43 protein-coding genes are annotated in these 56,979 nt (G+C 57.3%); 21 read left to right on the plus strand and 22 right to left on the minus strand.

Going from position 1 to position 56,979, the window contains the following annotated elements; genetic code table 11:
• The first annotated feature begins 200 nt into the window (after positions 1–200).
• From WCO56_04970 to WCO56_04980, 3 genes are all read left to right on the plus strand, one after another.
• Entirely contained in the window at positions 201–551 is a 351-nt protein-coding gene (locus WCO56_04970) for an HPF/RaiA family ribosome-associated protein (GenBank protein ID MEI7728897.1), read from the plus strand.
• Between the two features lie 172 nt (positions 552–723).
• A complete protein-coding gene (locus tag WCO56_04975) occupies positions 724–975 on the plus strand; it encodes a hypothetical protein (GenBank protein ID MEI7728898.1) in 252 nt (83 codons plus the stop codon).
• Between the two features lie 36 nt (positions 976–1,011).
• On the plus strand, positions 1,012–1,707 hold the full coding sequence (locus tag WCO56_04980; GenBank protein ID MEI7728899.1) for an exopolysaccharide biosynthesis protein: 696 nt from the start codon (positions 1,012–1,014) through the stop codon (positions 1,705–1,707).
• 260 nt (positions 1,708–1,967) lie between these two features.
• On the opposite strand, the gene WCO56_04985 is transcribed toward WCO56_04980, so the two are convergent.
• Positions 1,968–4,178: a hypothetical protein gene (locus WCO56_04985; GenBank protein ID MEI7728900.1), complete on the minus strand. Its 2,211-nt coding sequence runs from the start codon at positions 4,176–4,178 to the stop codon at positions 1,968–1,970.
• Between the two features lie 66 nt (positions 4,179–4,244).
• Positions 4,245–5,186: a hypothetical protein gene (locus WCO56_04990; protein MEI7728901.1), complete on the minus strand. Its 942-nt coding sequence runs from the start codon at positions 5,184–5,186 to the stop codon at positions 4,245–4,247.
• A 353-nt stretch (positions 5,187–5,539) separates the two neighbouring features.
• On the opposite strand from WCO56_04990, the gene WCO56_04995 reads away from it, so the two are divergent.
• Positions 5,540–7,387 carry a Calx-beta domain-containing protein gene (locus WCO56_04995; protein ID MEI7728902.1) on the plus strand — a complete coding sequence of 616 codons (1,848 nt, stop codon included), beginning with the start codon at positions 5,540–5,542 and terminating at the stop codon, positions 7,385–7,387.
• A 102-nt stretch (positions 7,388–7,489) separates the two neighbouring features.
• Here WCO56_04995 and WCO56_05000 read toward each other — a convergent pair whose 3' ends face one another.
• Positions 7,490–7,825, minus strand: coding sequence for a DUF6788 family protein (locus WCO56_05000; protein ID MEI7728903.1), 336 nt, complete (start codon positions 7,823–7,825; stop codon positions 7,490–7,492).
• A gap of 53 nt (positions 7,826–7,878) precedes the next feature.
• Here WCO56_05000 and WCO56_05005 point away from each other — a divergent pair, with 53 nt between their 5' ends.
• The 7 genes from WCO56_05005 to WCO56_05035 all read left to right on the plus strand — a co-directional run bounded on the left by WCO56_05005 (position 7,879) and on the right by WCO56_05035 (position 21,296).
• Positions 7,879–9,333: an IS4 family transposase gene (locus WCO56_05005; protein MEI7728904.1), complete on the plus strand. Its 1,455-nt coding sequence runs from the start codon at positions 7,879–7,881 to the stop codon at positions 9,331–9,333.
• A gap of 305 nt (positions 9,334–9,638) precedes the next feature.
• On the plus strand, positions 9,639–11,930 hold the full coding sequence (locus tag WCO56_05010; GenBank protein ID MEI7728905.1) for a hypothetical protein: 2,292 nt from the start codon (positions 9,639–9,641) through the stop codon (positions 11,928–11,930).
• A 576-nt stretch (positions 11,931–12,506) separates the two neighbouring features.
• A complete protein-coding gene (locus WCO56_05015) occupies positions 12,507–14,543 on the plus strand; it encodes a hypothetical protein (GenBank protein MEI7728906.1) in 2,037 nt (678 codons plus the stop codon).
• Between the two features lie 39 nt (positions 14,544–14,582).
• Complete coding sequence (locus tag WCO56_05020) at positions 14,583–15,887, plus strand: hypothetical protein (GenBank protein ID MEI7728907.1); 1,305 nt, start codon at positions 14,583–14,585, stop codon at positions 15,885–15,887.
• 648 nt (positions 15,888–16,535) lie between these two features.
• Positions 16,536–18,224: a hypothetical protein gene (locus tag WCO56_05025; GenBank protein MEI7728908.1), complete on the plus strand. Its 1,689-nt coding sequence runs from the start codon at positions 16,536–16,538 to the stop codon at positions 18,222–18,224.
• Between the two features lie 90 nt (positions 18,225–18,314).
• Positions 18,315–19,367, plus strand: a complete 1,053-nt coding sequence (locus WCO56_05030; GenBank protein MEI7728909.1) for a C-terminal binding protein — start codon at positions 18,315–18,317, stop codon at positions 19,365–19,367.
• 285 nt (positions 19,368–19,652) lie between these two features.
• Positions 19,653–21,296: a hypothetical protein gene (locus tag WCO56_05035; GenBank protein MEI7728910.1), complete on the plus strand. Its 1,644-nt coding sequence runs from the start codon at positions 19,653–19,655 to the stop codon at positions 21,294–21,296.
• A gap of 520 nt (positions 21,297–21,816) precedes the next feature.
• Here the strand turns inward: WCO56_05035 and WCO56_05040 are convergent.
• The 11 genes from WCO56_05040 to WCO56_05090 form a co-directional block, all read right to left on the minus strand.
• Entirely contained in the window at positions 21,817–22,899 is a 1,083-nt protein-coding gene (locus tag WCO56_05040) for a hypothetical protein (GenBank protein MEI7728911.1), read from the minus strand.
• Positions 22,900–23,357: 458 nt separating this feature from the next.
• Positions 23,358–24,911, minus strand: coding sequence for a tannase/feruloyl esterase family alpha/beta hydrolase (locus WCO56_05045; GenBank protein MEI7728912.1), 1,554 nt, complete (start codon positions 24,909–24,911; stop codon positions 23,358–23,360).
• Positions 24,912–25,083: 172 nt separating this feature from the next.
• Positions 25,084–25,350 carry a hypothetical protein gene (locus tag WCO56_05050; protein ID MEI7728913.1) on the minus strand — a complete coding sequence of 89 codons (267 nt, stop codon included), beginning with the start codon at positions 25,348–25,350 and terminating at the stop codon, positions 25,084–25,086.
• Positions 25,351–25,431: 81 nt separating this feature from the next.
• Positions 25,432–27,060 carry a glycoside hydrolase gene (locus WCO56_05055; GenBank protein MEI7728914.1) on the minus strand — a complete coding sequence of 543 codons (1,629 nt, stop codon included), beginning with the start codon at positions 27,058–27,060 and terminating at the stop codon, positions 25,432–25,434.
• Positions 27,061–27,406: 346 nt separating this feature from the next.
• Entirely contained in the window at positions 27,407–28,783 is a 1,377-nt protein-coding gene (locus WCO56_05060) for a glycoside hydrolase family 71/99-like protein (GenBank protein MEI7728915.1), read from the minus strand.
• Positions 28,784–28,883: 100 nt separating this feature from the next.
• Positions 28,884–30,383, minus strand: a complete 1,500-nt coding sequence (locus tag WCO56_05065) for a DUF1961 family protein (protein MEI7728916.1) — start codon at positions 30,381–30,383, stop codon at positions 28,884–28,886.
• A gap of 4 nt (positions 30,384–30,387) precedes the next feature.
• Entirely contained in the window at positions 30,388–32,409 is a 2,022-nt protein-coding gene (locus tag WCO56_05070) for a heparinase II/III family protein (GenBank protein ID MEI7728917.1), read from the minus strand.
• A 4-nt stretch (positions 32,410–32,413) separates the two neighbouring features.
• Positions 32,414–33,232 carry a heparin lyase I family protein gene (locus WCO56_05075; protein MEI7728918.1) on the minus strand — a complete coding sequence of 273 codons (819 nt, stop codon included), beginning with the start codon at positions 33,230–33,232 and terminating at the stop codon, positions 32,414–32,416.
• 73 nt (positions 33,233–33,305) lie between these two features.
• Positions 33,306–33,821 carry a discoidin domain-containing protein gene (locus WCO56_05080; GenBank protein MEI7728919.1) on the minus strand — a complete coding sequence of 172 codons (516 nt, stop codon included), beginning with the start codon at positions 33,819–33,821 and terminating at the stop codon, positions 33,306–33,308.
• A 107-nt stretch (positions 33,822–33,928) separates the two neighbouring features.
• Positions 33,929–35,284, minus strand: a complete 1,356-nt coding sequence (locus WCO56_05085; protein MEI7728920.1) for an FAD-dependent oxidoreductase — start codon at positions 35,282–35,284, stop codon at positions 33,929–33,931.
• Positions 35,285–35,344: 60 nt separating this feature from the next.
• Entirely contained in the window at positions 35,345–36,220 is an 876-nt protein-coding gene (locus WCO56_05090) for a DUF1080 domain-containing protein (protein MEI7728921.1), read from the minus strand.
• A gap of 319 nt (positions 36,221–36,539) precedes the next feature.
• On the opposite strand from WCO56_05090, the gene WCO56_05095 reads away from it, so the two are divergent.
• Entirely contained in the window at positions 36,540–36,827 is a 288-nt protein-coding gene (locus tag WCO56_05095; protein ID MEI7728922.1) for a hypothetical protein, read from the plus strand.
• Positions 36,828–37,131: 304 nt separating this feature from the next.
• Here WCO56_05095 and WCO56_05100 read toward each other — a convergent pair whose 3' ends face one another.
• Positions 37,132–37,428, minus strand: coding sequence for a hypothetical protein (locus WCO56_05100; protein MEI7728923.1), 297 nt, complete (start codon positions 37,426–37,428; stop codon positions 37,132–37,134).
• 324 nt (positions 37,429–37,752) lie between these two features.
• Between WCO56_05100 and WCO56_05105 the strand changes: the two genes are divergently transcribed.
• Both WCO56_05105 and WCO56_05110 read left to right on the plus strand, forming a co-directional pair.
• The gene (locus WCO56_05105; protein MEI7728924.1) at positions 37,753–38,511 is read left to right on the plus strand and encodes a PRC-barrel domain-containing protein; all 759 of its coding nucleotides are present in this window, start codon (positions 37,753–37,755) and stop codon (positions 38,509–38,511) included.
• A 120-nt stretch (positions 38,512–38,631) separates the two neighbouring features.
• Positions 38,632–39,219: a chemotaxis protein CheB gene (locus WCO56_05110; protein MEI7728925.1), complete on the plus strand. Its 588-nt coding sequence runs from the start codon at positions 38,632–38,634 to the stop codon at positions 39,217–39,219.
• Between the two features lie 210 nt (positions 39,220–39,429).
• On the opposite strand, the gene WCO56_05115 is transcribed toward WCO56_05110, so the two are convergent.
• The 5 genes from WCO56_05115 to WCO56_05135 all read right to left on the minus strand — a co-directional run bounded on the left by WCO56_05115 (position 39,430) and on the right by WCO56_05135 (position 43,838).
• On the minus strand, positions 39,430–40,500 hold the full coding sequence (locus WCO56_05115) for a mannonate dehydratase (protein ID MEI7728926.1): 1,071 nt from the start codon (positions 40,498–40,500) through the stop codon (positions 39,430–39,432).
• A gap of 19 nt (positions 40,501–40,519) precedes the next feature.
• A complete protein-coding gene (locus WCO56_05120; GenBank protein ID MEI7728927.1) occupies positions 40,520–41,332 on the minus strand; it encodes a glucose 1-dehydrogenase in 813 nt (270 codons plus the stop codon).
• A 296-nt stretch (positions 41,333–41,628) separates the two neighbouring features.
• Positions 41,629–41,979, minus strand: a complete 351-nt coding sequence (locus tag WCO56_05125; GenBank protein ID MEI7728928.1) for a hypothetical protein — start codon at positions 41,977–41,979, stop codon at positions 41,629–41,631.
• A gap of 7 nt (positions 41,980–41,986) precedes the next feature.
• A complete protein-coding gene (locus WCO56_05130) occupies positions 41,987–42,202 on the minus strand; it encodes a hypothetical protein (protein ID MEI7728929.1) in 216 nt (71 codons plus the stop codon).
• Positions 42,203–42,467: 265 nt separating this feature from the next.
• On the minus strand, positions 42,468–43,838 hold the full coding sequence (locus WCO56_05135) for a helix-turn-helix domain-containing protein (protein MEI7728930.1): 1,371 nt from the start codon (positions 43,836–43,838) through the stop codon (positions 42,468–42,470).
• A gap of 591 nt (positions 43,839–44,429) precedes the next feature.
• Here WCO56_05135 and WCO56_05140 point away from each other — a divergent pair.
• Entirely contained in the window at positions 44,430–47,378 is a 2,949-nt protein-coding gene (locus WCO56_05140) for a carboxypeptidase regulatory-like domain-containing protein (GenBank protein MEI7728931.1), read from the plus strand.
• Between the two features lie 207 nt (positions 47,379–47,585).
• Here the strand turns inward: WCO56_05140 and WCO56_05145 are convergent, their stop codons facing one another.
• Positions 47,586–50,645: a VIT domain-containing protein gene (locus WCO56_05145; protein MEI7728932.1), complete on the minus strand. Its 3,060-nt coding sequence runs from the start codon at positions 50,643–50,645 to the stop codon at positions 47,586–47,588.
• 97 nt (positions 50,646–50,742) lie between these two features.
• Between WCO56_05145 and WCO56_05150 the strand changes: the two genes are divergently transcribed.
• Positions 50,743–51,666 carry a cation diffusion facilitator family transporter gene (locus WCO56_05150; GenBank protein ID MEI7728933.1) on the plus strand — a complete coding sequence of 308 codons (924 nt, stop codon included), beginning with the start codon at positions 50,743–50,745 and terminating at the stop codon, positions 51,664–51,666.
• Between the two features lie 565 nt (positions 51,667–52,231).
• Here the strand turns inward: WCO56_05150 and WCO56_05155 are convergent.
• Positions 52,232–53,566, minus strand: coding sequence for a hypothetical protein (locus WCO56_05155; protein MEI7728934.1), 1,335 nt, complete (start codon positions 53,564–53,566; stop codon positions 52,232–52,234).
• A 288-nt stretch (positions 53,567–53,854) separates the two neighbouring features.
• Between WCO56_05155 and WCO56_05160 the strand changes: the two genes are divergently transcribed.
• The 5 genes from WCO56_05160 to WCO56_05180 all read left to right on the plus strand — a co-directional run bounded on the left by WCO56_05160 (position 53,855) and on the right by WCO56_05180 (position 56,930).
• A complete protein-coding gene (locus tag WCO56_05160; protein MEI7728935.1) occupies positions 53,855–54,112 on the plus strand; it encodes a type II toxin-antitoxin system ParD family antitoxin in 258 nt (85 codons plus the stop codon).
• On the plus strand, positions 54,109–54,525 hold the full coding sequence (locus WCO56_05165; protein ID MEI7728936.1) for a putative toxin-antitoxin system toxin component, PIN family: 417 nt from the start codon (positions 54,109–54,111) through the stop codon (positions 54,523–54,525). The genes WCO56_05160 and WCO56_05165 overlap by 4 nt, the downstream gene beginning before the upstream one ends.
• Positions 54,526–54,549: 24 nt before the next feature.
• Positions 54,550–55,002, plus strand: coding sequence for a D-aminoacyl-tRNA deacylase (gene dtd / locus WCO56_05170; GenBank protein MEI7728937.1), 453 nt, complete (start codon positions 54,550–54,552; stop codon positions 55,000–55,002).
• A 117-nt stretch (positions 55,003–55,119) separates the two neighbouring features.
• Complete coding sequence (gene queA, locus WCO56_05175) at positions 55,120–56,193, plus strand: tRNA preQ1(34) S-adenosylmethionine ribosyltransferase-isomerase QueA (protein ID MEI7728938.1); 1,074 nt, start codon at positions 55,120–55,122, stop codon at positions 56,191–56,193.
• Positions 56,190–56,930, plus strand: coding sequence for a dihydrofolate reductase family protein (locus WCO56_05180; protein MEI7728939.1), 741 nt, complete (start codon positions 56,190–56,192; stop codon positions 56,928–56,930). The genes queA and WCO56_05180 overlap by 4 nt, the downstream gene beginning before the upstream one ends.
• Positions 56,931–56,979 lie beyond the last annotated feature (49 nt).

Genomic DNA, 56,979 nt, shown 5'->3' on the forward strand with positions numbered 1-56,979 from the left:
GACTGAGGAAACATGGACCGCAAGGTTGCGTGCGCCTCAGTCCTACTCGACCGCGTGAGCAACTGAATTGCGGCCACCGCCCGCAGGTAGGTAACGGCCGCAGTTGCTGCTCGCACTTCAATAATGGTGACCGACTGGCACGGACGCTGGCTCGGATTCCGGAAAAACAAAAAACCTTAACCAAATAAAGAAATTCGATTATGCAAAAAATAGAAAACATGAAACTGCAAGTGCAAGCTCGCGGAATGCGTAACAATGGCGGTCTGGACTTGCTCATTGAGCAAAGCTTGAACGCGCTCCATCGGTTGATTCCCATCTCCACGGCGCGCGTGGTATTGGAACAACAGCGCGACACCTCGCCGGGTTATCGTGTCTTCGCGCACCTCGCCGTGCCGGGGCCCGACGTCCATGCGGTGGCCAGTGACCATACGCTGCTGGCAGCGTGGCGCAAGCTGGCCGAAAACCTCACTCACCAGTTCCAACTGCGAACGGCCCGGCAACAACTCCGGCTAAAAGATCGGGGGCTCTGTCGTAAGAAGGCCGGCCAATAATTCCAATGAGCTTTCAAGCTGAGGCTAAGGCGCACAGGATTTTGGGCGGCTGGCGAGACGCGAGCGAGGCGCATACCCGCAGCGGTCTGTAACGAGCGAGCAACGAAGCCAGCAGCTCAAAAGACCAGCGAATTAGTCTCATCTTGATAGCGATTTGGAATAAGATCAATACATGAAAACGAAATTCATCCTGAAATCGCTGGCGGATTTGCCGGCGAACACCCTGGCGCTGGCCGCGTCTGTCCCGCTGCGGGCCATCGAACTGACGAAACAAGTCTTGACCCCGCCCGTGCGGGCCACGCGCCGGCAAATTCGCGCGGCACGCCAGCGCTCCGTCAAATTCATCAAGGACTTATCCGCCCGGGCCAACGCCCCGTTGAAACTAACCCAGAGTCGCATGGCGGGTGGTCGCATGGTGGATTGAATGATTGAATCTGGCAATCCTGACGGCCTCAAAATCATGCCACTCATCCACCCTGAACCGTTACCGACGCCCGTCATCCCGGCGTTGCTAGCGCCCCTGCCGGCGGCGCTTACGGTGCCGTCCCGTTTTTCCCAGGATCTCCGGGATTTGGCGCAGCGCTTCGCCGACCGACCGGTGCGACTCTCCGAAATCCTCTCAGCCACGCAAGACCGGGGCTTCAACCTTTTGCTGCTGCTCATTGGGTTGCCGTTTCTTACGCCCATCCCGCTGCCGGGTCTTTCGACACCGTTCGGTTTAATGGTTTTGGCCATTGGCGCACGGCTGGCCTTGGGGCAACAGCCTTGGTTGCCGGAAAAACTCTTGCAGCGGGAATTGCCTGCCCGGTTTATCGCGCGGCTGCTGGCGACGGCCAGTCGGGTGGTGCGTTGGCTGGAATTCCTGCTCCGCCCGCGTTTGGATTTTTTGCATGGGCAGTGGATCTACCGGCGCATCGCCGGCACCCTTATCATGCTGTCGGGGTTATTCTTGCTGTTACCCCTTCCGATTCCACTGACCAACAGTTTCCCCGCGCTTACGGTGGTTCTGCTGGCCGCCGGGGCGATGGAGCGGGATGGGTTGTTCTTTTTGGCCGGCTGCGCCATGTTCACCGCGACCCTCGCCTATTTCGGGCTGCTCGCCTTTGGCGGTGTGCATCTCCTCGACAATCTATGGCGGACGATTTTCGGATTATGAAATCAAAACTCCCCGATTCTTCTCGCTCCGCGCCAGAAGCACAACCGTGATGGTGTCGATCCACTCGACGGGCAGGGCTGCATCAAGCTCGGTTTGGTTCAAGCTGGAAGCGGCTGTTCAGGTGTTCCCATGGCAGCGGGATTACTCGAAATAAAGTGAAGCGATTAAGCCGATTCCCTCAGCCGGATGATGAAAATCCTCTCCCCGAGGGAGAGGAAAGAGGTGAGGGGGTACGGAACCACAGGCCCTCTCACCGCGTATTATTCGTAACGCACCAACGCGCTTGATGCAGCCCTGCTCACCGGGCCGGCCAGCAGAGCCACGAGCGCATAGCACCCGGCTGCGGCCAGCGCGACGGCCAGGGTGCTGACGAATGCGGCCAGTAGGACGGCCGCGCCACCGCCAACGACGGCACCGAGGCCGTCAACGGCATAGAGCGCCGCGCGATCCTGCCCGTCCGCGCCGCCCGCCTGTTGCAGGAGCGCCGGAAAGCACGGCCCGACCACTAACCCCAGCGGTAGGACCAGCAGCGCGACCCACAAGTGCGCCAGCGCCGGGGGCGTCGCGATGGCTAGGGGTGCCGTCGGGCCCACGAGCCCCAACCCTAGTAGCGCGACCACCGCGCACAGCGCAGCTCCCCGCAGAACCGCGCCCGAACTCCACGGCAGCCGCAGGGCGAGCAACGCGCCGAGCGCCGACGCGGCGAGCAACCCACCCACGGTCCACGCGACCGCGAGCGGCGGGAATCCGAGCAGGAACTGCGCGTCGGCGAGCAGGGCTGCCTGGGCCAGCATCAGCCCGGCGCCAAGCAACATGGCCAGCAGCAGGCTGCGGCGCGCCAGCGGCTGGCTTCGGCGGTGTGGCCGGACGAACAGGCGCCAGATCGCCAGCAACGCGCCCAGCGCCAGCACGGCGTAGAGGGCAACCAAAATCGGATGGGGCTCGTAGAAAAACGGCCGTGCGTCCGTCGGCACGCCGAAAGCCCCCGGCCGCGGCTCCGCCGTCCGCAGCCGGGCGCCCACCGCCGCGGCGCTGGCGGCGAGGGCGGCGCGCTCGCCGGCTGTGAACGGGACGGCGCGCGCGAGCAGAAGCTGGGAGAACGGATTGCGCTCCTGATCCGGCAGCGCCAGGACCACCAGGTGCTCCGCCACGGATGCCGCGGCCACGCCGCGGGCCACCAACGCCGAGGTCAGCGTGGCGATCGTGCGATCGGCGATCTCCGGCGTGTTCTGCACCACCGCCAGCGTGCCGCCCGGAGACAGATGTTCGAAGTAGCCCAGCACCGCCTCGCGCGTCATCACCCAGTTCTGGACGCCCGCGAGCGAGTGCAGGACCGCCGGGTCGGTCTGCATCAGCGACAATTGCACCAGATCCCATTGCGCGGTGCTGGCGCGCAGGAAGCGGCGGGCCTCGTCGGCGTGCACGCGCACCTCCGGACGGTCGTAAACCCGGCCGCAGAACGCGCCCAGTTCGCGCACAAACGAAAGCATCGCGGCGTTGACCTCCACCGCGTCAATCTCGGACGCGCCCCCTTGCAGCGCCATCGCCACATCGTAGCCGCCGCCCGCGCCCAGCACCAGCACCCGCGCCCGATGCAGCGCCCCAAACGGCAGGCGCTTCAGGCGCGCCAGTGTGTTGGCCTCCGCATCAGGGAACTCCGGTGCGCGCCCATCCCAGCGCACGACGCGCGCCACGTACATGCGATCGGTGTAGAGGTAGCGCACCCACCGCTCGTCAGTCTGCACGAGGTCCGTGCGCGCGTAGCTATCCGTGCGCGTGCGCACCACCTGGCCGTGCCGCGCGAGGGTCTGCTCGACCAGGTGCGAGCGAGCGCCGGGCGTGGCCAGCGGGTCTAGGCACAGGAGCCCCCCTGGCGTAGCGAGCTGCGCGGGCAGCAGAACCACCAGCGGCGCGAGCAGCCAGAGCGGCCGGCGGTTCCGCGCCGCTGGCAGGAGCGCCAGCGCCGCCGGCACGAGCAACGCCAGCGCCAGGAATGCCGCAGCGACATCTCCAAACGTCGTGAGTAGCCATGGCCCGAGGAAAGCCCCGCTGGCCCCGCCAAGCGCCTCCAACGCGAACACCGTCGAGGGTGCCGGCGACAGGCGATAGGCCCCGGCGGCGAAGGCCCCGGCGAGGAAGAACGGCCCGGCGAACGCACCAGCCAGAAAGAGGAACGGCGCGTTCACGGCGCAGACCATGGCGACCACGCCCGAGAATGCGCCCAGCGCCGTGAGCCAGAGCAACAGTTGCCCGGACACCGGCCGCACCGCCGCCCACCGATGCAGGAAGGCGGCCCCCAGCCCCAACACCGCCAGACAGCCCGCGAGCAGCAGCGCGGTCAGGTGGGTGAAGAAGAACGCCGAGGTGATCCGCGTGAGCACCACCTCGAAGGCCAGCAAGGAGGCCGCGCTGCACAGCACGGCCAAGCCAAGGGCACGCTGAGTCACTGGTGGCACTTCTGGGAATTTCATGGAGTGCGGACCGTCCAAATTAAAAGTTAGCCCCATTTGTTTTTGGTGTGATCGATGCAGTCGCTTTCATAAAGCCCCCATCTTGGGTGGCGCCTCTGGCGCTCGCGGCCACTGCTCCGGGCCGGGCGCCCAATGGCCAGGACCAAGGAAGTCGCCCATGAGGTCGCCTAGACTTAAGTCAAACACCCGCCAGCAAGCCTCTTCACCCGCATCGCTAAAATGCGCAACGTTGACGAACACAGCCATTTGCATTTCTGAAGGATGGAGATCCTCCTGAATCTTGCGCAGCAACACTTGGGCCAGGTGGTAGCTTAATTCCTGGGCTTTGGGCTCGTCGTAAGTCGTCCCTGACCAGAATTGCTGGATGTTTTTTTCGTTCCAGCAAGCCCGGTGGCGGTCGAGCAACTCGGCGTTGAGTTTGAAGGGGCGGTTCTCCATCGCCATGGCCAGCGCCTCATTGAGCCAGACCGGCAAACAGAGGTGAGATACCATCGAGTGGGCCAATTCATGGCGTAGGATCGCCTGATACGGTGTCCGGGGCCTTTCGACAAAGGCCAGGTGGTCATAACCGCCGCTGGCGATGAAAATCCCGCCCGAGAGGGCATGCTCCCCGTCTTTGTAAAAGTGGCTGATGTACTGGTAATAGTCCTGCTCGCCGGCAAACATGAAGATCACGCACTTGCCGTAGCCCCAACTCTTTGCAATGCCTTTGAGGCGATTCAGGATGTCTTTCCGGGCCGACTCGCAGAAGTGGCACATCGCTTCAACTTTTTCCTCCGACTCCGGACTCAGTAAAATGGAATTGTCAGTTTGGTGCAAATAGAACTCGCCTTTGGCTTTTTCAACCACCAACTCCACCCAATGCAGCGCCGCTTCCGTGAACCACTCATCCCATTCCTCCCGTGGAAACCGGCTCTCGACCTGTTCGGCAATCGCTTTCCAATCTGGATGACAGAACCCATCCGTCTCTGGGAAAAGCCGGGCAATGCTGTCGAGAAACTCGCTCACCTGATAGGAATTTGCTTTATGGCACCCTGGATGCATACGCTTGTCGCGTTGCGATAAGAGAGCATTACTTCTGGCTCGCCATCATATATTATGCAGCGTGTGCGCATGAGTGGGAGTTTTACGCCAATGTAGATACGGGGCAAGCGTGAATTTTGAGCGGGGAGAAAGGCAACTGGTGGGTGCCGAGGGGACAGATGGGACGCATGTGGAAAAGAGGAAGATTCGCGCGGGTTCGCGTGAGCAGCGGGCAGTTGTTATAGTCTGAACGGCCCCTTTTCCCTTTCGTTTTTTCAAGCGAAAAATTCCGTTGTCTCAATCTTGACTGAAACATCTTAGTGAAGTATACTCCTACGATGAGCACTGAACAAAGGCGTGGCTTAGGCGGTTGCATCGCGTCTGGTAAGGAAAAGGTATTTTCGCGTGTCAACGTCCATACAATGGTGTTTCCAATGAACCGTGAGAACCGATTAAGGCCGGTTTTCTGGATGGTATTAGTGCTCTTGAGCTCTCTTGGTCAGGGCAAGGCCGCTACCGCAAGTTGGGTTAAACCATCGCATCACTATCTGGCCTATGGCACTAATACTACCATCAAACTTGTGGCTTGGGTGGGAGCAACATATGGAGCAACGGTCACGGATGTTTCCTTTTACAAGGCATCCCAATTATTAGGCAGTGGACGTCCAATCACACAGGATGATCCAGAATCCATTTTTATCTATAACTATGCGACCACGAATTTATCGAATATGTACATTTATTCGGTGAGCAACCTGCCGCTCGGGCGGGTAAATTTTACTTGCCAAGTAACCGATTCTTATGGAGCACAAGTGATGAGTCCTAACCGCACTATTGACATCACCAGCAACGCACCACCTTACGTCGTAAGCGCCTTTGGGGTGGTCACCCGCGCTTCCGAAGACGGTGATTCCGGGATGGTGATTTTATGGCGGGACCGGGTGACGGACGAACCCCTGGTGGTTTATCCATATCAATGGATCGGTGGAAACGCTGCAGTCAGTGGTGTGAATTTTGTCCCGTTACCGGAAAGCGTGATTATTCCAGCCGGGAGTGATCGAGTCCAAATGCCAATTATTCCATTGGATGACAATGCCTGGGAGCCGATAAAATATGTAGCAGTCAATATCGCTATCCCCTCCAATTGCCCTGGTGTTTCCGCCTGTTATGGAGTGGATAGCCAATCCTCTTCGAGCATTCGTATTTACAATAATGATCCCACCGTGCCACCGCAAAGCACGGTGGATTTACCCACAAACAATGCCTGGTTTAATACCAACCAGATAATCGCAATCAGAGGGCGTGCATGGGATGAGGATGATCGGGTTAGCGCTTATCGGCTCATGGTCAATGGCACCCTGGGCTCAACCATCAACAATACGAACCTGCTTGTCAGCACGGCGAACAACATCGTGACCAATGAATTTCAGATTACGTGGAGCAACGCTGTTTCGGGCCAATACATGATCCAAGTGCGGGTGGAGGACACGCGTTCTGGTTATGGTACGTCTGCACCCGTATATGTGAACATCGGCTCTTATACCAATCCGCCAGCCATCCAAAATACCAATTTACCGCTGGTGTGCATTCGTGCGGTGGATGCGTTTGCGTGCAAAGGAACCAATCGCGCCATTGTCACCTGCGGTTTTGTGGGAACCAACTGGCAATATTATATCGTAAATGGTACGAATACCGCGGCGTTCATGATCAGTCGGTCAGAAGGCGATTTGGCGGCTGAGCTACCTGTGGTTCTCAATATCAGCGGCACCGCCAGTAATGGCGTGGATTATGAGTGGTTAACAAATCAGATCGTTATTCCGGCGGAACAAAATTCCGTGAGAATAACTGTCCGGCCGATGAACGACGGGGTAAGCGCGCCTACGGAAACGGTGATCCTCCAACTGCAAACCAATTCCAGTACCTCATATCGTTTAGGCAATCCAAGTCTGGCAGTGGCAACTATTGCCGATAATGACCAAATTTGCCGATCAAGCCGTTTGCCCGAAGGTTATTTTAACCTCCAACTGTCCCAAACCAATTTTACCGATGTCCGGATTGAGGCCAGCGATGACCTGATTAAGTGGACCATTCTCGGTACCAACGGTCCAGATGTTGGAGTGCATCACGTGGATATCGACACACTTAAAAAAGCACGACGGTTTTACCGGGTCATCCGGATAAATTAATTGTAAAATACCTCCTATATGTTCCATGGCTTGATGAAATTTTTGGGTACCACTCTGGGAATGAATGCACTGACAGGAAAAGGGGTCAGACCCGAATGGCGCTTAGATAAGGCCTAAAACTTTCTTGCTTAGGCGTTTACGGCGAGGCGGGTTGGGGATGGTTTGGAACAGCACCTGGCGTGACACGCGTTGCATCTCCTTGAGGATTGCTTGGACCTCCCGCCAGTTGGCGATAGCGGTTTGCAGCCAGGCGTATTGGGCTTGCGACAAGGCCACACTCACCGTCTTGGCCCGCACCTTGCGGGTCCATTGGTAATGCGGGCCGCCCGCGCCCGGCCCCCGGTCCTGCGCGTAGCCTTCACTGATCCATCCCACGTCGCCCAACCGCGTCCGCAACCGGGCATACTTCCGTTCCAGGTCCGCCACTGTTTGTTTCATGCCAATAAGTCTAGCAGGCCTGTCAATAAGGCGGTATATATACCGCTTTATTTATGACGACGCCTTTTTTTCCGCAGTTCCGCCCGCGCCTGGCCGCCTGCCGCCGCCAGGCCGTCCAAACCGTCCGCCGCGCCTCCCTGCCCGAATTGGAGCGCTATCTGGCCGATATCCTGCCCGCCCATCTCCTGTCCCAGCAGGACGAGGGGGACCACAGCCGCGCGCGCGTGTTCACCCTGGCCCTCACCCTGCAATGTTTTCTCTGCCAGGTGCTTAAGCCTAAGACGCCCTGCCGCGAGATCGTGCGTTTGGTGCAGGCACTCTTCCGCCTGCTGGGCCGCGGTCCCGTGGACGATAGTACCAGCGCCTATTGCCAGGCCCGCCGCCGCCTGCCCCGCGAGACGTTGGAACGCTGCCTAGCGGCCAGCGCCCAAACCGCCGATCGCCGGGTGGGCAAGGGCGGGGAACTGCAGGGCCGCCCGGTCAAGGTGGTGGATGGCTCCTCCACCCAACTGGCGGACACGCCGGCCAACCAGAAGGCGTATCCCCAACCCCGCACCCAGAAATCCGGCTGCGGTTTTCCCGTGCTCAAGTTCCTGGTCCTCTATTCGCTGGCCAGCGGGGCGGTGCTGGCGGTGGTCCTGGCCAGCCTGTACAATCATGATTTGCGCCTGCTGCGCCAGTTGTACGACGAGCTGCGCGCGGGGGACATCCTGTTGGGCGACCGGGCGTATGGGGATTACATCACGCTGGCGTCACTGCCGGAGCGCGGCGTGGACGTCGTGGCCCGCATCCACCAGGGCCGGAAGGTGGATTTTCGCAAAGCCCGGCGGCTGGGTAAAAACGACGGGCTCTTTACCTGGCGCAAAGGCCTTCAGCAGTCCAATATTTTGGACGCCAAGCAGTGGCAGGACTTGCCGGCGCAAATCACGGTGCGGGTGATTCGCTTCACGGCCACGATCCGGGGCCGGCGTTGTCGGCGGATTACCTTGGTGACGACCCTGTTGGACCCCGTGCGTTATTCCGCCGCAGCGTTGATCGCCCTGTATGCCCGGCGCTGGCGGCTGGAATTATGCCTGCGCGACCTGAAGACCACCATGGGGATGGAACAGTTGCGCTGCCAGACGCCAGCCATGGTGGAAAAAGAACTATTGGCCTATCTGCTCGCGTACAATTTGGTGCGTTGCCTCATGGCCGAAGCGGTGGCCGCGCATCAGGGGGAGTTGGAGCGGGTGAGCTTCAAAGGCACTGTGGATGCCCTGCGCCGTTACGGTGCCGCGATGGCCCAGGCACGCTCCCAAAAGATGCGGGCCGCACTCTGGGCGGATTTACTCCTCAATTTGGTGCGCGACCAGTTGCCGGATCGGCCACACCGCCAAGAGCCGCGCGCCGTCAAACGGCGCCCCAAACCCTATCCCTTATTAACCCGCCCACGCCATCAATACAAAGAAGGGTTGCACCGCAACCGCTACTGGAAAAACAAACCCCGTAATTTCAAGCGCCTAAACTAAGCGCCATTCGGGTCAGACCCGTTTTCTGCGCCAAGTGAAACACGGAGCGTGCCGGAAAGTAAACTCTCAACAATAATAACCGGTCTTGACTGCCCCATCCGCCGGATTAATGTGCTTGGATATGAGCGCGATTCAAAAAGCAATGTTCTCTAACCGCATCGCGGCAAGTCCAGCGATAGAAGGTCTGCATGGCTCAAACAAGCAAATCTATCAGCGATCAGTGATACAACGGGGCGGGGCGGGACTGAGTGGACTGGGCAGAATTTGGTGAGGTAGATATTTTTGATTTGGAGAAGCTCTTACGCATGTCAATTTTCAAACGATCCATCGGCGTCGTTTCACTTCTAATCGCGGCGCATCTATTTGCAACGCTTGGTTTCGCGGAGCCTGCCGGCCTGGTGATCGCCGCAGGCGCTGACTGGAAGGCGCTTCCCGACGCCGATCTCGCTGTGAAAGAGGGGACCGCGCTGGATTTTTCGGCATGGCTTGACCACGCTCCGGCGGGAAGCCGCGGGCGGATCATCGCGCGGCCCGATGGGACGCTGGCTTTTGCCAGCCAGCCGGATCGCCCGGTGCGCTTCTTCGGCGTCTCGGGCTTCCCCACCAAGGACCCGGAGGAAATCGAAGCCCTGGCCGACACGATCGCGCGGCAGGGTTATAACCTGGTACGCCTGCATTTCCTGGATCAGTTCGCGGCGGACCAGAAGGCGTATTGGGGGAAGAAACTTTCCAAGGAAGCGCAGGCCGATTTCGACCGCCGCATGGAGGCGGGGGAACCTTTTCTGAATGCCAAGAACCTGGACATCATTGACCGTTTTGTGGCGGCACTGAAAAAGCGCGGCGTTTACCTGTATCTCGACGCGATGACCTCTTGGACCGGCTGCTACCCCGCGAACTGCTGGTATCCGGAGAACGGGGTGCCGAGCATGAAACCGCGCCTTTATTATGATCCCGTCGCGCGCCGCCACTGGCACAATGCGGTCAAGGCGCTGTTCACGCGCGTCAACCCCTACACCAAGACCCGGTTCGTTGACGATCCACAGGTGGTGGCGATACTCGGCGTGAACGAGACCAGCACCGGCTTGGAAAGCTACAAATCGGATTGGGGCGGCGTGCCGGATGCGTTGTTGCCGCTGTGGCGGGCCTTCCTTGCCAAGCGCTTCGCCGACGTTGCCGCATACCGGAAGGCCTGGGTTCTTTCGGATCCGAAAGTTGACAGCATCGGCAAGGCGCCCTTCTTCTCGAAAAACGACGTGTGGCACAGCGCGCGGGGGCGGATCGTGGCCGAGTTCATCAACCAGATGGAGGAGGAGAGCGCCGGGTGGATGGAGCAGGAGCTGCGGTCCTTCGGCTATCAAGGCTTGTTCACGCAATACGACTGGCTGTACGCCCTGCGCCTGTATCTGCCGCGCTCGCGCGCCGGCTTGGTTTCCATGCATGGCTATTTCGCCCACCCCGAGGGTGCCTTCGGCCCCAAAGGCAAAACGTCTCCGAACAGCTCCCTGGCCGACGCTCTGAACTGGTGGCGGGGGATCGCCTCCGCGCGCATCGCCGGGCAACCTTTTGGGGTGATGGAGTACGGCCATGTGTATTGGAACCGTTACCGCTACGAGGAGGGCTTGTCGGTCGGCGCCTATGGCAGCTTTCAAAATATGTCCATCCTGACCGCCCATGCCTGGCCGGTCGCATTGAAGCCGTCGCAGGCAGGGCCGTTCCGGGTAGGTCTCGATCCGGTGGCGCGCGCCAGCCAGGTGGTCGCGGGCCTCGCCTTCATGGGCGGAGCGGTGGCGGCGGCTCCGCACCGGGTTGATATTCCGGTGAGCCGCGATCTGGCCCTGAAGCATTCTGAGCGGGGCATCAGCGGCGACCAGACGAGGATCGGCCTGCTGACCGGCCTGGCGGTCGCGGTGGAAGGGCGGGTGCCGTCCGTTCCCGCGACGTTGCAGGTGCCGCTCGGAGATGGAACCAAGTCGCTTGATTCCGCCTTTCACTCGACGCTTGTGGACAGCGAAAGCGGCACGTTCGCCGGAGCGGTCGCCCAGTTGCGCGCCAAAGGCATCCTGCCGCAAGGCAACCGCACGGATGCGGCAAAGAAAATCTATGAAAGCGAGACGGGCGAAATCCTGCTCGACGCGCCTGGCAAGCGGCTGACCGTGAACGCTCCGGCGCTGGCGGGAATCTGTGCGGAGACGTTTGCCGGCGTGCCGCAGGCGGGCAAGCTGACGGTCGCGGCGGCATCGGTTCCCGCTTCGATCACGATGGCCGCACGGGACGGAAAGACGCTGGAACTGTCGCACCGCCTGCTGCTGGTGGTGTCCACCGATGCGCGCAACAGCGGCGAGAGCTACGAGGATGACAGCGGCGTGGTGCTGCGCCAGGTCGGCAAGCCGCCGGTATTGCTGCGCACGGGCCGCTTCACGATTGATCTCGCCCGCGCCCCGAATGCCCCTGCGCTGCGCGCCTGGGCGCTGGCGATGAACGGCCAGCGGCGCGACGCGCTGCCGGTGGCCTCCATCCCCGGCGGCATCCGTCTGAAGATTGACACCGCCGCCTGGTCCTGCGGCCCGTCGCCGTTCATTGAATTGGCGGAAAAGTAAGCTCCTGTTCAGAAAGAAAAAGAAACGGGGGCAATTTCATGTTTCCCCATTAACCAGTCCATCCAAACCCAAGTCGGACGATGCCCCGGGGCTACCAAGTACCAGGGAAAGCTGCTCCAAGGATACGCATAAGACAATAGGCATGGACCCGGAAATCCTGACGATCCACCTCGTCGTGGAAAAATGCCTTCCCGCCGTTCTCCACGCGACATCACTTGGCAGATGGCACCGGGATATTCAACGCGCAATTGCCGTGGCATGGCGGCGAGCCACACAATTTTCGCTAAACAGCCGAGGCATTGTTATGATGCCCCCTTTTTTGGCAAAAAAGATTATCTGGCCAACAATGAAAATGCGAAATTAGAAATTTGAAGTCAGGAGTTCGAGTTTGAACCATTTTCCTAATGTCATCTAATTGTAACATCGTTAATATTGCTATCGTCGCAGCGTTACGGTAATAACTGGTCTTAATGAAGCGGTGCCATGTAACAATCATAACTGGGCGAATCAGAACTACTCGGGGTGCGGGGTTGCGGGCATTGTTCCTTATCAAAATTCAAGCATTGGAAGGATCTCATGAAAAAACAACAACCACTGAACTTACCTAACTTTATTAAAGGCCTCGTGCTTGCGACGGTCATCCTATCAGGATGCCGAGTCCAGGCCATTCCAGGCCTGCAACTCGCGGTCCAAGGCACCAACGTGCTGCTTGCGTGGCCGAGCGTTGAAGGACAAACCTACATTGTTCAGTATCGGCGCACACTGGGCACCAATACCCCCTGGCAAACGCTGACCAACGGCTTCCCGGCGGCCACGGAAACTAACTGGACTTCCTGGTTGCATTTGGGGGTAGTGGAATATCCCACGAATGCCGCTAGCAGTGGCACCAATGGTGGTAGTGGTGGACCGCCTCCCTTGAATGCCATGACGCTTCAATCGGCGGGCGTAGCGGCAAAACCGGTTTATGAGGATGTTACCGTCGTAAAAGACGGGCAAACAGTGACTCGCAGTCGCTTGGTGCCCTTGCCGCCCCCGCTACCACCGGTGTTGAATGCGGCAACTATGCGAAACACCCTCCGCACCGCCGCCCTGAATCGCCTCCAAGGCGGGCCAAGACCAATGGGACAGGAAAACAGCGGGGAGAGTTCCGATTCTACCAACCGTTACGCGGGGTTTTATCAGGTCGTGCAGAACGGCGTGCAACTGTTTGGCATTCAGGACAGCGGCGTCTTGTCAAACGTAACTGAATTCAAAATCGAAGCAGCAACTCCAGATGGAAGCGACGGAAGGTTGGTCAATATCACTTTTTCTGCTGATGGCCTTCCTCTACCCGCAGTCGCCGATCTTGCCGCGCCATTTGCCTGGCCCCTAAAATTCACTTTAGACACCGGACGCCTGCTTAACGGGCCCCATTTGATTCAGGCTCAGGCGACATGGAATTCGGGGGGCATGGGAAGCGGAGTGAACCCATTTTTCTCGGCGTCTAGTGAACCGATTTCAGTGACTGTTTCTAATGAAATTTCCTATCCAAATTGGATGGATGGTTTTGGGCAAGATAACACCGGTTCTGGCGCCTGCGCCTTCGTGGCGATGTCCGCCACACCGCAGGTGAACTGGCAACTGGACGTTTACAACAGCCAGCAACAATATATCGGTAGCGTATCAGGTCAGACTTCGGACGGGTCCGTTGAATTTGACTGGAATCTGGTTGGACCTGGCGGCATCACGAATACCGATTCTCAATATGCGTCAGTGCTGACCACCACCGACCCGAACACCAGCGCGACCATTGCCCAGAAGCTTCTTCCCATCAAACTACTGCATTTGGATAATTGGACCCAGCAAGGCGGCTGGGTGGCAGCACGGTTAGACATGTTTCCGGCCAACATGACGGGCTACGACACATGGGTTAATTCTACTGACACGATTGCCATGATGGCCGAAGCAATGACCACTCAAAATGAAGTTCTTCCCGTGCCACCGGCTCGGCAACCCGGACAACTCCTCGCCCTTAGCTGTTTGGGCACCAATTACGGCCAACGTGCGAGCGATTGGCAGCTATTGAAGAACAGTTTGACCAATCCTTGTGTCCGTAACCTATATCTATATGCCCATGGCTGTCCGGACGCAATGGGGGACAACAAAGACGACGTATTGGAGAGCAGTGAAGTAGAAACCTTTCTCCATCAGAGTGTCCGGACAAATGCGCATAATTTTAGGTTCGTATTTATGGATGGTTGCAAATCAGACGGCACTTTCTGGCCTAAAGCTTTTGGCATACCGACCTCCACCATCACCAACATATTGTACTTCACTAAGAATAAAATCCGTCCGTGCGCGTTTGTGGGATGGGGCGCGGATCTTAACCTCGGTACCGGAACGCTCAATTCTCTAGGTGATATCACTTCCGGCACGATCCGCGACGGTTTCAGTTATTTCCGTTCGCAGTTTGTCAATAGCTGGACCGGGGCAATTGGTATCCGGTCGCCAATGCCACTATCGGCAGCTCTGCAGTTTGCAAAAGACAATTCTCTTGACGCCGTACAAGAGCCGTTTGTGGTTCGCGGGTACACCGGTCTAAACTGGAATGAATACAACGATGTATTCTGGTAAAATTGAATGACCGCAAGGTCTTGAATTTTTTATGATGTTATGATGACTCTTGATTTGCTTCAGGTAACACTACAATATAGCAACGCGTTGTTCTTGGCGGTGATGCCGCAGTTTTCCGATTATACCAAGGCGCTTGACTTGCCGGTCTCTCACCCCATTACGCCGGCCGAAATCCGCCGGTTTTCGGTGGATCAAACGGCACCCATGCAATGCGATTTAGAACTGACCAACGGAATGGTCTTTTGGTATGCCCATGGTCACGTGTACCTCTTTGATGACAAACCTCATAACTACCGTAACAACCAGTATTCGCCCACCTTTCCCGAGAGTTTTATCGGGCCACTAAAGATGACCAAAGACGAGGCGGTTCAGCTAGCGCGTAAAAATGTCTCGGCCTTGGGGTATTCTGTCAAGCAAAGCCTCATGGACCTGGAGCCAGAAGTAATTTTGCCCCCCACCGATGGCACCAACACCATTCCGCATTACCTTTTCAAATGGCCAAGCCTTTCGCCATGGGGCACTGTGGAAATGGAAATTGACGCGGAACGCAAAACGATGGTGCATCTCAGTCTGCTGTCGGAAGTCTTTGACCGGGAACCGCCTAAAATCTCCGTCACGCCAAAATGGCGGCATCCCCGGTCGGAGATCAATCCGGCCTATGTGCAGGCCCTGATGTCCTTTGTGTTGCCGCAAGTTTCCGCGTTTGCCGAAAAACTTGAACTGCCCGTGAAAGTGCCGATCACCACCAACGATGTACTGGAGTATGAATGTAAGCCGGGGGAGTTTTTGACCCTGCGCCTCACCAACGATTATTTTTTCAATTTTGGCTCCTATGGCTATGTGGAGGGCTTTTTTACCCGGAAAACCTATTTCATTCGCGGGTTTGGGCACACCGATCTGCGCTTCAGGCGGCGTGGTGCCACAGTGGATGATTATGTCGGGGAATGGCGGATGAACGATGAGGAGATGGTGGCGATGGCGCGGAATGCGGTGCACAAGCTGGGCCGAACACCGGCGGATTTCTTTGCTGACATACCACCCTACCGTGTCACCAAGCCGGTGGAAATGGGAAAATACGTGATACCCCGATCTTACATCGAGTGGATCAAGTGCCCGCCCAGGAATAATTTGGCTATCGCAGAACTTAAAGTGGAGATTGACGCCGACAAGCGGTGCCTGCGGTCTTTTTGTTGGTTTAACGGCACAATGCCGCGTGAGTGGCCAAAGATTGAGGTTGCGCCTTATTTAAAAACCAACAAGCCGTTCATGCCGCAAAGCCTTCAAGAATTCCGCAAGTCCGAGAAGTCATCGCTTGTGAGGCCGGACGTTCCGCCGCAGCCATAGCTGCTCTTAAGGATTCTTGACTGAAAAGGTGAAAACGAGTTTGGTCGCAGGGTTACGGTAGAGCAAAAAATGGGTCAACCTAAATAAAAGAAACAGTTTAGCTGGTAGCGCCAGGGTGAGGGGAGGCCCGGCGCTGCTCAACAGCGGAGCGGCGGGCGGGGTTTGGCGTTAAAGTCTCTGCGGTAGAGGGTGGCCTGGCCGGCGGCGTGGGTTTGGTGGATAAATCCAGGAAGAATTGGTGAAAAAGGATTCATTCATTAAAGGTTCATTATCAACCAGCAAAATTCTTCCGCGATCAAAAGTTTTCTTTTTTGACTCACTCCGCGCTTGAACTGGCTCATTCGTTTCTCGCTCCTGGTTCCAACGATCAACCGTCTTGTCCGGTCATTCATTCAGAATCTGGTGTCGCTCCCTCCCCCGCCAATCCTGTCCTTTTTTCTGATTACTGGTTACTGTTCACTGATGACTTATCCATGCTGTCCATCCCGTTCATCCTGTCTTCTTCAAGTTCCTGTTTTCCTGTTCTAATTTTTCTGCCAGATAATATTTCTGCCATGTTCCCTCATTATGAACCAACTCCCCGGTTGACTTCCCCGCCGCCCCCGTTACGCTCATCTTGCGTGGCCGACGAATGCAAATTTTCGGAATGTGTGGACCTTTTCGCCTATTGTTGAACGCGAGCTGCGGATTCATGCCCGCCGTGCCCGCACGTATTGGGCGCGCCTTCCGTTGCCGCTGACTCTCACGTTGATTTTCACCCTGATCCTCCTTAACGCCAGTGATCGCATTCCGCCGACCGAGATGGGCAAGGCCATGTTCCAGGTGGCGGTCTGGTTTGCCTTGGCTTACTGCGTGCTCAGCGGCCTCCGCAGCACGGGCGATTGCATCAGCAGCGAAAAGCGGGAGGGCACGCTGGGGTTTCTGTTTCTGACGGATCTCAAAGGGCACGACATCATCCTGGGCAAACTGATTCCCAACTCCATCATTCATGTCACGGGTTTGGTCAGCCTCATGCCGGTGCTGGTCATCCCCCTCCTGCTGGGCGGGGTGAGCGTGACGCTGGTGGCCAAGGTGGGAATCACCCTGATGGCCGCCATGTTTTTGTCGCTTACCGTGGGCATGCTCTGCTCCACGGTGGGGCGGCAGGAGCAATTCACGGTGGGGTCGGCGTTGGGAATCATGATCCTGCTGGTCGGCGTATTCCCGTTCGTGGCCGCCATCCTGGAGGAAAATTCTGAGCGATATGAGTCGCTGGTGACGCTGCTACGCGTGTTCAGCCCGGGCTACGCCTGCTGGTTGGCCTCGATCAGCGCCGGCAAGCATGCGGATCTCTGGCCGTGGTCGCTGGGCGGCATGCTGGCCTTGGGATCTCTGGCGCTGGTGCTGGCCAGCCTGCTGGTGGGCCGCCTCTGGCAGGAAAAAGTGCCCTCGACGCTGGGGTTCCGCCTGCGCACGCGCTTGGGCTGGATCCTGTATGGCCGGTCGGATACGCGGCGCGCTTTCCGTCGCCAGTGGCTCGAAGTCAATCCGATCGCCTGGCTGGCCTTGCGCAACCGGCTCCGGCTCTGGGTGGGCTGGCTGATCCTGGCCGGGAGCCTGGCGTTCTGGATATTTCTGCGCCTTGGCATCGGTACGAAGATGTTCGCGGGCCCGACTTCGGAAGTCATTCTGTTCCTCCTTCTGGGACTCATCAAAATGGCGATGGCTTCGGAGTCCGGGGTGGTGTTCAGCCGGGACATCCGCAACGGCGCTATGGAATTGGTGCTGACCACCCGGCTGAGTGTGCCGGAGGTTTTGGCCGGCCAATGCCGGGCGCTCCGAAAAATGTTCCAGGGACTCCTGGCGGGCCTCGCCGCGTTTACGCTGGGCCTGCTGATCGTGGCGCTGGTGGTTTCCTCCGAAACCTCCGGCCCTGACAAATTGGATCGCGCTTGGTACCTGCTCATCGCGATTCCGATACTGCTGGCCGACTTGTACACGCTGGCGTGGGTGGGCATGTGGATGGGCGTCGCGTCGAAAAATCCCCGCAACGCGGCCTCGGAAGCCTTCTTCCGGGTTTTACTGCTTCCTCATTTGGCGCTGGGTGCCGTATCCGCCTCGGTTGGGATGTCGAATCTGCTGCTCCATACCCACATCGAATTGGGTTTTGAGGTGTTCCTGGCGTTGTATGTCATTCTGAGCCTGCTGGTGGATTATTATTGGTATCGGCACGCCCAGGACTGCCTTGTGCGCGAGTTCCGGCAATATGCCTATCAGCGATACGAACCGGATCGCCCGCTCAGTTTCTGGGGCCGGATTGGCCGGACGTTGGGCACGGCCTGGGCCAAACGCGGGTGAGCTGATTCGAATCAGGCTGGTGGAATTGAGATTTCCAAGTTAAAGCTTGACCGTTCAACAACCGGAAATTAGGTTGCCTGCCATTGAAATATGAGCCGATTCAAAGTTATCTCGCTTCCCCATGCTTATCCTTCCACGGTGAATGAACGCCGCGTTGTCACTGCGGCAGGCGGAGAATACCTGGATGGCGACGGCATGCCGCTGGAAGAAGTTTTTAGACTCTGCGAAAATGCGGACGCTATTCTAGTCCGCTGGCACAAAATCGGGCCAGAGTTGATCCGCCGTTTCCGCTGCTGCAAGATCATTGTCCGTTACGGTGTGGGCTACGATAACGTGGACCAATCTGCTGCCACGGAAGCGGGTATCATGGTGGGCCACGCGCCTTCCTATTGCCTGGATGAAGTGGCAACCCATGCACTCGCGCTGTTGCTGGCCTGCGTACGCAACGTGATTCCCATCCAACGCCGGCTCACGCAGGGCGGATGGGCTCCGAACCCGCCGGAAAAAAGCTACCGGATGGTCGGGCGCACAATGGGTTTGGTGGGCTTCGGGAACATTGGCCAGACGGTGGCGCGCAAGCTGGGCGGCTGGCGCATGCGGCTGCTGGCGACGGACCCTTTTGTGGAGCGAGAGACGGCGGCGGCGCTAGGCGTTGAACTGGTGGATCTGCGCACGCTCTGCCGCGAATCGGATTTTATTTCCCTCCACGCGCCACTTTTGCCGGAGACACGGCACTTGGTCAGCCATCGCGAGTTCGAGCTGATGAAGCCGGGCGTCATCATCGTTAACACAGCGCGTGGTCCAGTGCTTGACGCGGAGGCGCTGCTGGTGGCGCTGAATACCGGGCGCGTAGCCTCCGCGGGGCTGGACGTGTTTGAGTTGGAGCCGTTGGATCTTAACTCACCGTTGCGATCACACCCACGCGTCGTCATTTCTGACCACACGGCCTGGTATTCGGAGGAATCAGTCGCTGAACTGCAAACGACCGTGGCGGAAGAAGCCGTGCGCGTCTGCACCGGCGGGCTGCCGGTGTCACTCGCCAATCCGGAAGTGCTGCACCGTCTGGGGCGAAACGCTGAGTGGACGCTCAGCTACGCCGCGCGTTGGCAGCTAAAGCGATTGGAGCAGAAACGAATCGGTTAGCTATATTGATTCCCTCAACAAGTTGATCAAAAGCTAGTCAGGGGATGTTTTGCGTTTCCGGCATCGGTAACTCACCCGTAAACGGAAAAAGCCGCCAATGCAGGGCCGAAAAATGTCAAAGAAACAGGGTTGACGACTCCAAGAGCGGGATTAATGTTCGCACCATGGATGCAAGCCAAAATACAATGCTCCTTAACCGAATCGCGGCGAGTTGGTTAGGTTAGGTGAGGGCCGAAAATAGCAGACAGCAAATCCAACATCAAAATAGACAATCAAAACAAAACCATGAAAACCATTATTCGATTCAGCACCGGAATGTTCGCGCTGGCAGGTGTTTTGTCGGCAGCGCTTGCGCAGGAAACGAACGAGCACCCGCTGGGTGGCTTGACCCCAGGTGCTTCGTCCGCAAAAACATCGCAGCCCGTGTTCGATACTTGGGAAATCACCGGACGAACCTTCGCTAACCTAAACGAGCTTACGGGCTACGCGAAGGATGGCGGCTTCGTGGTGGTCGGAAGGTTCGGAGATTTCCACGCGCCAGCCAAAGTGGTCGGCATACGGACTGGCACAAACTCCATCAGTTACCGGCGCAAGAATGGCAGCGCAGGCAAATATCCCGGCTTTGACGGCTTTGAACTCAAGACGGTGACCCTTGAAGACCCGGCAGGAAATGAAACCATCGTCGTGTTGCGTTCGCACGAAAAGGTTGTTCCGGACGCGGTCACACTTTCCAAGCCAGTTTTATCGAATCCGTTGTCGCCCACTGCGCTGGTTCTGACGACCAATGATCCCGCACCGGACAAGGTCACCAAACCGGAGCTGATTGTTGCGTCTGTTTCGCCAGACAAACTTCCGGTCGAAGACGCCTGGCGGCTCGTGGAGGCAGGTCGCAAACTTTCTGCCGCCGACTTTTCTGCCGGTGAGTTAAAGCTTCAAAAAGACCCGACCGACCTCGCGACTCGGCTGCAGCTTTTGGGGCACGAGGGGCATGGTCATCCAATGTCGCCGGCGGGAGTCAAACTCTTACTGGGAGTAATTGAGAACAATCCGCGCAGCCGCATCGCCGGTCCAATTTGCATTGTCATTTCCGCTTTTGACCAACAAACCTTCACGCGGGCAATCGGACTCTGGCAGGATTTTATCACAGCCAACCCCGCTGACGTGCGCATCCTCGGCAACGCGGCCATGTGGATGGAGCAATTCGCCATGGTTCAGCCGGAATTTAAAGGCAAGAGCAAAGCCCTGTATGAAAAAGTCCGCGCCCTCGAACCGAACAACCCGGACTGGGCGGAACATATGGGGCGCGCCTGGCTGGGGGAGGCCACCATTCTGAATGCTCCTGAACAAACGGATCAGCGGATTGCCGCCGCCAAGCAGTGCATTCAACAATTTGAAGCCGCCGAGCGGCTGCGTCACCAATCCAGCCGGGACGCATACCGCATGCAGAGTGGCGAGAGTTATCTTGAAATCTTGGCCCGGGCTTCCCTGCTGGCGGGCGAAACCAATCAGGCAAAAGCCTACGCCACCCAACTCCTTAAAACCGTTGATGCAAAGACGGACACATGGAACTACGGCAACCTGATCCACGGTTACAATTCGTTCCTCGGCTTGATCGCCGTCCACGAGGGTAAACCCGACGAAGCTGCAAAGTATCTGCTCGCCGCCGGCAAGACTCCCGGCTCACCGCAGTTGAATTCATTCGGACCGGATTTCATGCTCGCCAAAGAGTTGCTGCGCCTCGGTCAAAAGGATGTGGTGCTGCAATATCTGGATTCGGTCGGAAACTTTTGGGGTAACACCAACAAGAACGCAGGTGAAAAAAACGCCAATACTATCCGCGTCAATCTAAACAACTTGCACACGTTGGAATCATACCGGCAGGCAATCCGAGATGGAAAATTTCCCGCTGATCCGAAGTGGTCGCGGTAAAATTTGCTCCATGAAAGAACTTCTCTTTAACCGTGAGGCCAGCATTGATTAGTGACTGTGACGGGTGGCGTTCGAGATAACGTATCTCCCCTTTCGGAACGCGAAAAGGGGTTATTAGAACAACGGCATATTTCCATTTAATCCTTTCCTTTTCTTTATTGCGGTCGCGTCGTGGTGCTTTTCCAACTGCCCATGTGCAGCCGGGCTGCAATGGCTCCCATTACGTGCCATCACTTTCCGGCACCCGTAGGGTCTCCATCCGCCGTATCGGTCTGGCTTCCATGTTTCCCCGTTACGGAACCAACTCTCCCGTTGCCGCTGACCCTCCCGTTGTTTTTTACCCTGATCCTCCTTACCACCAGTGATCGCATTCCGCCGGCCGAGATGGGCAAAGCCATGTTCCAGGTGGCGGTCTGGTTTGCCCTGGCTTACTGCGTGTTCAGCGGCCTTCGTAGCACGGGGCCAAGGGAGATGGCGTACGCGAGCCGCCGGAATGCCCGTGATGCGGTTACCGGGTTGGTTACGGTCGTCCCGGCTTGCATAACCGGTATAGGCGCATCGGGTAGTTGGTTTCGCCAGCCAGCCTGAAAGTAATTCCGCCAGTGGCCCCTGCGGTTACAGTCCCAATCGTTTGCCAATTAGTCGTGGCCAAGTCGGCATTGGCTTGGATCAGGTATGACGTATTGTTATTGCCAATGCCAGTCAACAGGAAAACTCCGTTCGAGAGTCCTGCCGTAGTGATGTCGAGCAACTCGACAGCCGTCACATGCAACAACGGCCCGTTGCCGCGTCCGTTTTCGCGCGAACCAAAAAGGTAACTTATTTTCTCGTCGTCCGCGTATAACCGGAACGTGACGGCACCACCGCCGATCACGTTCGCCACCAGGTTGCTGGTAAGCGGCAACGGCCAGGCGACTGCCACGTTGTCTCCCGGTGGCCAATATATGTTGGTGCAGAGCGGTTCGTGCGCCGTTGCAAGCAGCTCCGGCAGCGAACCAAATGCCACACCGTTGGTCGTCGGCGATTTGGTTTTACCTGTCCCTTCCACCCAACTGTTGTTGGACAACCATTCGATGACAAAGTAACCCACACCGATCCAATTGAATGTGGCGTCGTTCGGCTGTTCTCCACTCATGCCATAATTGCTGTTAAGTTCCAGGGAAATTCCAGTAACAGACCAACGGTTGGACCCGTAAGTCATGTTAAATAGGGCCACTGCATTCGACAGGTTGAACTCGACAACGCTTTGGAATTCACCCTTCAGCGACGATCCTGACGCAATAGCGAGGGTGCCAGCGGCGCCAAAATTCCGGCCGGTGAGATCGGCGCCGGTCGGATTGTTGGTGGAACCCGTGGCGAGAAAGGCGTCAGCGCTGGCGGTGCCGGTGAAAATAGTTTGGGCCTCGGCTGGGGAGAAGAGCCACAGGACCGGAATCAGGAAGGTCGTCGTCCATAATGTCCGGCCCAGGAAGCGCGCGCGCGGCCGCCAAAACCAAGCAAAAAAAACACTTTGGATATGATCAAAAACCGGGGAAATCTGCGTGTAGAGCCGGGATGCCAGTAACCATCCAATTCCTGATGGAAAACTGGTTTTGGTAGCCATTGCACCTCCTCCTACCGGACTGGCCGCGATGCGGTTCGGGAAAATTGCTTCTCGACGTGCGATCATACTCGAGCAGACTAAATCCGGCGCAGGGAGCGGTCAAGACCGGGATTCGGAATCAAACCATAACCTTATCTGATTCTCATCATGTCTTTTACTGACTCGCTCCCAACGGTTGCTTTCGCAGCCATCCGTGCCGGTGGGGCTGGGAACTCCTGATTTGCATACCATGGTGAAATTGAAGGGAATTTAGCGCTTCAGGTCAGGTAGAGGCCGAACAAAGCAGAGACTGAATGATACTATGGTTTGATAGTCAAATAGAGGCCACGAGTTTTTGATTACCAGGTTAGCGCTTGACCGTTCAACAACCGGAAATTAGGTTGCCTGTCATTGAAATATGAATAGGGCCTTATTTAGGGCGTTGTTAATGAATGATCCCCAAGCGATGGGTTATCGGTTCATTCAGCGGCGGATGGCCTGAAGCGTTCCGTGATGCGCTCGACACCTCCACGCGGTCCGGCCACGGGCTTAAAACCGGTTTCAGGTGACCAGCCGGTTTTCGACGGATACGGGTAGAGCGGCATGTCCAACTCGGTCTTTCCGTTAATGACACGCTGTGCCTGGATCATATCCGGAACGACACCCTTTTCACGCCAGTTGATCACCAGGCCAAGCATACTCGGCAGCTTGTTGATTCCGGGACCGGGTCCGTGGCTCATTCCGGGAATAATGTAGAATCTGAAAAACGCCTTGGCTTTTTCCACGGAACCGAAATGCTCGGCAACCCGTTCATAGTAGTCGAGCGTGGCGTGGTAGGGCACGCAGGAGTCAGCGGAACCGGACACCATAATCAGCTTGCCGCCGCGTTTTTCGAAGCGGCTCAGGTCGGGATTCTCGGCGTTCAGATATGGCCCCAGCGCGGTGGTATAGGTGTCCATGTCCTTTCCAAAATCTAGTTCCATAAGGTCTTTGTTCGCCCCGAAAACCCACTTGAAGAGATAGAGATGGCCGCGCGCGATATTGAAGGAACTGCCAAACGGAATGCCGCAGAATATGCGTTCGCCAGTGATGGCGTGTCGCGGTCCATCAAACAGTTTCCGGAGGGCTTCGGCGTGTGCTTCCGAGAGCGTGGCATCCTTCTGCCTTGCAAGCTGGATGACCGCCTCGATGTCGTTTGTGCCGCAACGCGGATCCGAAACGAGTTTGCCGTCCGTCTGCGGCGTTTCGCGGGTGGCCATATATTCGTTTCCGGCGCGGAGGATGTTGTTTTGCTGGCTCTCGGTGAAGGGGCAGCGGTGGAATATCTGCTCATTCCACAGGAAGTAGGCATGCAGCGGAGTACGGCAGTGGGCGGGAATGTTCGCGACAATGCCATCGTAGTCCTCGGGATACCGCTGCGCTTCCTGCAGCGCCTGCTGACCGCCGGTCGAGCCGCCGTTAAAGTACGAGTATTCGGGGTCTCGGCCATAGTACGCCCGCACAACCTGCTTCGCGCAGACCGTCATGAGGTGCGTGGCACGAAACCCGAAATCCTTCCAGACCTCCGGATTTTCGATGCCGGAATCGGCGTTCGGCGCCGTCCCCATATCGGTCGTTGCGACGGCATAGCCGGCGTGGCACATTCCGGCCAAACTGGCGGGATTGATGCTGCCCGCCGCACCGCCGTTGCCAAGACCAACCAAGCGCCCGTTCCAAGTCTCGGCATTCGGCAGCCAGATCTCCACATGGATATTGGATTTCCTGGCCGGGTTGAGGACGATCTTCACCATGGTCCGCGGCGGAAGGTTGCTCAACGACCGTCCATTGGGTATCGCCATGATCGGAGCGTCACTGTGCTCCACGAGCGCGAGTTTCCCTTGCTCGATCTTCAGTGCCCTAAGATTCGTCAGCCCATCCTGTTTCTCCAGACCGTCGGCGAACGCGGTCGTCATCATCCCCCCCAAAGCCAATAGGCACGCGCCGAGGAGCGCATTCAGGCCTGGCCTCACAAAGTAAGTTTTTTTGACTGGCATGAGTTTCAGTTTGTCCCGTTTATCCGCCGCGTCAAGCGCATTACCAACTGCCACGCAGAATGAGCATGGCCAACGCCAAAAGTAATTTCACTTATCGCGTGTCACTTATCGCGTTGCGGTGAGATATAGTCCTCACTACCGTGGTTACTCAATCTGCGCGCTGACTTTGTGTTTATTTCCTCTCCGACGGCAACGGTGAACAAACCATGCCCATCGGTGCCAATTCCTGGCCCATCGGCGAACGCCAGGATTTGCCGCCGAAATTGACGGTGACGGTCACGCCGTTGGCGAAGGTGGTGCGCTGGACATCGCGATCCGGGGTCAGGAATTCATGATTCGTCATTTCTGAATAGCCAGTGGCGCGGGCAATGGGGCAGGTGTCCCGGTAACTGCGCGCAAAGCGCTCCTTGTTCTTCTGCCAGAAATCGCGGTCGAACATGAACATCGGACCGGAGCCACACAGGGCATTGAAACGGTCGCGTTTATCCCAGATGGCCGGCAGTTTATTATTGTAATCGCCCTAATACCACTGCGACACAACGCAATCGTGAAAGACCAGTTCCCACAGCGGGAGACGATAGCGATGACCCACCTGGAATTTGGCCACCCGGTCGGGGACTTCGTCCACAATGCGCGCCGTGTTTCGCCCGGAGTCAGGAATGCGGTATTGGCTGAGGCTCATCATGCCCTCGAGGTAATGCAGATAAGGAACCGCAGCTTCAGTGCCGTTTTCGCAGCCAGTGACTTGTTTCATTTCGCGCGAGACGACGTCCAACAATTCCATGCGATGCTGCCGGCACTCGGAACGCGTCTGGGGGTGCGCCGATGAATAGCACTCGCGCAAGGCGGAAGCCGTGGTGGTGTCGATGAATCGGCAGCGGAAAGGGCGTTTCTTAAGATCCTCCAGGATGCGCTGGCGGGCATAGGGGGGCGCGACTGCGTCGCACAGGACCGCGCATGGGTACAACGTGCCGTCCTTGCCTTTGACCTGCCAACCCTTGATCCAGTCTCCACTTGCGCCGATGACAATGTCCTTCGGCCAGGCTTGCTGAACCCAATCGCCATGCCGGTAGCCACCCAGTTTATTGGTAATGAGGCTCGGATCCATTAAGTCCTGGTAGATGTCGTAGCGGCTGGTAAGCACGCCGGGAATTTCGTTGAGGGCGCGGATGGTTTCGGCCTGGCCGCCGGCACTCCAAAGGATGCGCTCAATGCCCAGGGCTTGCATCTCCTTCACCAGGCTGACGGCGCTGGAATCTCTCGCCCAGACGTTCACCGCGCCCACCAACAGGTCCACGTTGGGATTCTCCTGGCGTTTTTCAGCCAGGGTTTTCACGAGACCCCGCTGTTGGGCGTACGCACGGTAGCGTTTGCAAATCGCCACGTGTCCCCCTTGATCGAAGAAGACGTAGCGGATCTTGCGATCATAACCGAAATGCTTCTTCTGTGGTTCCCAAGCCGGAGCCACGCAGAGGTTGCCGTCCAGCCGTTCCAGCCGGATTCGGGCATCATTGGGCGTTTCCAGAATTCCCATGTACCCGCGCTGGCCGTCACTCGCGCCAAAGAACCCCATGCAGATGCCGAAGCTGCTATAAGCGCTGAGCGCGGTGGTCGGGATGCTGGCATCCTCGACCGGATACGAGATGCCCTCGTTCATCGGGATGACGAGGTAGCTGCCGCGCTCGGTGACGAAGGGTTGGGGAAACGTCAGGTTCCCGGGCATTTCCGCTTGGGCGTCCGCCGCCAACTCGATCAATACTTCCGGCGACTCTGCGGGGATACTCAGGCCCACATGATAACCGAGGCCGCTGGGGACATGCAGCCACGAGGTCTCGATGGCGTTGGCACCACTGTCGGCTGCGCGCGCGCTCAGGAGGCGGTTATCTGCGGTTAACACCTTCTGGCTCCATTGTTGGTGGTTGCGTTGGTCCTGCACCGTTATCCGGCCATCGGCACCGTTGAGCGAAACTTGGATCAGCCGATTATGCAGGGAGACGCTGGCCGGGACTCCAGCCGAAACCTGACTCAGCGCGAGACCAAGGAGCACTGATACTGATAGCAGAAAATTGTTTTTTTTAACCATCGCCCGCCCGCCTTCCGGATTGGTCGCGAAGCGGTTAGGGAGCATTGGTTTTTGGCTGTCAAACATGCCAAAAACACTAAATCCTGCTTCTGGAGTCATCAAGCCAAAATTAGGTTGGAGACGGTGGGCTTGCAGGTGGAAGGTTGCCAATTGAAATTTAACCCAGAGCAACTCATTCTCCGTTTGATATTAAACGTGGATTCCTTTTCCAGGCCGCCATGCCGCGCAAATCAAGAGTCCAGTTCCGGGTGTCAGCGACGCCGTGGGGCTCGGCGGGAGACCATTTATCCAGACGCTGTGGATCAGCACAATTCTTTGGGAACGATTCAAAAGGAGGCATCATGAAAAACAGGAAAAACTGATTCTGCTGAACAACCCTACCGGCGGGGAGATTTCCCATTTTCCTCTAGTTTCACTTCCTCTGCCCCTTGACCTGCCTGTTGATGGATTGTCCCCACTCCATCGGCAGTTGCTTGGCGCCAGGACGGACGGGCATAACCTCGGGGAGTTGCTTGCCCGCTTTAAACATCTGCACCGCCTGCTGGGTCAGCCAGAGATAGTGGTCCGCCCCCATGTTCTCGGTCGGAATATACTTGCTCTTCACGAGCGCGGGGGTGTTATCCGTACTCTTCATGATCGCGGTGGACTCGTTGAATTCGTCGAACATCCCGATAAAGACGATACGGCAGCCCGCTTTCACGACCCGCTCCCAAAGCCCCCAATAACAATGACCCTTGCGCCGCGGTATGGCGCCGAAAGGTCCATCCAGCCCCTCGCCCGTTCGCATGGCGTTATACCAGCTAAAGCCGGGATACACCGTGGGCGCGTACTCCTGGTGCTTGGATTTACAATAGGCCAGGTCCTTGGCCAGGCGCTCGCCGAAGGTCTCCCCATAGACACCCAAAAAATCGTTGTCGGTCGTGGCGTACCGTCCGCCATTCCAAGGCGAGAAGATGTCCGCCAGCGCGAAAATCTCGGTCAGCTCCTTGGCGGACGAGCAGTCGTATTTTCGTTCCGCGAAATAGCAGGGAACTCCGAGCATGATCGCGCAATTCCCGTATTCCGGGTCGTGCTTCAGGAACTCGATGAATTTCTTCACCTCATACCGATGCGGGCCACTCCCCTTTTTGCCCCCGTGGCCGATTCCCCAAAGGCACACCAGCGGCTTTCCTTGGTAATAGAGGTAATGCGTTTTTTGGCCTCCCGTCATCTGGTAATCGTCCACGAGGCGCTTAAAGTCGCGGATCAGGACCTCGGCGTGATCCTCGTCCTGGCTGTAATTGGAAAGATCGTACATGAGCATGAAGGCCCGGCCTTCTTTCTTCGTGGATTCAAGACAGTTCTTGAGGACTTTAAGGGCATCGCCATCCCGATGGTCATTCTTCTTTAGCATCCAGTAAAAGCGTTGAAAGGCCATGGCGTCGATACCGTATTCCCGCATCCACCGGCAATGCAAATCCGTCGTGGAAGCGTCGAGCGAACTAAACACCGTGGCGGGGCTGCCGTCCAAAAGCTTGAACGGACAAGTGTATTTGCGCTCGTATTCCGTCATGTCCGGCCACTGGTCCACGGCCATGTGTTCGTCATCAATTTGGGAGGATTTGCCCCACTGCTGCCAGGGGGCTTTGGTCCCGTCTTTGCCGTCGCCTCGAAACCAGCCCTGATACCCCGCCATTACGAGCTTTTCGCAGTTATCCCACCGCGACTCCTTCGCGTGTTTGGACGCCGCGGAAGCCGCCGGAATCAGCCCAACACACAAAGCCAATCCAAGCAGCAATTTCAAATTCATGTTCGTTTCCCCTGAATCTGTCCCGAGTCTTGGGTGAAACTCGGTCTGCCGCCCTTGTGCAGCGGCACCTCGTTTAAGGATCAGGCCGTCCCGGTCAAATTTAGTTCTGTTCATGTGTGCGCCATTCTGCCTGGCGGTTCCAGACTTTCAGATCGCGGAATCGCATGCGCGTTCGGTACATCAGTCGCAGGCCGATGCGCCCGGAGTTGAAGACTGGTCCGGTTGACATGGTGGGGCTGTCCGTGGCTTCCATGACCCATCGCCCATCGAGCGCGCAGCGCAGCTTGGCCCCCTCCTGAACGAAGAGCAGCGTGTGCCAACAGTTCGTGGCGATGGGGGGCAGGGCGGCGGTCCCGAGCCCCCAATTCCAGGGGTTCTTAATCAGCACCTGGCTGCCAACGTCCGCGCGCACGTCGCCGGTGCGGCGGAAGAACTCCCAATGATAGTTGCGCACGCGGTCGCCAATAATGGTAGTCATGGCGCCGGTGGTTCGGGGCGGATGGTCATTAATGAAGTCTTCACGCTGCATCCCGGACGCCTGGAGAACTAACAAGGCCAGGCCGAAATTGCGTTCCGGCCGGAATTCGAACTGCACCGCCAGGTCGCCTTCATAGGAACGCGGACTCCATAGATACATCCGGCTCTCGAGACCGATTTGCTCGGGCGTTTCCAGGAGCAGGCCCTCGGGCGTGATGCGCCGTTCTTTCATCTCATAACCGGGTTCCAGGCACCCTTGCTGCACCCAGCCGGTCAGGTCCGCGGTATTGGTGAACGACCAGGCGGACTCGAGTCTCCAATCGGTCCCGGGCTTCCATTTGGCGCGCGGCTTGGGCTGGATGGTAAACAGCCGCTGCAGCTCCTTGGTGACTTCCGCCGCGGGTTGTGGACGGGCGGCGGCGAACGAGCCGGCTATGTCGCGACCGGTCAACTCTTGGTCGTAAATTTGGAAGCCGGAAAACGCCATCGCCGTAGTGCCGAGGAACAGTTTAGGATTGGGCGTCTGCATTTGGAACGGGTAATCAACGGTCCCGGCGAGGATGCCATTCACATACAACCGCATACGCTGGGCGTCCCGGTTCCAGGTGAGCGCCATTTGGTACCACTGCCCCTGGCTCAGCGGCAGGTGCTCGATGAGAACCTGTGGGGTGAGTTCGAAATCCCATTTCGCGCGACCAGCCACGAACTTGGCTATCACCGTCGGATACCAGGCCGAACGCCAATACCAGCCGAAAATGCTCTGATTGCGGTCGTTGATGGGAAGCGCATCGGCGACCAGGGCGTATTCCTGGGCATTGGTGTCTTTGGACACAAAGCACTGCTTCACGGTCGCCACCGTCAGGGTTTCGAGCGGGGCCACCCAGAGAACCATGCTTCCGCTGGGCTGCTGGTGGGCGGTGGTGGTGAGTTCCAACACCGTTTTCAGGCTGGTGGGATGGTATCCCGTGCGGCCATTCAGCCGCAGGAACCGATACGGCCCCGTCTGTGCGAGCGAGGCGCCTTGGACGGCGAACGAGCCGTCGAGGGGGAGAACAACCACCGGCGACACGGCGCGCGCCGAGTTCAGCGTTATCAGGAGAAACGAAACGATGAAAAATCGCATACGATTATTCCTTCCAATTCAGAACCGCACAGCGGGCGCCGGCCCGGATTAGCCATTGGTCGCCTTGTTGTTCCACTTGAATGGGAATCGGCTCGTTCCCCGTGCCGCACCAAGAGAGGGCAACGGCATGACGCCAGATGGCCGTCTCCTTTTCAAACCGCAGGCCATAAAGCGAAACCGGTTTGCCCTCACGGTTTTTGGCGGGCAGATCCCCGTCGCTGATGGCCACGCCGGCGGGCGTGAGCGGCTGGATGCGCAGCACGGCCTTGCTGCCGCGCGCGAGGTAGGCGCCGTCTGGATTCCGCGCCGCCTTGTTCCGCGGGTGCAGCCGCAGCTCGAGCTTATGTGCGGCGGAGAGTTGGATGTCATCCGCGACGATGAGGACGTCCGGCTTGAGGAAAAGCAGGTGGCGGACGTACCGGCGCAGCCCCATGGTGGCAGGGTACGCTTGCGTCGCGTCCCCGACAATTTCATCGAACTCGGGAGCCGATTTCGCCCGCAGAACTGACGGCTGGAGTTTGAGCTTCATCTGCGGATTCCCGTCGAACCACATGCCCCCCTCGCCCACCTGGCCTTTGCCGTCAACCAAGAGCGTGTTGTGCTGGTCCGTCATCTTCCACATATAGCCGTCGTCGCGCAGCAGCCATTCGCCATTCGCGAAGAGGACGAAATGGTTGGCGTCCGGATGCGCGTGGCCGCTGCCGACGCCGGTATCGAATGCGCGGGTGGCACTATGGCCAATGGCCGGACCGCACCGGAACACGAGCAGCGAATCACCGCCGGACCAGCCGGTGCGGGCGGAGACGATCTCCATGTCGGTGAAGTGGTGCAGCGTGGGGAGACCGGCGGGGGGCTGCTCGGGGAGGGCCGGGTCGTACCAGAGCAGGTTAAGCCAACTGGCGGTCGGAGTGACAAACCCGGCGCGGTCCAACTCGCCGGCCAGCCACTGCGCGCGGCCATCGCGATTCATGACTGCCAGGCGGCGCAACGAATAATCCGGCCCGTAGCCTGGCGGGTTGGAGAAGTCGCCCATGTCCACGCAGGTCTGCTCCCTCGCCCAGGAGTTTCTGGGGAGCGCCAGGTAAAGCCGGTAGCGGGCGGTGTGACGCCACCAGTCGCTGGAAGGGTGCTCGCCGAGGAGATCGCCCGCCATGTTCCAGTATTTCAGCATGTACTCGACGGCATAGCCCCAATAAGAGATTCCCTCCTGGTTGGCGCCGTCCGGTCCGAGAGCTTGCTCGGTGCGGTGGAACTTGGCCAGGGCGCGGGCGAGCCAGGGGACGGCCGTGGCTTCAAAGCCTTCCTCATCGAAGACGGCGAAGGCCGCGGCGGAAAGCCCCGTGATGTTGACCCACAAGTGATTCTGCAGAATATGGTCGCGCCAGCTCTGCGTCGAGGTGGCGCGGTACATGACGGCGCCGCGTTCCTGGAGCGCGCGGCGAATCGTTTGAAGGGTGCCGGCATCCAGGTCACGATAGAGCCAGTCATAGACGAGCGCCAAGCCGAACAACTGGTGGCCGGCCCCCAGGTCGGAACCTTCCGCTTTGCCCACGCCCCAGTGCGGATAGCCGCACGAGGCGAGCGACCAATCCTTGGCGGCTTGCAAATAGCGCGCCTCGCCGGTGAGCCGGTAGGCGAGGGCGAAAAAGGGCAGGTTGCTGCCGACATCACGCTGCCAGAGTTCATAAGGATCGTCAAAGCGGCCCGAGGCGCTGGCATGGTAGGCGGGCGGGCGGGTGGCGGCCAACGCGTCCGCGCGGTTCTGCACGGCCAGCCAGGCCCCGGCCTGCGGGCCTTGAATGGCGCGCTTCAGCGCCGCGATTTTGGCGTCAGTGAGGAAAATGCGGGGATGGACGCCGCGCGTGGCGCGCAGGGTGCGCAAAGCCTTTTCGGGCAGGGTGTCATCCGGGGGCGCAGCCGCCGGGGCGAGCAGCGCCGCCGAGACCAGCAGCGACCCGAGGCAACGGCTGAGCAACCGGATTGGCCGTCGGTTGCCCTTGGCACTGTGTTGGTAGAGCGTTTTCATGAATTCAGCGGGGCTCGAGTTCTGGACCGCCAAATTTGATATCGTAATAATGAACGGCGATGGTTTCGGGAGCCGGATCGCGATAAATGCCGAATTTCCAATAAGGTCCGGTGTTACTGACATAGCCGACTGGACCCTTGTAATTGGCGATTTCTTTACCATCTCGCCACACCTGAAGGTGCCCGGCCTTCTGGCTGTACTTGATGCGATAAACCAAGCGGTAAATCCGACCGCGCTCGAACGCGGGATCGACATAAATTGCCTTGGAGCCGGGATTGTGTTTCAGCGGCTTTTCCGAAGCGGTGCGCACGGTGATGCGGAATTGATCGCCCGCGTTGAGCTCTTGGCCCACCGGGGGAGAGGCTGACTGGTCACCCGGATCATTAGATGCCTTAAGCTGGCCGATGACGAGCCATCGGCTCGAAACTTTGGGGCCTGGCTCCACCATCAAACCAAATGAAAACCAGATGTCTTCTTCCAACGGAAACTTATGGTTGGAATTGGAAATTTCATTGCGCTCGGCGGCATGAGAACGTTGTTTGTCCCATTGCGCGATGTCGCCTTGACGCAGCTCAAAACGAAGATCGCCAGGTTTCGGGTTAGTGATGGCCCAATCCCCATCGCCGTTGTCGGTACTCCAGTAGTAACCGCCAATGAAACATTTGGCGTTTCTGCCTTTGCCTGTGCAGGTGTTTTCCTTTTGGGCCGCGTCCGCCCGCACCTGGTTAGCTGACTGAGGCAGAGCCAAGGGAGGTCCGGCGGCGGGCAACGCCGTCAACGGCGCGAGCAGCAGGGCGGTGAGGAGTGTGAGGGTACGTTTCATGGTGGTTCGATCCAAAATTGATAAGCAATTATTTTCGGAACGCCAGCGCCAACCCCGACTGAGCGCGGGGCGGTTATGGTTTGGGTTGCTCTTGCCCACCCACAATCTCCGTCTCCACAATATTCACCCAGTGCGGAAACTTCTGGCTGGTGTTCCCAAACCCCTTGATCCGCACATACCGCGCCGTCCCCGCCGCCTTGAACGTCTCAAACCCCTTATCCTTCCCGCTGCTCTGGCCCGAAAACACCGTGGTCCACTTCTGCCCGTCCTCCGAAAGCTCAAGGTCAAACCGATACGAGCGGCTCTCGCCCGAGAAAAACATGATCCGCACCGCCCCGACCGCCTTCGCGCTGCCCAGGTCATACTGAATCCACGCCCCCGCCTTCGCATCCTTGACTTCCGCGCGCCAGCTCGACGCCGGCGTGAGCACCCCGTCAATCGTCTTCTCCGCCGGAAAATCCCCAACCCCGCCCGCCGCCTTGCTCTCCGCCGCACTCGCCGTCACCCCCGCCACCTTGATCGTCGTCGGCTCCGCCGCCGTCACCACGCACGCCATCGCGCACACCACCACCGTCATTATTCGTTGCATGTTCATCTTTGCTGCTTTGTTTGTTAGTTGTTGTTGTTGTTTTGGATTCCCGCCACCCCCGATTTGACGCGGGGCGGTTAGGCTGGGCTTGCCATTGCCGCCGCCCGTCACCTTAATACTTTCTGAATTTGCTCGATCGGTGCCTCGCGTGGCTGGCATTGAGTTTTGGCCGCCACACCGGCTGCCGCGCCTGCGGCGGCCCCAACGGCCATGGCGATACACTGAACCCGGTAGGAAGCGTGCGCCTCATGGCTTCCGCTAATGCAGCGGCCCGCCAGCAGCAGACCGTCCACTTCGCGCGGCACCAGGCAGCCGTAGGGGATGTCGTAAGGCTTGACCTTGGCCGCGAACCGCTCCGCCTGGCCGCTGCCCGACGGGTTGTGAATGTCGATCACAAAACTTGCGTCGCGCACCACCGCCTCAGGCCATTTGCGTCCCTTGATCAAATCTTCCCTAACCAGGTAACTCACCCCGAGAAACCGCCGGGTCTCGCGAATGCCGACTACCGCTGGCATCGCTGAGAGGTAAGCCCGCTCGTGGCCGGGCGCGTGTTTCTTGAGAAACTCCAGCACCTGGAAGGCCTGTTTGCGCGCGGCCAGCTCGGCGCGAGTCAGATCTTCCACCTTGGTCCCATCAATGCCATTGACCTGCGTGGCATTGATCACGCGTTCGTTCGGATAACAGGAGGCATAAACGCGAATGACACCAATGGCCTCCGGCAATTCTCCGGTCTGCTGCCCCTTGCGCACGACGTCGTGCCACGTTCCTTCCGGAACGGAAACCTTCATGGCCGCTTCTTCACTGCCGCACAACAAACCTTCGGCAGTATTCACTCCGCCAATGCGGTACTGGATCGTCGCCGGCTGCAGAAGTCCATCACCCGGCCGACCCTGTTCAAAGGCCGCCCCGGCGGCAAAGGCCACATCGCCATCGCCGGTGGCATCTACCGTGACGCCGGCCTCGATGCGCAGACTTCCTTGTTTGCAGATCGCGCGCACGCCGCTCACCCGGTTGCCTTGCTGCAAAGTTTCCGTGGCCCAAGTGTGCAGCAGCACTTTCCCGCCCGCCTCAAGCACCAGGTCGGCATATTCCAGGTCCATTCGCTCCATCTGCGCGGCACGCCCGCCCAGGCGCTGAAGCACTTCACGGACGAACGCACTGTTCGAGGCGCCCATTAGCGGGCTCACACCCGCCTGCACACCCATGCCCCCCATGCGGCCGTAGCGTTCAACCAGCAACACCTTCGCGCCTTGGCGCGCCGCCATCGTGGCCGCCGCCATGCCGGAGGGGCCGCCGCCACAAACCAAAACATCGGCGCGAAAAACAGTTTCTTTTAAACGTTGGAATGGTTTGGCCTGCCCAAGGCCAGTCGGCGTCGACGCTTCCGCCCCCCAGCCGAGCGAACCCGCCGCCATAACCCCGCCCGCCCCGACAAAGTGCCTACGAGTGATGCCATTTTTCATAAACTACTTATAAGATATTACTTTCTGGTTAGCCTTGATGATTTCGAGTGATGTCAGCCGTTAAATGATTCGCACCTGGATGTTGCGCCAGCGGCAAACCGCGCCTTCGGCCCAGCGGTTATGCCCCATGCTGTCATTATCATGGACTTCAAAGCCAATGCGGCCCGCCGGTCCAAGCAGACGCTTCACCAACGCCGGACTAAAGCCCGGCGCCGTGATGGTTGTGGTGTCGAGTTCACAGATCTTGGCTCCGTTGATCCACGTGGTGATGGTGGGCACCTCGCCGACACAGCGCACTCGGAATTGGTTCCAGTCGTTAACCCGCCACGCTTTCGAGAAGTCGGAAAAAGGGGCAGCGAATTGCATCTTAGGACAGGGGAACTTTGATTCGCTCCCGCCCTCGCGCAAATTCCCGACGCGAAATCCTGGCAGTTCATCTCCGGTTACCGAGAAGGGGGCCGCGCGAAAGGACCCCAGCTTGTTTCCAAAAACACCCCCAATCGCACCGTTCGGACGGTGGTCAACGTTGATTTGGAAACCCACGTTGCCGAGTTCATGGGCGCGGAGCATTATCCCCGTGTCCGCCGGCCAGTCGGGACGCGCTTCCAGTTCCAGTTCAAAGTCACCAAAAGTATCGTCCGTAAGCAAGTAGGCGCCCAGGCCGGACCCGGGTGGCTGTTGGCCGCCAACGATCGCTCCGTCCACCACCTCCCAATGTCCGCGATGATCCAGCACGCGCTGGCGCTTGGGGTCCGCGCCATACCAGGCATGCAGGCGTTCGCGCAGCTCGCCGGAAGGTATCTTTTCCGCGTCAATCGCTGGCGGAAACCCCAAACGCGGCACGGCGTGCCAACCTTTCAACGTCCGACCGTCGAAGATTGGACGGAAAGCCGTCCCGGTGGGAGAATCTGCCGGACGACCAATATGCGGAAGCAGAACAGCGCCACCGCAAAATGCAGAAATTCTCAAAAAATGACGACGAGGAAGGTAATACATAATCACGCGAGAGGAGCGAACCGTGGTTTTGTTCAAGTTTCCGCAAACGCCATGGCCGCCTTCGTGCGTGGCAAGGCGCGCAAATAAGATGAGCCGGTTCGGACAACATGCCTTGAGGCTCCCAAAAACCAACTGCTCGCGCAAGGTCTAAAATGTCTTCGAGGTGGCGCGCGCGGCTCCATTTCGACCAGCCACGCCACGCGAAGGTCCACGTCCGAACAGCCCGCCTATCACCGTCAATCACGAAGCAGACGAGCGAATGAGACAACGACAAGTCTTGCCGCTTTACACCCGCATCCCTGTCTGGCACATGGCGCAGGCGGCAAAGCCCTTGCCGTGGATTTGGGTGGCGACCTTAATGCTGACGGCCATCAACTCCGCCGAGACGACTTTCAATGGCCTGGTCTGTGGTGGCATCTATACGTTCAAAAATCCGGAACAAATGGGGAAGATTGACAACCAGAAGTGTGACTTCGACCATCATACTAAAAACGCGAACGCTGAAAGCCAGCAGTTAGGAGCAAGGAGTTGGAATGGACAAAAATGAACTGCATGGTTTGCGTGACACCTAACATTTGCCGATGCCTTGAAAAACCTTGGGTGTTGGTTCTTTTTGTCAAAAGGTGGAACCAAGGTGCTTCCTTAAGGCCTGCTGCTAAACGATGGGCCGGCTCCGATTTTGTCCGTTGCGTCGTTCGCGGCCTTTTCAATGCCGCTTATTTGAACTGGTTTAGCGGTTATGTTTTCTAGCTGCTTGGTTGCTTCCAATAGTTGCTCGGTTATGGTTATTAGTTGTCCGGTTATGGCTTTTGTCTGCGTTTCATCATTCATAGCTAAATAATGTTTTTTGGTCACTTCTTTTCCGCATCCAGCTTGGCTTTTTCCAGTGCCGCTTTGGCATCGGCTTTCTTTTTATCCGCGTCCAATTGCGCTTGGGCCGCGAGCTTTTTGGCTTCGATCTTGGCCTTATCAACCGTGGCCTCCGCCTCCGCCGCTGTTTTGGCGTCCGCTGCCGCGGCGTTCACCGCGTCCTTTTTATTATCAATCGCCCTTTTGGTGATTTCTGTTTTTTCATCTTGGACCGACTTCTGTTGGTTGCAGCCCACGAAGGCAAATGCGGCAAATGCCACGAGTACTAGTGTTTTCATAATTATTATTGTTTTAAATATTTATTTTCGGATCAACAATACGCCTTTGGCTGGTCCTCGGCTATGGGGTGTAACCCTACCCGCACAGTCTCGAAAATCGGTGAATACATTTATCCAAAACCAACCAGGGTTGAATTCATGGTCGTCGGCAAGGTGTTCCCCATCATTTATGGTAGGGTTTCACCCCATGGCGAAGGCACCTTGGCTGGCGCAAGTTAGGAGGGTTGGCATTTGGGTTGATCGCGGTGAAGCAATGTCTCCAGCGCGCCTTCAACCAGACACCAACACGAAATACAAAAAAAACGCAAAGAACGAAAGACAATTATGTTAAATAAAGTAAAAACCTTAAAGGGTTACAAATTGGACAGCTTGGACGGGGAAATTGGGAAGGTCAAAGAATTCTACTTTGACGACCAGCACTGGACCATTCGCTATCTGGTTGCGGACACGGGACACTGGCTCACTGGCAGAAAAGTACTAATTTCCCCGTATGCATTGAACAGTGTGATTAAGAGCGAAAAGCATCTATCCGTTAACCTGACCAAAAAACAGATTGAGAACAGTCCTTCTTTAGCGAGTCACAAGCCCGTCTCCCAGCAATTCGAGGATGACTACTACGGCTATTATGGTTGGCCGTCGTATTGGAGCGGGGCATCCGTGTGGGGCGATTATCCTTACATTGAACGTGACCAAACCAAGTGGGGCACACATACCAAAGCTGCGAAGTCCTGGGATCGCCATCTCCGCAGCACGCATGAGGTGACGGGTTACCATCTCGAAACGCTGGACGGCGAGCTTGGCCACATCGAGGATTTTGTCATTGATGACGCGTCTTGGGCGATTCGGTATCTGATCGTCAAAACACAAAACTGGTGGCCAGGGAAAAGCGTTTTGGTTTCACCGCAATGGATCGAGCGCGTGAGTTGGAGCGAAAAGAAAGTCTTCATTTCTCTTTCGCGAGAGACCATCAAGACGTCCCCGGAATATACCGAGGAGTCGCTGCTCACGCGGGATTATGAAATTGGACTGCATGGGCATTACAGCCGCAAAGGATACTGGATTGATGAACGGGTGGCCGCGTAATCCCGACGCAGGGAATCCCGATCCTGGGCTTCAAGTGAATGCGATTATCCGGGCGCATCCTTGAAGCCCGGCTAGCATGGGTTGACGCCAAGACGCAAGCTCGTACCAGTGTGATCACCTATGAAAACTAAAAGTAATATTAGAGACTTTCCGGTCGTTTGCGTGGGCGGTTCGGCTGGTGGCCTCGATGCCTATATCCGGTTATTGCGACATCTGCCGGCTGATATGGGGGTTGCGATTGTCATCGTGAATCACCTGCGAACCGTTGACACCCAACTCCACGAGATTCTACCGCGCTACTCAGCGATGCCGGTTGAACTGATCACGGAAAGATTGCTCATTGAGCCCAACCATGTATTTATTATCCCGGCGCAGCGTGATTTGCACGTGCTTGATGGGGAGTTCCGGCTAATGCCGATTTCAAAGCCCAGGGGATGGCCGGACGTGATTACGGTTTTCCTGCGCTCCCTAACGCAACACTGGGATGGTAAACTGATTGCGGTTATTGTCTCTGGTTATGATGGAGATGGGGCCGCCGCGCTCTGCGGCATCAAAGACGTGGGGGGCATTACCATTGCCCAGCAGCTCGACACCGCCGGGCAGCCAGATATGCCGAAGAGTGCCATCGCAAGTGGGTGCATTGATTTTATTCTTTCGCCTGAGGATATAGCGAAAAAGCTGGTGCAAATTGCGGCCGCAGTTGCATAAACGGAATTCAGAATGACGGAGAAAAATGATTTTTCAGGAAAATACGCCAGCAGAAAAATGGGGGGCCGGACATGGCAAAAAGATTGACTGGCAGAAAAATTAAACTGAAGAAATTGGAAGCTTGAAGTCAGGAGGTGGAATGAGCATGGAATTCAAACCGCGAAAGCTGAAAGCCAGGAGTTGGGAGCAAGGAGTTGGAATGTACTATCCTCATTTCTCCCCAACCTCCTGCAGCACTGCCCGCATAAAACCGAGCGCATAGGCCATCCCGCAATGCCACGGAGCGGCGCAACTCATCTGCGGTGCATGATCCGGAATCAGCACGCCGTCAAACCCGTTTTGTTTCAAGATGCGGATCACGCGTCTCATATCCACGTCCCCTTCGTCAATAAACGCTTCTTTATAGGTCGGCACTTTGCCGCGCACGTTGCGAAGGTGGACATAGCCCAGTTTGCCTTGTCGGCTATAAGTGTCCACCGTTTGATAAATATCCCCCTCACTCATTTCCGCCAGCGTCCCAACGCAAAACTCCAGCTTATTGCGTGGGCTGGGCTTCAAATCAAGCAACCGTTGATACAGGTGAGGCTGATAGACCAGGCGTGGTTGTCCACGGACCGTGGGCATGGGCGGATCATCCGGGTGTGCGGCCAGAGTCACACCGGCTTCTTCTGCCACCGGGATGACTGCGTCCAAGAAAACTTGGAGCCGTTGCCAAAGCTGTTCTGGCGTCGTTACTGGAACTGCACCAGCACTTGCTTCGCGATCATAAACCATGTTCCAGACCATGCCGTTGGGTAGCGGTTTATCGAATGCCCCATCCATGCCCACCGCTTCCGCTTCCCCGCGCGCAAAATTTCCCTTGATGCGTCCGGCGACTCCGGCAATGGAAAAGTTGTAACCGAAAATGGGGATGCCCGCCTGGCCGACATTTCGGATGATGGTTTTGACGTTTTCCAAGTGCCGCGCTTTTTTCGGCCCGTCCAGCAAGACATCGTGCCAATGCGCGGGGTCAAAGTTTTCGATGGCCTCCAGTTCCAAACCGTGGGTGTTAATTTCCCTCTTAAGCGCGGTCATTTCTTCCGCCGTCCACAGTGTTTCCGGATCACCCGCGAGTCCCCATCCGGCATCATCACCCACCGGTTGATCGCCGGGTTTATTGCTGCGAGAAGAGCGGAAGTAATCTACCAGGTGTACGATCAAATGGGTGCAGCCGCACTGCCTGGCAAACCGATAGTGTTCCGAGTTCAGTTGATGACGGTAAAGGCCCAGTCCAAGTTTCATAAGTTCCTTTCAGCTATGATTAAAAACCGATACTGATCCCGCCGTCCACTGGTAAAACGACTCCGGTGACAAATTTTGCCGCCGAGGAGCACAGATAAACTGCCGCCATTCCCACATCGTTTGGTTCACCCAGGCGCGCCATGGGCGTACGGGCCACGATTTTGCGTTTACGTTCTGGATCGCCCGCCAGGGCCTTGTGTGACATATCGGTTTCAATCCAGCCAGGGGCGATGCCATTGACACGCACGCCCAATGGGGAAAACTCGGTTGCCAGGGTGCGCACCATCCCCAGGTAAGCGCTCTTGGCGGCGCTGTACGCCACCACTTGCGGAATACCAAACAGGGAGGCCATCGAGGCAATGAACAAAATTGAGCCATGCTTGCGTTTGATCATGCCCGGAGCCGCTGCCCGGGTAATCGCATGCGCCCCCAACACGTGGGTGTTCAACACTGCAAGGAACTCATCTTCGGTGGTTTCCAACGCCGGCTTTTTAAGATGAACACCAGCATTGTTGATCAGGATACTGATTTCACCGTAACGCTCCGTAATCTTGCGAACCAGTTCCGGAGCCTCGCGATGTTTGGTGACATCGTGAGAAATGTAACCCGCATTGGCGCCGATTTCATGCGTGGCAGTTTTTAATAAATCTTCCCGCCTGCCAGCCAGAATCACCCGTGCGCCTGCCATGGCCAGGCAATGGGCCATGGCCAGGCCCAGACCGGAACCGCCACCGGTGATCAGCGCGAGTTCGCCGTCCAGACGAAATCCGCAAGGCCAGTGGGATAACCCGCCAGGGGCGCTCGTAATGGGATTTGAGATGTTTTGTCGCATGGGATGCTTTCACTGGTCGCGTTGCGGAAAAGGAGCAATGCGTGTGCCTCGTCTTAAGATTTGTTCATGTCGTGTACCCATGAATGGAAACTTAACCTCCGTGGTGATGCGGTTCAAGCGGGAATTTTGAAGGGAATTAAGCGCTTCGGGTCAGGTAGCGGCCGAACGATATGCGATGGTTGATAATCAAATATGGGTGTTGAGGGAGAAGGATGGGATTGGGTTTCATGGGGAGTGATGTGGCAGGTAAAAAACTACACCAAAACTACACCAAAATTACACCATTTGCGGTAACATTATGGTGTAGTTTGATTGGCTAGATGTGGGATAAGTTCTTGCAGATTAGGCAGTTGAATCGGTGATTGCAAATTCACCGCCGGGGTTGCCGGGAGGGGGGTGGTGTAGTTTTGCATCGGAAACGGATCCACCAGGGCACCCAGCAAATTCGGGCCAAAGGCGAACTTATGGGAAAACAGTTGGCGATCCAGATTTATGAACCGGGTGAGCGCCCGAAAGTATTGGACGACCAGCAACGGCTTTGGGGGCGAGGTGATCCGTTTCGGGACGACATGCCGGATGGCGCGGATGATGACCGGCTTGATGCGTTTGGGCCGGATGATGCGGCAGATGAATTTGTGAGGCCACATAGGAATTTCAGATTTCAAATTTCAGAGACTGACAGGGACGCCCGCGAATGACGCGAATCGGCGCGAATGGGGAGCGAAGAACATGGCATAAAAATGGCAGGTAAAAAATGATGGAAGGGTTAGACGGACCATTGGTGGAGGTCAGTTCGGTAGCAATCCGGTTGTAGCTCCAGCCTTGGGCGCGGAGTTGGACGAAACGGTCTCGGGTATCCTGATCTTTCATAGTATTCTATCGTTATAATTTTTATTGTTTCGGGGAACAGTGTAGCATGGGGGGTAGGACAAATACGGTCCTACCCTCAAAAAAGTAAAAAAAATATTTCAGGGGAAAAAGGCCGGTAAAATGGGGGCGGAACATGGCAAAACGATTAACTGGCAAAAAAATAAGACCGAAGAAAATAGAAGTTTGGAGTCAGGAGTTTATTGTTCGATTCGAGTCATTGTTATGAATGCCCCGTTTTCCGTTTCAAGACCCTGGTAGGGTGCGATCACCGCGCTTTTGCCGCTCTTGCCAATCGGAACACCTTGCGCGGGTCGCGCGGCCCACTGGCTACTGCGACAATCAGCCCCAACTGCGCCAATTTCGCGAGCCGGTCGCGTGTGGCGCGTGGGGTGAGGCCGATGTGGGCTGCAATGGCGCTGGGCGATGCCTCAGCCTGGTTCTGGAGCAGCGCGAGAACTTGCGCGTTCAAGTCGTCCGTGCCCGGTTCTGCTTGGTGCTCGCGCAGGAAGGTCACACGAAAACCGCTGCCCAGTTCCATGAACTGCGGTTCCGGCAACCCCGCTTCACGACACACGGCCGTCATCCGCTGAATCCCGCTGCCCCATTGCTCAATCAGGTGCAGTTCGTGAAATACCCGGCCCAAAACGCGATTGCGAAGCTTGGAGACGCCCTGGCGGATGTCTTCGATGGTCAACCCCGGTGGCAAGCCGCCTGGATTGTCCACCTCGATGCGGTCGTCAAAGATCGCGACGCGAAGAGGCGTCCCTCTCTGCCCATAGTCCGCATGAACCACCGCGTTAATGATCGCCTCGCGCAACGCCAACAGCGGAAAGTCCCACGCCTCTGTACTGCGCGTCTGCTCCACACGAAGTGCCCGCCGTATGTTCCGTCTCACGAACTGAAGCGCATCCTCAATCGCTTGAACCGGTTGGCCTGTGATATCTTGAGAGTCGAGAATCGTCTGTTTGTCTCGCCCGGCAAAGCTGCCTGCCCGGATGAAGGCATCAGGGAAATGCTTGAGTCGGTCGAGCCCGAAAAGCAGCATCCCGCCCACCGTCGGCACTTCGTGCCCCTGATGCAGCGTCACCAATTGCAGGCTGCGTAACTCGCTCTTCCGCAGCCGGCGAACCTTGGCAAAACACTCGGCAGCAGCTCGGAAGTCAAGGGCTTCCGTGTTCAAGCCGGGAAGCGGTTCCTCATCAAAGGAACGTCCCTGGACGACTCGCCGAAGTTCATCCACTTGGGCAGGGTCGGCCGCGCGGTTGGTCGAACCCACCCGCACATACACCCCGCCTGGAAATCCTTGCGCCTTGATGTAGTAAGGGCGTTGCTGGCTGGGGAACACCCGCACCGCGAGCACATACGTCTTTCGCCACGGGATGATTTGCAGTTCGGGTGCCAACCGCGGCTCAACGCGGTCCCAAATCATGCTGGCCAGTTGCTCCTCCGTCTTGGTGGGGTGGGCGACACCTCTCACCCGCCGCGACCCATCCTCAACTCCAAGAAGGAGAGTTCCTCCGGCCCCATTGGCAAACGCCACGATCGTCCGAATGACCTTGTCCGGTGAGGACAGGTCCCGCTTAAATTCAAGCGTCTTGCCTTCGGCTTGAGCCAGCATTTCGTTTAGCGAAATCACACTAGGAAACCTACAAGGAAGCCAACCATGTGTCAATGCTTCCGTGTTTACTGGATATAGGTAAAACCTCCAGCACCCCGCGCTGTCTTTGTCGGAAGCTCACGCCGCGCTTGGTTACTATTTTGACCACCAAGCCACAGTGGATGCCGAAATTGCCATGGAATTGGAAACCGCCGAAAAGTCCGCTCAGGCATCGCCAATTCCCTTTGCCCTCAGACTTCGTCAACTTCGTCAACGCTGATGCCCGTTACGTACGCGATCTGGAACTGATCGCCCAAGCCACTGAGCAGAGGGAATGGTAAAGCATGGTGTTCCGGATCCCACTCTAATTGTTTGCGCGGGGATTTTGATGAAGAAAATGGAAGTTTAGAGTCAGGAGTTTTCCGCTCGATTTGAGTTATTGGCCCATTTTTCGAAGCGGAAAAATTGCATTTCGCGCTTGCCCGCCACCGAGAAAACGGATAAGTTTGATTCATGCTTGCGACCGAAAAGCAATGCTCCCTAACCGCCTCGCGCCGAGTAGCGGGGGGCGATAGCGTCGAGAAAAGCAATTTCTTATCAGTTTTGATGCACTGGGCTGCTATCGGTGCCATGATTGTTGCTATGCTGGCCTTGGTGGCCCGAGCCGGCGCGACGATACTGGTTTCCAATGCCTTCAACAGCGCCAGTTGTCCGGCAGGGTGGGCAACCGAAGGGGTAGCGACGAACGCCAGCGGCAATCCTCCCGCCATCACATTTGTCAATTCAAGCGCAAACCCGACCCCTCCGCTCTACGACGGCAGCTATTTTGTGAAATTCAACTCATTTGACTGTAAAGCGGGGAGCCAAGCCCGGCTGAAGCAAACTGCCAGTTTCTCAACCGTCGGGTATGCTTCAGTGATCAACGATTTTGCATGGTTCCAAGATGCCACTTCCACTTATTCCGGATCCTCCTACACCAATGAAGGAGTTACCGTTCAGTGGTCAACCAATGGAATCTTCTGGACCAACGGGAATTCCTTCCAGCGGATTTACAGCGTTAGCGGTTGGCGGCGAATGCAGTATTATTTGCCGTCAGCGGCGCTTAACCAGCCGGCGGTTTACATCGCCTTCCTGTTCAATTCGCAATATGGCAATAACTGCTATCTTGATGATGTGCAGGTAATCGGCGTGACGCCGGCCACAAACTCAATTTCAGGTACTGTTACCAATGGCAGCGGCGGTCTTGCCGGAGTGATCGTCACCTCGTCCCCCTCAGGTAGCGCAGCTACCACGGATACCAACGGTAACTACTCGATAACGAATCTGGCGTCTGGCACGTACTCAATCACGCCATTCACTATCAACTACACCTTCTCGCCAACCTCCTATGGAAGCATCACCGTTGGCACTACTAACGCCACCGGCAAGAATTTCGCAGCCACGCCAATTTACTCGATTTCAGGCACCGTCACCAATGGCAGCGGCGGTCTTGCCGGAGTGATGGTAACCTCGTCGCCCTCGGGTAGCGCAGCCACCACGGACGCCAGCGGCAACTACACAATTACGAATTTGGTGGCTGGCACCTACACGATAACCCCATCCAAGGCTAGCTACACTTTCACTCCAGCTAACCTCTCAAACATCACCGTCGGTCCTAGCACTACCAGCAAGAATTTCAGTGGTTGGAGACCGTCTTATGTGCTCTATGTTTGGACCAACAGTCCCAGCTCGACTCCACCGTACACAAATTGGGCCACCGCCGCGCAGACCATACAAGCCGCAGTGAACTACGCGCAAGCCGGTGACATCGTGTTGGTAACCAATGGTAGCTACAACTCCGGTGGCAAAGTAGTGTATGGAGCCATTTTCAACCGCGTAGCTATCGATAAAGCCATCACTGTACAGAGCGTGGGTAATGGCGCGACATCGATTGTGGGATCGGGGGCCGGTGGCGGCACCAATAATGGAGATGGAGCCATCCGCTGCGTTTATGTGAGTGCCAATGCGATCCTGAGCGGATTCACCCTGATCAATGGGCATACGCTAACCAATGGTGATTCTCTAACAGAACAATGCGGCGGCGGGGTATGGTGTGAAGTTGGAGGGATTGTAACCAACTGCACCTTGACCGGCAATTCGGCAAGATATTATGGTGGCGGTTCGTGTGGTGGCACGCTGAACAACTGCTCGTTGACCGGCAATTCGGCCTCCTTGTATGGCGGCGGCTCGTATTCTGGCACGCTGAACAACTGCTTCTTACTCGGCAATTCAGCATACATTGGCGGTGGCTCATATGCAGACACGCTGAATAACTGCACCTTGACCGGTAATTCGGCCCGTGGGGATGGCGGTGGCGCGTTCAGTTGCCAGTTGTTTAACTGTATCTTGAGCTCAAATTCAGCCGACAAAACCAATGGCGCTGGAGGCGGTGCTTATAATTGCACGTTGAATAACTGCACGGTGACCCGGAATTCGGCCAATATGGGTGGCGGTTCATATGGCGGCACGCTGAACAACTGCACCTTGAGCAACAATTTAGTTACCGGTTATAGTGGCAGTTCGTATGGTGGCGGCTCGTGTGATGGCACGCTGAACAACTGCACACTGACCGGCAATTCGGCAAATACTGGCAGTTCGTATGCTGCTCTTGGTGGCGGCTCATATGGTTGCACGCTGAACAACTGCACACTGACTGGCAATTACGCCAGTTGGGGTGGCGGCTCCTATTATGGCATGCTGACCAACTGCACCTTGACCGGCAATTCGGCCTCTATCGGCGGTGGCTCTCATTATGACACGCTGAACAACTGCATTGTGTATTACAACACTGCGCTGGGTAGTTCTAATTTCTACAGCTCAACCTTTAGTTATTCCTGCACGACCCCCTTGCCATCAGGGGCAGGCAATATCATCAGCGAACCGATGTTTGTGAACCGTCTTGCCGGCAATCTGCGTCTGCTGGTCGGCTCACCATGCATTGACGCGGGAAATGACGCGGTTGTGCAGCCGGGGTGGCTGGACGTGGACGGCAACCCGCGCATTGCTTACGCCCGTGTCGATATGGGGGCGTATGAGTTTGTCGATACCGCCCTTCCAGCGTTTACCGGACTGACCTGGGTAACGAATCAGGTGTCCCGGGAGGGCAGCCTGGGCGTGTCCGTCCTCCTCACGCCCAACTACAATCTGCCGTCGTTCCAGTGGTATTTGAACGGCTCCACGCTTCTGCCTGACCAGACGTCGCCCACCCTGGTGTTGAACTCCGTGAAGCTGGGCGACGCGGGCGTCTACTCACTGGTGGTTTCCAACCGCAACGGTTCGGTGACCGGCACGGTATTGACGCTGATCGTGACTTATCAGATCGCCAACCTGGGTTGGACTCCGGCGAACTCGAATTTCAGCCTGAGCCTGCCAACCGAGCTGGGCCGGGCCTATTGGCTGGAGGCGCGGGACGGCTTGGTGGGCGGCCTCTGGCAGGTGATCGCCGGCCTGACCAACCGTGAGGGGTTGAACTGCTTGATGGACACGAATGCCCTGGGTACCAGACGCTTCTACCGCATCGGCAGCTCCCTGTGGCCTTGAAGCAACGAGGCAGAACAAGCGTCGCGTTTTTAGAAAATGGGTCATTCATTATTGGCTTAATTTGCATCTGATGTTCCCTTTTGTTTGCTTTGTTGCAATCGCGGCGTGGCGCTTTTCCAACTGCCAGGTGCAACCGGGTCGGAATGGCTTTGATCGTCAACGCGTGTCCCGCCGCAACAGACCCTTTTTCCAGAAACTGGGGGGGATTCAAAACTCAATTTCGCCGACCAGGACGGTTTCCTGTTTTTCGGTCAGGCGCAACGTCAGGCTTTTGCGCTGTTCGTTTGGTCGTCCGAAGTGCGTGATGACCGTGGCTTGTACGGTCACGGGGCCCATCAGGCGCGCCGCGCTCGATCCGTAGTAGTTGGCCTCGATCTTGTACATGCCATGCATAGCCTTGCGCAGGCAGTACTCCTCCGGGCCATACCCTTGGGTGAAATCGCGGCTGACGATGCCGCCGATGGTGGAGAGGTTGTGGTTGTACATGGCTTTCTCGCCGGAAGGTTCGGTGACGTGTAAGTCTATATCGGTCATGTCCGCATCCCAGGTCATACAGATGCGAACGTCAAGATCGAGCAGTTTTTGCAGGCGTTCATCCACCGGGAATTTCGCCGGATCATTGGGGAATTTGCGGATGAACTCCGCCCAATATGCGTTCAGTTCCATCAGCGCGATGACTTCAATTTCATCGAAGCGATCCCACTTGTTCATGACCACCTTGGCCAGCAATTCCATGGCGCGCGTGTAGTCCGCGCGGTTGGCGTTCGCCTGCCCGCGCCGGGCCAGCACCAGCGCCAGGTCGCGGAAGGATTGCGGTTCTTCGGGGCGCAGTTTCAACACTTCTTCAAACAAACCCGCTGCCAGGTCCAGTTGGCCGAGTTGCTCCAGCCGGTGCGCCAGCACGCGCAGCAGGGCCGCGTTTTCCAATTCCAGCTCGGCGATGTTTGAGAGTACTTGCAGGGCCAGGTCTGCCTCCTTCTGTTTGCGCAGGTATTCCGCGCAATCCAGATAGAAAGCAGGGGAGGCACTGAACTTTTTGCGCTGGGCGAGATATACGGTCAGCCGTTGGCCGGCGTCCGCCTGTTTGAGTGCTTCCAAATAGGGGGTCTTGGGATCCCATTCCTTGATCAGAATTCCCGGCTGCGGGTTGTTGACTTCTTCCAAGCGGTCTTCTTTGGCCTTCGCCCCCGGATGAGGATCGGACGCCAGCGCCATGCTAGTGCGAGCGGGTCTGGGTGCGGCCGCCGGGGCAGGGGACATGGGGGCGTCTGCGGCGCTAACGGACTCCTCCACCATCCGGGCTGAATTAAATCTCCTTTGGGCCATCGGAGCGCCATCGGGAGTTGGGTGTGGGGCGTCCGCGCTAAATCCGCCCATGGCACGGGCACCGCCCGGTAAACCAGTACGCAAAGTCTCAGGTTGTCCGTATTTGAAGTTCTCCGGGTACTTGAACTCCTTGTTCCACCAGGCGACACGGGTGTTCCACAGCGCGAGGATGTGGTCAATTTTCTGGGATTCCTGTTGTCTGGCTTGGGTGAAACGCTGTTCCATCAGGTTGGCGTATTCCGCACGCAGTGCCGGCAGCGAGGCGGGCGGCATGACTTTGTGTTCCACGTATTGGTCCAGCCGTTCCAAAACCAGCAGCGAGGTGCCGGGGGTTACCAACCCGTATTGTTTGCCCAGATCGGTGATTTCCGTTTCGTTCTTTTTCTGGAAGATCAGCAGGTCAGCCAGTTTCTTTTGCGCCCAGAATCGGCGGAGCAGCTCGCCTGGCACGGCGTCGGCGCGGGATATGGAGGCTTCGGTTTTCAACAATGTTTTCCCGCCTGCACCATATTGAACGGCCAGCCGCGTTTGCTGCGCCGTCAGTTTGCCGGCCACAGCAAAGCGTCCCTGAAGCGGGCGGACGATTTTCGGGTAAAGATCGGCACCTTCAGCCTGATCAGTGGAAGCGTTTAGGAATGAAAATGGTTGTTTGGCCATGGCTGCCAGCACCTGCTCGTCATTGAATCGGCGCAGGTTGAAGGCGCTGCCGCCGGATTGCATGGCCAGGTATTCCAGGAAGGCGTAATCCGCCGTGGTATCAGCGGTCAATATATACAGCGGGTGGTCCAGGGGCGGTGGTTCGCGTCGGCCAAAATTTCCCAGGCCATCGGTGAACAACAGGTACAGATCACTATCCGGCACTGGCGTTAGCGCCCCCAATTGGGTTCCGCCGTCGTAGTCCACGCGTGCCAGCATTTCCAGCAACTCACTGGCGTCTCCGTTTTTAATGGTGAGCGTCCGTGGCGCTGAGGCCGCATTGCGGATCAGAAGCAAATTTAGCTTCAGCTTCGCCTTGGTGAATTGGCCGAAGTACGTTTTTAACCAAGCCAGTTCGCGCTGATGATCGGAAGCGCCCCGCGAGCCGGAGGCATCCCAAAACAGGGTGACGACTTTGGGTGTGGCTGGCGGCGCGAGGTTCGCCCGAGGGTCGGACGGCCAATCTGCGACGTAAAAATAATAATTGCCATCGCTGCTTTGCTCGACCCAGGCCCGTTGTTTGGCAGTTTGCGGCAATTGAATCGCCAAATCTTCGACGAGCGCGGTATCTTGCTTGGTGACCTCCGCCACAAAACTGTCGCGCCACTTGGAAAATTCCAGGCCCATGGCTCCGCCTTTTTGCACCACGGGAGCGGTCTCGGCTTTCACCACTTCCACGCGCAGATGGAAGTCCTCCAGCTTATCTTTGAACTGGAGCGGCAAGGTGTACCGGCTGCCGGAGGGATCGGCGAGAATTTCACTGACGTAGCTCACCCGAATGGTGCGGGTGCCGCGCGCCGGGATGGGAAATACCCGGGTCTTGAAATGGTTGCCCCGGGTCCATTCGACAAGGCCGGGGTCCACGCCTTTGCGCACCTCTTTTTCAAATACCTGGCGGGCTTTGTCCTTTTCAACCACCACGCCATCCACCATCGCGCCGTTGATATCCAGGGCGTAGCCGCTGACCGTGGCGCCTTCCGGCAACGGGAAATATAAATCGCCGGCCAACTGACGCTGCGCCGCATTGAAGAACACCATCGTCATCCGCGTTTCCGCCAGGGAACCCAGAATGCGCACCTCGACATCCACCTTGCGTACGGCCAGCGGCTGGGATTTATCGTCTTCCTGGGCGACCAGCGCGGGCGGGTTGTCTTGTGCCCCGGCCCAGGTTGCTGTCAGGAGCAATATAAAAAGAAGGGAATGCCGGGATACCCGGTCGCGGAAGCTTGCCAACGTCGTTTTCATATATTCACGATAATACATGGTGGTTGGACGGCAAAGCAATGTGCTTTACTCCCATTATTTGTTGGCAGACGGGCAGGCAACGGGTAGGTTTACGGCCATGGCAAGTGGTCGAAATCAACAAAAAGAGCAAGTGGCGATGTGGTCGGTGGTGTCGAACGCCATTCTGGTGGTATTGAAGTTCGCGGTGGGGTTGCTGATCGGGTCCGTTTCCGTGATCTCCGAAGCGGTGCATTCGGGCGTGGACCTGGTTGCCTCGGTGATCGCCTATGTGGCCGTGCGCAAATCGGCGCAGCCCGCCGATGATGACCATCCCTACGGGCATGGCAAAGTGGAGAACATCTCGGGGACGGTTGAGGCACTGTTGATATTCCTGGCGGCGATCTGGATCATCTATGAATCCGTGCAGAAATTGCGGCATCATGAACCGATGGACGCCCCGTTTTGGGGTGTCATGGTCATGCTGCTGTCGGTGGTGATGAATACGTTCGTTTCACGCTGGTTGATGAAGGTGGGGAAAGAGACGGAATCGGCGGCGCTGTTGGCGGACGCCTGGCATTTGCGGACGGATGTTTATACCTCCATCGGCGTGATGACCGGGCTGGGGGCGATCTGGATCGGCGGCAAACTGGCGCCGGGACTTAGTTTATGGTGGCTGGATCCCGTGGCGGCGATCCTAGTGGCCTTGCTGATCTTCAAGGCCGCCTGGGATTTGACCATGCAATCCAGCCGCGATTTGCTCGATGTCAAGCTGCCTGAGGAGGAGGAAGCGCGCATTCGCGAGATCGTCGGACGTTTTGCGCCTCAAGCCAGTGGCCTGCACAAGCTGCGCACCCGCAAAGCAGGCCATGAGCGGTTCGTGGACTTTCACCTCGAGGTGGACGGACAGATGACGGTCGAGGCCTCGCACCAGTTAAATCATGAAATCGCCAAGGCGATTAACGACACCTTTTCGAGCTGTAACGTTCATATTCACATTGAACCGCGCAGGCTGAACTCCAAGCCTCCGGTACAAAATCAGTGAGCCGTGGTGCGAAGTGATCGAAGATGTTCCGCAGGGCTGCATCAAGCGTGTTGGTGCGTTACGAATAATACGAGATGGGCAGGGTCTGTGGTTCCGTACCCCCTCACCTCTTTCCTCTCCCTCGGGGAGAGGGAAAGCCGCTTGCCGCGTGGTGATATTCCAAGTGTCATTCGCGCGCTCCCGCCGCTTCCGTATTCTGCGCCGGACGCCAAAGACCTGCAAACAGCCTATAATCCGCTCTCGCAGCCGTAGAATGGACCTCCTCTCCCCAAGGGAGAGGAAAGAGGTGAGGGGGTATGAAACTCCGGGAATTACCCCACTGTCAAAATCTCCCGCGCCACAATATTTGAGCAGCCCCAAGTACACTCGCGCTCACTCCAGTGGACGGGGCAAATCCAAAGCGGTGTCGCCCGCCGCCCCCTTTTCCCCCGGCAGTTGCCACCGCAAAAAAATTTCCCGCGCCGCCACGTTTGAGACTCGTCACCTACGTTTGCGGTTGGGCTTCCCCACGCCCCCACTGGCAGGTTCATGGGTTCAAAGAGCGGAATCTGGTTTCGGGGAATTCTCACCATGGCTGCGGCTCGTTCATGGAGAAGAGCGCCATCATGGCGCAACCCATTGCTTCGGTCGTCACCCAGTCGGCTGGCTTGCCGTTCTTCAGCACGCGCGGCGTCCAGTCCGGTTGCACTTCATAGAGGATACCGCCGCCGGGAGCGTAGTAGGCTTTCTCCAGGAGCACGCGCGTCATTGCGTTCACCATGGATTGGTATTTGCCGCCGGTGAGTTGATTGGCGACATGGAACGCCTGCAACAGGTGAAACTGCCGTCCGCTTTCCTTGGACTTATTGGAGAGCTTCGGCTGGCCGGGGTTTCGAAAGTCAGGGCCGTTGAACTCAACGCCCGCAAAGTAACCGCCGTCCTTGGTGTCCCATAAACCGAGTTCGTTCACGTCCGCCGTCAACGGCGTGAGCAAATCCGTCGCGCGGTCGAGCCAGATTGGTTTCTTGGTGACGATATAAGCGTGTAGCAGCGAAAGCACATCCTGCCCCATGCCGCCCAGCCGGACATGCCCGCCATCCGCGACGTAGTGCTTGACCTTCTCGCGATAAATTTTCTGGTTTGGATTGGCGGAGCCATCGGGCAACCGCACTTCGTCCATCTGGGCAAGAAAAACGTGGTGTTCCTTGAGGTAGGCGTGATCATAGACGAATTGCACGAGCCGCTCGCCCTTGGCGGTCCATTCGGGCTGCTTAAACTCCGTGCCCGCTTGCACCATCGCGCAGCCGATTTGCAGCGCGTGGTCCACGCGATAATAGCCGTTGGTCTTCTGCGGCGGTTTTAATTTGTACACCGCGCCGATGTCGTCACGATACAGTTTGCTGACGAAGTGCTCCACCTGCCCGCGTGCGGTCGTGCGGAAAAAATCGTCACCCGACAATTGCCAAAGGCTGATGAGTTCATCGTAAATCCAGCCGCGTTCATTCTTTGCGTCCGCGAATTCCTTTTTCACGATGGCGCTGAAACGCCTGATCTCACCATCGAACTGTGGGTCATGCGGATGCTGGTGTTTGAAGTAAAACAAATTATGGAGGTAACGCAGGTCGGTGAGGTCGTCGTGACGCGTCTGTTCCGGCGCATCACCATCGGGTTCGCCGGAGCCATTGAGGTTCACCACCAATGGTTGTGTGCCGGTGCGCCAGTTGATCCACAAACCGCCCAAGCCATCGGTGCCTTTTGCCTGCGCATTCAAACCGTTCGTTTTGATGTTCGTGAGCATCGCCAGAATCACCGAATCGGCGGTGCGTGGCATCCCGGTTTTCGCGTCCGCAGCGGCGGTGCTAAATGCGGCGGCAACCAGCAAGCCCAACACAAGGCGGAACGGGCAGAACCTCGTTTTCATCTGGGGTACCGCCCAAAAATAAAGGATGTGCATAACATTGGAGTAGGACGGCTTTGGTATCAGGCGGGTTACAAAATTTGGCGGTCAAAGGAATCATCGCTTTTGGATTCTCTTTGCCCAACAGCTTGAGACCGTTCATCAGGCTCAAGCGGTTAGTTTGAAGGTGGGCTCGACTGGTACGTTTTGCCATATCTGGCAATGGCCTGTTTGCGGTAGGCGGTATAAAGGTCACGCTCTTGGGGGGGTGGGAAACTTGACAAACGTTGGCAATAGTTGCACACTGCGATTATGAAAATGGAAACGATCAATATTTCGTTGCCGCCGGAGATGGCGGAATACGTCCGCAATAGTACCCAACGATTTTACGGGAACCAGAGCGAATTCTTCCGCGACTTGGTCCGGCGAAAGTTCCAAGCTGAGATTGAGGCGGATGTCCAGTTTTTGGAGAAAGCCATTGAAGGGGCGCCGTCTGGGCCAAGCCAGGAGCAAATTGACATCATTATTGCCACGCAAAAGGAAGTACGCCGGGAAAAGATCGGGCGATGAAGGTTGTCTTCGACACCAACGTGGTGATTAGCGCCGCTTGGCGGGGTGAAGCGTTTGTCTGCTTGGTGCGGATGGCCAGGCGGTTGGTAACACCTTATGCCAGCCAATCTGTGCTGGCCGAGTTTGACGCGACCGCCAAACGACTCGATGGACGAAAGTCTTTCAAAGACACAAAGAACCCCTGGCCAATATTTCATTGGTACGCGGACACGGTAACGATCATTGAACCAGCAGCCCTTGGCAAACAACGAATCCGGGGCCTGAAAGAGGATATGTTCATTGCGTGCGCGCTGGCTGCCGATGCCAGACTGCTGGTTACGTATGACCGTGATTTGCTTGATCTTGAAAAACCGTTTGGCGTCCAGATAATCAAACCGGCGGATTTTTTAAGACGAACCCGAATGAACGAATAAGCAGTAGAACATCCAAAACACCCTATGAGAGCAGTCATTCAACGGGTAACGGAAGCCTCGGTGGTCATTGCCGGCCAGGTGCGCAGCGTCATTGGCACCGGCCTGTTGGTATTGCTGGCGGTGGAGGATGCGGATACGCCCGAGGACATCGAATGGCTGAGCAGCAAGATTGTCCGGTTGCGGATCTTTAACGACGAGCAAGGCTTGATGAACCGTTCGGTGCAGGACGTGCAGGGCAGCCTTCTCGTGGTCAGCCAGTTCACCCTGTACGCCAGCACCAAAAAAGGCACCCGCCCCTCATACAGCCGCGCCGCACGGCCGGAAATCGCGGTTCCCCTTTATGAAGCGTTCTTAAAAAAGCTGGCGGAGGATCTGGGCCGCCCGGTATTCGCCGGTGAATTCGGCGCGGATATGAAGGTGGCGCTGCTGAACGATGGGCCTGTAACCATCCTTGTGGATACGAAATCGCGGGAGTAATCTCTCTCGGTGCTTACTGGAATGAATTGGCCGAATACAAGACAGGTTTTGCGCGGAAGGACCCGGGGTCTATGACCGGTGAATCACGCGCTTGCGGTGAATGACGGTTCAACGCTTATGCAAACAGCGGATTTTGATTTTCAATTACCAGAAGCCTTAGTCGCACAACATCCGGCGATGGCCCGAGATCAATCCCGCCTCCTGGTTGTCCATCGCGCCACGGGACAATTGGAACACCGCCAGTTTCGCGATCTGTCCACCTTCCTGCGTACCGGAGATTTGCTGGTGCTGAACGATTCCAAGGTCATTCCGGCACGGCTGCGTGGCGAAAATGCGCGATCGGGCGGAGAATTCGAGTTGTTGTTGCTCGAGGAAAAGGCGGTGAACGATTGGTGGGCGATGGTGCGGCCTGGAAAACGCGCGCGGCCTGGTACTCGCATTGTGTTGCGCGATCATGCGCGGCAGGCTACCGGAGTGAGCGCGGAAGTGGTGGAAATCAACGAGGATGGCCATCGCCGATTGCGGTTCACCGGCACGCCGGATATCCGGACCAACCTGGATGCCTTGGGCGAAATTCCACTGCCCCCCTATATTCGCCGTGATCCCTATTGTGTGGTGGACGAGGACTTGCAGCGATACCAGACCGTCTATGCGCGTGATCCCGGCTCGGTGGCCGCCCCCACTGCCGGGCTGCATTTCACGGAGGCGATTCTGGCCGCGTTGCGCGCACAGGGGGTGGAAACCACCCGCGTGACGCTGCATGTGGGGCCGGGGACCTTTGCGCCGGTCAAGGCCGACGAGGTCGAACAGCACATCATGCACGAGGAACGCTATGAAATCAGCGCGGCCACCGTACAGGCTATCACGGACGCACGCGCGCGGGGCGGACGCGTGATCGCTGTGGGTACCACCTCGTTGCGCACCTTGGAGAGCGCGGCGCAAGCAGATGGAACCATCGTGGCCGGGCCGGGCCGAACCCGCCTTTTTGTGTATCCGCCGTATCCATTCAAGGTGGCGAATGCGCTATTGACCAATTTTCATTTGCCACGCTCTTCGCTGTTGATGCTGGTGAGCGCGTTTGCCGCGCCGGGAAAGATGCAGGGACGGGAGTTGGTGCTGGGCGCGTATGCAGAAGCAGTGCGGCAAGAGTACCGCTTTTTCAGCTACGGAGATGCCATGTTGCTGATATGAATGTCACCCGCCTGGTTGCTCGTAACCGCCGCACAACGGTTCGCCCGTTTGTCTTCGTCAATATGGCCGTTACAGCGGATGGGAAAATCGCCTCTGCGAACCGTGCCGTGTCGAGTTTTGGCAGTGCGCGCGACCAACAGCATTTGTATGAGCTTCGGGCGCAGGCGGACGCCGTGATGTGCGGTGCCCGTACGCTGAATGGTGGCGAGATTTATTTGGGCAACGGACTTGAGAAATTCCGTCGTCTGCGTTTGCGTCACGGGCTGGCGGAATATCCGCTGCGCGTCATCGTGACCGGTTCTGGCACGATCAACCCGGAGGCCGCGATTTTTCGGAAACGGTTCTCGCCGATTCTGGTGCTTACAACGAAGTCGGCCTTGCCTGCTCGTCTCAAGCGATTGCGCATGCTAGTAGATGAAATCCGGTTTTGCGGACGCGACCGGATTGATTTCCCGGACGCGCTGGCCTGGCTGGCAGGAAAGTGGGGTGTGAAACGACTGCTTTGCGAAGGCGGAGGCGAACTGAACGACGCTTTATTCCGGGCTGATCTGGTGGATGAGTTGCATCTGACCATTTGCCCGCTCATTTTTGGCGGGCGACAGGCGCCTACCATTGCGGATGGGGAAGGGGTGGAACACCTCGCGCAAGCGGCACAATTACGGCTGAAATCCCGTCGGCGGATTGGCGACGAACTGTATTTGGTTTTTCGGCGGGCATCGCCCCGCCCGGCGGCCTAGCCCCAGTTTACGAGTTAGCATAGTCGTTTTTCTGTAAGCTGTTTTGGTT

The organism is Verrucomicrobiota bacterium (assembly GCA_037139415.1).
Lineage (GTDB): Bacteria > Verrucomicrobiota > Verrucomicrobiia > Limisphaerales > Fontisphaeraceae > JBAXGN01.

What these genes read in the sequence shown, in the direction of transcription:
- WCO56_04995 (MEI7728902.1), top strand. Translation starts at nt 5,540, where the DNA reads ATGAGCACTGAACAAAGGCGTGGCTTAGGCGGTTGCATCGCGTCTGGT.
- WCO56_04970 (MEI7728897.1), top strand. Translation starts at nt 201, where the DNA reads ATGCAAAAAATAGAAAACATGAAACTGCAAGTGCAAGCTCGCGGAATG.
- WCO56_05065 (MEI7728916.1), bottom strand. Translation starts at nt 30,383, where the DNA reads ATGCGATTTTTCATCGTTTCGTTTCTCCTGATAACGCTGAACTCGGCG.
- WCO56_05010 (MEI7728905.1), top strand. Translation starts at nt 9,639, where the DNA reads ATGTCAATTTTCAAACGATCCATCGGCGTCGTTTCACTTCTAATCGCG.
- WCO56_05115 (MEI7728926.1), bottom strand. Translation starts at nt 40,500, where the DNA reads ATGAAACTTGGACTGGGCCTTTACCGTCATCAACTGAACTCGGAACAC.
- WCO56_04980 (MEI7728899.1), top strand. Translation starts at nt 1,012, where the DNA reads ATGCCACTCATCCACCCTGAACCGTTACCGACGCCCGTCATCCCGGCG.
- WCO56_05040 (MEI7728911.1), bottom strand. Translation starts at nt 22,899, where the DNA reads ATGGCTACCAAAACCAGTTTTCCATCAGGAATTGGATGGTTACTGGCA.
- WCO56_05055 (MEI7728914.1), bottom strand. Translation starts at nt 27,060, where the DNA reads ATGTTTGACAGCCAAAAACCAATGCTCCCTAACCGCTTCGCGACCAAT.
- WCO56_05020 (MEI7728907.1), top strand. Translation starts at nt 14,583, where the DNA reads ATGATGACTCTTGATTTGCTTCAGGTAACACTACAATATAGCAACGCG.
- WCO56_05075 (MEI7728918.1), bottom strand. Translation starts at nt 33,232, where the DNA reads ATGAAACGTACCCTCACACTCCTCACCGCCCTGCTGCTCGCGCCGTTG.
- WCO56_05045 (MEI7728912.1), bottom strand. Translation starts at nt 24,911, where the DNA reads ATGCCAGTCAAAAAAACTTACTTTGTGAGGCCAGGCCTGAATGCGCTC.
- WCO56_04975 (MEI7728898.1), top strand. Translation starts at nt 724, where the DNA reads ATGAAAACGAAATTCATCCTGAAATCGCTGGCGGATTTGCCGGCGAAC.
- WCO56_05145 (MEI7728932.1), bottom strand. Translation starts at nt 50,645, where the DNA reads ATGAAAACGACGTTGGCAAGCTTCCGCGACCGGGTATCCCGGCATTCC.
- queA (MEI7728938.1), top strand. Translation starts at nt 55,120, where the DNA reads ATGCAAACAGCGGATTTTGATTTTCAATTACCAGAAGCCTTAGTCGCA.
- WCO56_05035 (MEI7728910.1), top strand. Translation starts at nt 19,653, where the DNA reads ATGAAAACCATTATTCGATTCAGCACCGGAATGTTCGCGCTGGCAGGT.
- WCO56_05030 (MEI7728909.1), top strand. Translation starts at nt 18,315, where the DNA reads ATGAGCCGATTCAAAGTTATCTCGCTTCCCCATGCTTATCCTTCCACG.
- WCO56_04985 (MEI7728900.1), bottom strand. Translation starts at nt 4,178, where the DNA reads ATGAAATTCCCAGAAGTGCCACCAGTGACTCAGCGTGCCCTTGGCTTG.
- WCO56_05080 (MEI7728919.1), bottom strand. Translation starts at nt 33,821, where the DNA reads ATGCAACGAATAATGACGGTGGTGGTGTGCGCGATGGCGTGCGTGGTG.
- WCO56_05060 (MEI7728915.1), bottom strand. Translation starts at nt 28,783, where the DNA reads ATGAATTTGAAATTGCTGCTTGGATTGGCTTTGTGTGTTGGGCTGATT.
- WCO56_05155 (MEI7728934.1), bottom strand. Translation starts at nt 53,566, where the DNA reads ATGAAAACGAGGTTCTGCCCGTTCCGCCTTGTGTTGGGCTTGCTGGTT.
- WCO56_05070 (MEI7728917.1), bottom strand. Translation starts at nt 32,409, where the DNA reads ATGAAAACGCTCTACCAACACAGTGCCAAGGGCAACCGACGGCCAATC.
- WCO56_05000 (MEI7728903.1), bottom strand. Translation starts at nt 7,825, where the DNA reads ATGAAACAAACAGTGGCGGACCTGGAACGGAAGTATGCCCGGTTGCGG.
- WCO56_05105 (MEI7728924.1), top strand. Translation starts at nt 37,753, where the DNA reads ATGTTAAATAAAGTAAAAACCTTAAAGGGTTACAAATTGGACAGCTTG.
- WCO56_05050 (MEI7728913.1), bottom strand. Translation starts at nt 25,350, where the DNA reads ATGTTCGACCGCGATTTCTGGCAGAAGAACAAGGAGCGCTTTGCGCGC.
- WCO56_05160 (MEI7728935.1), top strand. Translation starts at nt 53,855, where the DNA reads ATGAAAATGGAAACGATCAATATTTCGTTGCCGCCGGAGATGGCGGAA.
- WCO56_05005 (MEI7728904.1), top strand. Translation starts at nt 7,879, where the DNA reads ATGACGACGCCTTTTTTTCCGCAGTTCCGCCCGCGCCTGGCCGCCTGC.
- WCO56_05180 (MEI7728939.1), top strand. Translation starts at nt 56,190, where the DNA reads ATGAATGTCACCCGCCTGGTTGCTCGTAACCGCCGCACAACGGTTCGC.
- WCO56_05100 (MEI7728923.1), bottom strand. Translation starts at nt 37,428, where the DNA reads ATGAAAACACTAGTACTCGTGGCATTTGCCGCATTTGCCTTCGTGGGC.
- WCO56_05095 (MEI7728922.1), top strand. Translation starts at nt 36,540, where the DNA reads ATGAGACAACGACAAGTCTTGCCGCTTTACACCCGCATCCCTGTCTGG.
- dtd (MEI7728937.1), top strand. Translation starts at nt 54,550, where the DNA reads ATGAGAGCAGTCATTCAACGGGTAACGGAAGCCTCGGTGGTCATTGCC.
- WCO56_05120 (MEI7728927.1), bottom strand. Translation starts at nt 41,332, where the DNA reads ATGCGACAAAACATCTCAAATCCCATTACGAGCGCCCCTGGCGGGTTA.
- WCO56_05130 (MEI7728929.1), bottom strand. Translation starts at nt 42,202, where the DNA reads ATGAAAGATCAGGATACCCGAGACCGTTTCGTCCAACTCCGCGCCCAA.
- WCO56_05085 (MEI7728920.1), bottom strand. Translation starts at nt 35,284, where the DNA reads ATGAAAAATGGCATCACTCGTAGGCACTTTGTCGGGGCGGGCGGGGTT.
- WCO56_05125 (MEI7728928.1), bottom strand. Translation starts at nt 41,979, where the DNA reads ATGTGGCCTCACAAATTCATCTGCCGCATCATCCGGCCCAAACGCATC.
- WCO56_05150 (MEI7728933.1), top strand. Translation starts at nt 50,743, where the DNA reads ATGGCAAGTGGTCGAAATCAACAAAAAGAGCAAGTGGCGATGTGGTCG.
- WCO56_05165 (MEI7728936.1), top strand. Translation starts at nt 54,109, where the DNA reads ATGAAGGTTGTCTTCGACACCAACGTGGTGATTAGCGCCGCTTGGCGG.
- WCO56_05110 (MEI7728925.1), top strand. Translation starts at nt 38,632, where the DNA reads ATGAAAACTAAAAGTAATATTAGAGACTTTCCGGTCGTTTGCGTGGGC.
- WCO56_05140 (MEI7728931.1), top strand. Translation starts at nt 44,430, where the DNA reads ATGATTGTTGCTATGCTGGCCTTGGTGGCCCGAGCCGGCGCGACGATA.
- WCO56_05015 (MEI7728906.1), top strand. Translation starts at nt 12,507, where the DNA reads ATGAAAAAACAACAACCACTGAACTTACCTAACTTTATTAAAGGCCTC.